This is a genomic window from Lacticaseibacillus manihotivorans DSM 13343 = JCM 12514, assembly GCF_001435035.1.
In the GTDB taxonomy this organism is placed as follows: Bacteria; Bacillota; Bacilli; order Lactobacillales; family Lactobacillaceae; genus Lacticaseibacillus; species Lacticaseibacillus manihotivorans.
In genome coordinates this window covers 4,399-45,959 of the sequence record NZ_AZEU01000295.1, presented here as the reverse complement: position 1 = coordinate 45,959, position 41,561 = coordinate 4,399, and the positions used below count along the sequence as shown (strand labels likewise).

Genomic DNA, 41,561 nt, shown 5'->3' with positions numbered 1-41,561 from the left:
AGGCCTAAAACTTCCGGCGTTGAAGTGCTCTTCAACACCAAAAATTTTAGACCCATAATAGTGAGTATCAGGTGCCGAGGTGCCTGATATTTTTTCGCGCAAAATTCGCCAAATCGAGCAAACCGTGTTAATGTCAGCGAACAAAAGGTGGTGGCGGATATGTTTGTGGTCCTCATTATTGAAATCTTGTTGATCCTTGGCCTGATCATTTTGACTCGCAGCTTTCTGCAAACTCGGCGCAAGGCCATGCTTTGGACCATGGTCGCAGTGGCAGGCTTAATTGCGATCATCACCATCCCCGTGCTCATGGTCATCTTTGATCTCGGGACGAATGGTTGGTGATTTTACTTATGGATGAATATTATTCATCTAAATCTTGATAAATTTCACACAGCTCACTTAAGCCCGCCACGACGCGTTTTCATTGATGCGGCGGGCTTGGGCGTGTTGCACCACCAGCATTCGGTCGGTAACATAGAGGATGTGATATTTTTTCAGAAAGCAGGAGAATGCATGGCAAGCAAGCAAAACGCAGATGGCACCAAACGTGAATTAACCAAACGACATGTGCAAATGATCGCCTTAGGTGGCACCATTGGCACGGGGTTGTTCCTAGGCGCCAGCAATTCCATCATGAAAACCGGTCCTTCGATCTTATTGGTTTACCTGGTCTTAGGCGTGATTTTCTTCTTGATGATGCGTGGGATCGGCGAAATGATGTACCACGATCCGGATAAGCACACCTTCATCTCCTTTATCGGCAAATACTTAGGCAAAACCGTCGGCTACTTCGCTGGTTGGACTTATTGGCTCGGGATCATTTTTGTCGCGATGGCAGAACTCACCGCCGTTTCCAAATATGTCCAGTACTGGTTTCCCAGTTGGCCGACTTGGGCGATTCAAATCGGCGTGTTAGCGATTTTGGTTTCGATTAACCTGATTGCGGTTGGACTGTTTGGGGAAGCAGAATTCTGGTTTGCCATGATCAAAATCACCGCCATCGTCGTGATGATCATTGTCGGCTTGTTCCTAGTGTTCACCAACTTCAAAACGCCAGTAGGTCATGCCAGCTTCGGAAACATCACCAACCACTTCTCAATGTTTCCAAATGGCATCATGAGTTTTGTCGCCGCCTTTCCAATGGTATTCTTCGCCTTTCAAGGCATGGAATTCATCGGCATTACCACTAGTGAAACCCAAGATCCACGCAAAGTTTTACCTAAAGTGATCAATGAGATCATCTATCGGGTCTTGCTGTTTTACATCGGCGCCATTGCCATCATCATGGCGATTTATCCTTGGCAATCGCTTGACCCGACCCAATCCCCATTTGTGCAAGTCTTCCAATTAGCCGGAATGAAAGCTGCCGCTGCGGTCATCAACTTCGTGGTATTAACAGCCGCAGCTTCTGCCTTGAACTCCTACATGTACTCAGCCGGTCGGCATTTTTATCAATTGGCGTTAGACACCAAGCACTCCAAGTTCATGAAACACTTCCGCAAAATTTCGCGGACTGGCGTGCCGGCACGCGGGATCTTGTTCTCCGCAGCTTTGGTCTTGATCGGCCCGATTTTAAATTCAATGCCGCAAATCACTGACGCCTTTGCCTTTATCACCAGCGTCTCCTCTGATCTTTACATCATCGTGTACTTATTGACGATGATGGCGCACCGCAAGTATCGCGAATCGGCAGACTTTGATCCTGAAGGCTTCTTGATGCCTCATTACAAATTCACCAGTCCTTTGGTGATCGGCTTCTTCGCCTTGATTTACGTCAGCTTGTTCTTCACAGGCTCTGGTGCGATTTGGCCAGCAATCGGTGGGTTAGTTTGGACCGTGGGCTTTATGGCTGCGATCAAATTCGTCAACCGCCAAACTGCTGTGAGTATGAACGTCGAAGACTAATGATCAAAAAAGCCACCCAACTTCGAGTTAAAAAGTTGGGTGGCTTTTAATGTACTCAAGCGAGCGGCTGATACTGCTTGGCAAACTTCCCAGCTGACACCACCCGATGATTGGTGACATCCAAATAATCGCCGGGATAGCCTAATTCATACATCGCGTATCCTGCAAAGCCCCCGCCGATCGCGCCCACTGCACCAGTTTGTAAGTTTTTGGTCAATGACGGCTGCAAGCCACTCATTAAGATCCGCACATGATGATCTAGCCAAACCAAATAATTTTCAGCAAATGCCTGTTGCACCCATGGTGGTTGGGGCCCAGTTTCGCTGATTTGCCAAACTTCAGCGACTGCCCCTTTGTACATAGCCTGCATATGATTACCTCTTAAATGTAGCGCTTTCATTCCGCGGTAAAATAAAAGCCTTCGTCTGTTAACGAAAGCTTGAATCGCCTCAGCACACCCCTGTGCGCGTGGCGACCAGCAACGTCAATTGATCACAGAGATCTGCGACCGTATGCGCTGCTGGGAAAAATTGCAAGTTTTCTGGTCGTGACGCTTGCCACTGACTCGCTGAATATCTTGGGGCTTTATGCGCGATCGCACGTGCATCCAGTCCCAACTCGTCTGCTAGTCCCCGCAAGCGGCGCAATTGCGCCAAGCGCAACTGATTGGTGTAGTGGCCCACCACTAACACTGCCGCCATCCATAAACCATAAGCCAACATGCCAGCAATAAACGATTCAAACACCAAAACAATGATCTCATGCATCAACATTAACCCAACGATCAAAATCATCAATTCCAATGCTTTTAACGTACGTCGTTTCATCACTGTCACCTCCATCATCCAAGATACACGGATGCTATCAGACACTCAAGTGATGTGACAGAACTGTTAGTTCGCGTCACTCAAACGGTTGTGCACAAGCTTTTAAAAAGTGACAGCAAAAAAGCAGGCACTTGGCCTGCTGCTAGAGGTTTATAAATGTTCTGCCACATAGCTCCCAAAACCTTGGGTACCAAGGACGGTCGCCGCGTCACTGGTAGCAAAGTCTTGGGTGACATGTTGGCTTTGAATGGCTTCGGCGATGCCTGAGCGAATCAAGTCCGCGGCTTCTCCCCAACCGATGTAATCAAACATCATCGCCCCACTTAAGATAATTGAGGTGGGATTCAACAAATCTTTACCAGCGAATTGAGGGGCGGTCCCATGCGTCGCTTCAAAAATCGCTTGGCCAGATTCGTAGTTGATATTGGCACCTGGGGCAATGCCGATGCCACCAACTTGCGCCGCTAACGCATCAGACAAGTAATCCCCGTTCAAATTCATCGTCGCCAACACTTCAAAATGATCAGGATGCAACAAAGTTTGTTGGAAACAGTTGTCACAGATAATATCATTGACGATGATCTTACCAGCGGCTTTGGCACCAGCTAAGGCCTGATCGGCTGCGTCTGCCCCGTCAGTCTTTTTGATGTCATCATATTGGTGCATGGTAAAAGTCTGATCGGCAAAATTCGTTTCTGCTTCTTCATAGCCCCAACGCTTAAATCCGCCTTCAGTTTGCTTCATGATATTGCCTTTGTGCACCAAAGTCACAATATGGCGATCATGTTTGATGGCGTGTTCAATAGCGGCATGGACCAACCGCGCAGAGCCTTGTTGAGAAACTGGTTTAATGGCAAATGCTGACGTGTCTGGAAAACGCACTTTATCGGCTTGTCCTTGTTCAGCTAACAAGGCTAACCAAGCCTTGGCTTCTGGTGTGCCTGCAGACACATCGATGCCAGCATAAATGTCTTCCGTATTTTCGCGGAACACATCGATATCGACTAATTCTGGATGCACAACTGGCGCTGGGACGCCTTTAAAGTATTGCACTGGCCGGAAACAGGCATATAAATCTAACGTTTGACGCAAAGTGACATTGATCGAACGATGCCCCTCGCCGACTGGGGTGGTCAATGGCCCTTTGATCGCCACCAAATGCGACTTTAAAGCCGATAAAGTCGCTTGCGGTAGCCACTCGCCGGTTTCAGCAAAGGCAGCTTCACCAGCCGAAAGGGGTAGCCAGTCAACGGACCGGGCGCCAGCATAGGCTTTTTGAACTGCCGCGTCGAAAACTTTTTGCGCGGCTTGCCAAATTTCAGGCCCGATGCCATCCCCTTGAATAAAGGGGATCTGGGGGTGATCTGGGGTGTTTAATTGATGATTTTGCATGGTAATGGCTGAACTCATAATGCCCTCCAGGAATTTATTTGTCTGCGACTGGTTTAACATGACGATCAGTCGGCCCAACATATTCAGACGCTGGCCGAATCAAACAAGCTTCAACGCGTTGTTCCATGATATGCGCCAACCAACCAGCCGTGCGACATGCGGCAAACATGACAGTAAACGTCGATTCATCCAACCCTAAACTGTGATAAACCACGGCGGTATAGTAATCGACATTAGGATGCAAGCCCAGCTTTTCTAACATATAACTGGCGATTTGCTCTTGGATCTCAAAAAATGGTTGATTGTTCGTTTCATCGGCCATCTCTTCTGCAATCCCGCGCAAGATTTTCGCCCGCGGATCGCCATCTTTATACACCCGATGGCCAAAGCCCATGATTTTTTCATGATTGGCAATTTTATTGTCGATGTAGCGCTGAGGAGATACCCCGGTATGCCGGATTTCTTGTAGCATATTGAAGACTTGTTCATTGGCACCACCATGCAATGGGCCTTTCAACGCACATACTGCGGCAGTTAAACAAGAATAAAAGTCCGCATTCGTTGACGCCACCACCCGACTGGTGAAGGTTGAGGCGTTCAGTTCATGGTCCGCATGTAACACCATCACGGTATTAAACATGCGCACTTGCGACTTGCTTGGGCGCCGACCCATAAACAAGTACATGAAGTTTTCCACCACGCCCCATTCAGGATTCACTTGCATTTGCGGTTGGGAATCACGCAAGCGAATGATCGCGGCGATCGTTGTGAGCATTTTGCCTAAGATCTCGCGCGGTTCATCGAGTTTGCCGTCGTTGTTGGTGGTCCCAAGCAAGGACACCATCGTCCGTAAAATACTCATCGGATGTTGGGGTTCCAAGGCGATATCACCCATTAAGCGAATGGTTTCATCAGGCAAATGCATCGAACTGAGCAAATCATGTTGCATGGTTTTGAGTTGTTCGGCGTTCGGTAAATTCTTGTGCCACAGCAGGTACACCACTGCTTCGTACGGTAAGTCTTTTAATTCTTCAATGGGGTAGCCGGCAAAAGTCAGCTTCGAATCTTTGGTCGAGCTGATCTTGGTTTCGGTGATTACTACCCCTGCTAATCCTTTAGGTACGTCCATATGGTATTCCTCCTGTGGGTTTAATTTAATTCAAAGCGTTGGCCACGATTTGCGGCATGATCCCACCAGCTTGGTAATAGCCCCAATCTGCAGGTGTATCAAAGCGCACTTTGGTATCAAAATGTTTCACTGAGCCATCCGTCGTTGTCGCAGTAACATGCGCCACACTTTGATCGAGTTCAATTTGATAAGTTTCTTTTCCAGTCAGCCCTAAGCTTTTAGCGGTGTCGCCTGGCAAGTATTGCAATGGGATCACACCCATCATCGCCAAGTTCGCGCGGTGAATGCGTTCAAAACTTTCGGCAATGATGGCTTTAACACCGAGTAACTTCACACCTTTAGCGGCCCAATCGCGAGATGACCCCATCCCGTAATCTTTGCCGGCTAAAATCACCAAACCAGTCTTGGTTTTGGCATAAGCTTGCGACGCTTCGTAAATCGTGGTTTGCGTCCCATCTGGTAAGGTCGTAAACCCGCCTTGCGTACCTGGTGCCAATTGGTTTTGTAAGCGAATATTAGCCAAAGTCCCGCGCATCATCACTTCATGATTCCCGCGCCGAGAGCCATAAGAGTTAAAGGCTAATGGCGTGATGCCGCGAGCTTGCAAATATTTGCCTGCCGGCGTATCGCGACCGATAAACCCGGCCGGGGAAATATGGTCAGTGGTAACTGAATCGCCTAACTTGGCAAGGACGCTTAACCCAGTCAGAGTCGTTGGTGCCGCTTGCGTTAAGGCTTCCCCAAATGGTGGCTTAGCGATATAAGTTGACGCGGCGTCCCAAGCGTAAGTGTCGCCTGTGGCAGTTGGCAAAGCATCCCAGTCAGCATTTTGATGATAAAGAGTTTGATAATTAGCCGTAAATTGTTCAGGGTGCAAATAATCGGCTGTCAGTTGGGCAATTTGTGCGTCACTTGGCCATAAATCTTTCAAGTAAACGGCGTGACCATCCGCAGCATGGCCGACCGGTTGGGTATCTAAGTCGATATCCATCGTCCCAGCTAACGCGTAGATCACAACTAATGGCGGTGAGGCCAAATACGTATCCGTGATCTTCGGGTTCACCCGCCCAGTGAAGTTACGGTTGGCTGATTCGACTGCGGCCAAGGGATACGGCTTGGCTTCAACGGCGGCTTGCAAATCATCTTGCAAAGCCCCAGAATTCCCGATACACGTCATACAACCATAACCCGTCAAATTAAAGCCCAAAGCATCGAGATCTGCTTGCAAACCAGCAGCCGTCAAGTAATCGGAAACCACCCGCGAACCAGGTGAAAAACTGGTTTTAACGTATTCAGGCACTTGCATGCCGAGTTCCCGCGCTTTTTGAGCGATCAACCCAGCAGCAAACAGCACTTGCGGATTTGAGGTGTTGGTACAACTGGTAATGGCGGCCAACCCTAACGCCCCTGGATGTAAGTCAAAATGCTTACCTGCCACGGCAACTGGAAAAGCTTCTAAATCGCGGCGATCATCGAATTGCTTCGGTAGATCCGCCAAGTAAACCAAATCTTGTGGCCGTGTTGGGCCGGCAACACTTGGCTTAACTGTAGAAAGATCCAATTCCAGATTTTCACTGTAATGCCGAATATCATCTTCGACAGGTTTGTAAGCCAAATGGTTGGCATCGGCATACGCTTGCACCAACGCAATTTGTTTCGCGGAGCGACCAGTCAATTTCAAATAATCGATGGTTTGACTGTCGATTGGGAAATACCCACAAGTGGCACCATATTCCGGTGCCATATTGGCAATGGTGGCCCGATAAGCTAATGGCAAGTTGGACAAGCCCACGCCGTAATATTCGACGAACTTACCAACCACGCCATGTTCACGCAACAAATGCGTCAAGGTTAACGTGAGGTCTGTGGCCGTGACCCCTGGTTGCAACCGACCGGATAAGTTCACCCCGACGACTTTTGGCGTTTGCATCAAGGTGGCTTCACCCAGCATATTCGCTTCCGCTTCGATGCCGCCGACGCCCCAGCCGAGCACCCCTAAGCCATTGATCATCGTGGTATGCGAATCGGTACCGACTAATGTATCTGGGAAAGCCAGGCCATCTTTGGTCATCACCACTTGCGCTAAGCGTTCCAAGTTGATTTGATGAATAATACCAGTATCCGGTGGGACGACTTGTAAATTAGAAAAACTATTTTGGGCCCATTTCAAAAAGGTGTAGCGTTCTTGGTTGCGTTCAAACTCGCGCTTGACGTTAAAGGCAAAGGCTTCGTCGTTGCCGGCTTTATCAACTTGCACCGAATGATCGATCACTAAATCGACTGGCACGGATGGGTTGATGCTAGTGGCATCCCCACCTTGCGCCACGACGGCATCACGCATTGCGGCTAAGTCGACGATTGCCGGCACGCCGGTAAAGTCTTGCAAAATGACGCGTTCTGGTTGATAGGCGATATCTTGATCATGGGCATTGTCCCAGCTCAATAAAGCGTTCAGTTCATCGCCAAGGGCAAGGCCTTGGTTAGCCCGACGTAAAGCGGCTTCAAGTAAGATCCGAATCGTGTAAGGTAAGGTGTCGACTTGGGCATGATGATCACCCAAAAATGCAGAAATATCCGCATATTTGTAGGTTTGGTCGCCACTTTGGAACGTGTTTTCGTATATCTGTGCCATCCGTTATCCCGTCCTTTACGTTATTGAAAGCTTATTTTAATCTAATCCTTAATTTATCATACAAATTTAATATTATCGTGCTTATCTGACAAGTCAAGCGGTTTCGTCAGCTTATCTAACGCGATATTTAATTAACTAACAGTGAGAAACTCGCATCACACGCTTGCACAAAAAAGCGAACAATTAAGTCGCCGAATATATTGTGGTCAACTCAATTTAACAAAAAAGCGCCGATCTTAATAAATCAGACCGTCGCTATCAGACGTGGTGGTATTTACACATTAATCAAACAAGCTGTCAGGAATAAACAAATCCCCTAAAGTCGCTGCCATGATCGCTTTGATCGCATGCATCCGATTTTCAGCTTCATCAAAGACAACTGATTTATCCGAGTTGAACACATCATCCGTGATTTCCAGCGCATCCATACCAAATTCTTCTCCGAGTTGTTTGCCCACTTCAGTTTGATGATCATGATAAGCAGGTAAACAATGCATAATAATGGTGTCAGCTTTGCCAGTTGCCGCCACCAAATCTGCATTGATTTGATAAGGTTTCAAGGCAATGATCCGCGCCGCGACGTCAATCTTTTCACCCATGGAGATCCAAACATCGGTGTATAAGGCGTCTGCACCATTAGCCGCGGTCTTGGCATCCTCAGTCAACAACACTTCAGAACCTGCTGCATCCGCATATTTTTGCGCAATATCGATCACATTTTGAGCAGGCCACAAGGACTTTGGCGCACCGATATGAATATTGACCCCAAGCATCGCAGCCGTTACGAGCAAACTGTTGCCCATATTCGAACGCCCATCGCCGAGATAAGTCAACGTCAAGCCTTTGAGGTGGCCGAATTGTTCCTTCAAGGTCAAAAAGTCAGCGATCATTTGGGTGGGATGCCATTCATCCGTCAAGCCATTCCACACAGGCACGCCTGAATACTTGGCCAAGTCTTCAACGGTTTGTTGGGCAAAGCCACGGTATTCGATTCCATCAAACATGCGACCGAGTACTTTAGCCGTGTCGGCAGTGGATTCTTTTTTGCCAAATTGAATGTCGTTTTTGCCTAAAAATTCTGGATGGGCCCCGAGGTCGATACTGGCGACGGTGAAGGCAGAACGCGTCCTGGTGGAAGTTTTTTCAAACAACAAAGCAATATTTTTGCCTTGCAAATAGGGATGCGGAATATGCGCGTGCTTTAAGGCTTTCAAGTGCGCCGCAAAGTCGATCAAATATTCCATTTCTTTAGGCGTGTAGTCGATTTCTTTCAACCATGAACGATTTTGAAAATGATTGGTCATGTTATGCCTCCTTTAAAACTTCAGCGATCAAGGCTAACCCTGCTTGCAGATCGGCGTCACTCATCACCAGTGGTGGCAACAAGCGTAAGGTGTTGTGCTTGGCAGATAGCGTCAATAACCCTTTGGCTTGTAATTGCTTGATGATGGCTTCAACGTCGAGTTGTTCATCGAGATGAATCCCGATCATCAAGCCCATGCCAGTAATGCCTGACACGGCAGGCAGTGGCGCGAGGGTATCGGTCATCGTCGTCCAAACATTGGCGGATTTTTGTTGGACTGACGCTAAGAATTCAGGCGTTAATTTCGATAAAACAGCTTGTGCGGCAGACAAGGCGATTTTGTTCCCGCCAAATGTCGTCCCATGACTGCCTGGCGTAAAGGCTGAGCCTAACGCCTTTTTACCGATCATCGCACCAATCGGCAGGCCAGAGCCTAATGCTTTGGCCATGGTGACAATATCCGGATCCAAGTCAAAGGCTTCATAAGCGAATTTATAACCCGTGCGCCCGATACCTGATTGCACTTCATCGATGATCAACAACGCGCCAGCTTCTTTGCACTTGGCTTGAACGGCTTGCAGCCAGGCCTTGTCGCCGACATAAACGCCACCTTCACCTTGGATCACTTCTAAGATCACGGCAGCTAAGTCGGCATCGATTTTATCCAAAGCTTCAGGATCGTTGTAATCGGCAAAAATCACATCTGGGACCAATGGGGCAAAGCCGGCTTGAATCGAAGGATTACCAGTCAACGACATCGACCCATAAGAGCGTCCGTGAAAGCCGTTGTTAAACGCTAAAACGCGGGTTTTTCCAGAAGCTTTGCGGGCTAATTTAAAGGCGGCTTCATTGGCTTCAGTCCCAGAGTTGCAGAAAAAGGCTAACTTATCATCGCCTGCCAGCATCCCGCCAACAGTTTCTTGAAGTTGGGATTCATACAAATTGGACGTGTGCCAAATTTGGGTGAGTTGTTTTTCCACTGCACCGGTAATTTCAGGATCGTGATAACCGAAGCTACATACCCCAATGCCTGAGGTGAAATCTAAATATTCTTTGCCGGAGTTATCGACCAAATGGACATCATGGCCAGACACCAAATCAAAGGGGTAACGCGCATAGGTATTAAATAAATGACTCATACTTTCCTCCTGAATTAACCTGCACAAGCAACAACAACAGTGCCGGCATGATTTAACGCATCAGTGATCACGACTTCATGCACCACTTGGGCGGTGTGGGCAGCCGCTTCAATTTTAGGCTGCATGCCTTTGGTGATCACATTAGTCGCGATCAATTGAGCCGCTTTTTGTGGGGTGAGCTTGGCCACCACGTTGCCTTGTTCCAAAACGCCAGGCACATCGGTCAATAACACCAGCTTGCTAGCATGCAAAGCCGTTGCCACCGCCGCTGCCGCCATATCCGCATTGACATTTAACAACTGACCATCTTCAGTTTGCGCTAATGGTGCTAACACCCCGATATGATCGGTTAAAAATTCGGATAAGGCTTGGCCATTGACGCCAGTGACTGCCCCGACTTGCCCGTAAATCGCTTGATCTAAAAAATCACCGACTAATAAATGCGCATCGGTGCAATTTAAGCCAAGCGCTGGCAAACCATGTTGAGATAACGCCAAGCACAGTTGCGGTTGCACGACCCCGAGTAAAACTGCTTGCGTGACTTGTAAGGTTTGCGGATCCGTGACGCGAATGCCAGCCTTTTTGATCGGGGTGAGGCCAAATTTTTGACTCCACGCATTGATCTGCGGGCCGCCACCATGGATCAATAAAACTTTATTGCCGGCATCATGCCAGGCTGCTAGTTGGGCAAAAAATGCTGGCGAAAGCTGCGTGGCTGCATTGCCCCCTAATTTGATAATCATCAGATCTGACATGATTGCCTCCTGTTAAGAACGATAAGATGCGTTGATTTTGACGTAATTGTAAGTGAGATCACAACCCCATGCTTGGCCAGTCGCGTCGCCTGCGTTGAGATCAACATCGATGGTGATTTTATGATCACTCATCGCTTTTTTCACTGCGGCTTCATCGAAAGGCAATTCCAATGAATCTTCCACTAATTTGAAGCCGTTGAGGATGATGGCCACATGATCGACATCGATTTTGACGTTGGTTTGACCTAACGCTGAGATAATGCGACCCCAGTTCGGATCTTCACCAAAAATGGCTGCTTTGACTAAGTTGGAGCCGACGATGGCTTTGGCGGCATGCTGGCCTTCAAGGTGTGATGCCGCATGGTGAATATTGACTTCGACTAACTTGGTGGCGCCTTCGCCATCTGAGGCAATGCCTTGCGCTAACTTCGCTAAAACACCGCTGAGGGCTTGGGCAAAAGTGGGATAATCGGGATGGTCGCTAGTCAACAAGTGATTATCTGCTAAGCCATTAGCCATGACTGTGACCATGTCGTTGGTTGAGGTGTCCCCATCCACGGTGATTTGATTGAAGGTTTCATCGACCGTTTGAGAAAGTAAGCCTTGGAGTTGTAAGCCCGAGATGTTGGCATCGGTGAACACAAAGCCTAACATGGTGGCCATTTTCGGATGGATCATGCCACTGCCTTTGGCAAAACCGGTGATGGTCACTGATTTGCCATCGATCATCAACTGAGCACTGGCGATTTTGGCATGGGTATCAGTGGTCATCACCGCAGTGGTCACCCCGATATTTTGTTTCAATTGGAGCTGGTCGATGCCGGCGTGGATCTTCGTCATTGGCAATTGGGCGCCGATCAAGCCAGTAGAAGCGACACCGACGAGTTCAGGATCGATTTCCAATTTATCGGCAACTTGTTGTTGTTCCGCTAAAGCATTTTCCCAACCCTTAGCGCCGGTACAGGAGTTGGCGATCACAGAATTCATCACAATGGCTTGTAAGTGATGATTTTTAGCGATCAATTGCTTGCACAACTTGGTGGGTGCTGCGATAAACTGACTGGTCGTATAAGTGCCGGCGGCTGCAGCTGGGACTTTGGAGACTAACCATCCCATATCATTGTGATCACGCAAGCCGGCTTGGACGCCATCGGTGTAATAGCCTTTGGGCCAAATGAATTCATCTGAAATCGCCATGTCCATATCCTCCTAAAAGTTAAGGTAACGCCACTGTCGTTGGTAAGCCGGCCAGTGGATCGAAATTAAACATTTGATTGAAGTTTTGAATCGCTTGACCGCCTGCACCTTTGATCACGTTATCGATCACAGAAACCACCAAGATCGTGTTGGTGACTGGGTTATAAATGGCGCCGATATCGGTGAAGTTGGAGCCGACGACTTGTTTCAAAGTCGGCAATTGCTCGCTGGTAAAGCGAACGAAGAAATCATTTTGGTAAGTGTCATTGAAAGCTTTGGCAACTGCCGCACCATTGACACCAGGGGCCGCCTTAGCATAAATCGTCGCCATTAAACCAGTGGTGACTGGCAACAAAGTGGTGGTGAACTGCAAAGCTGGGACTTCCGGATCCCAAGTTTGGACCTCTTGCATGATTTCTGGGATGTGTTTGTGGGTATTGATCCCATAAAGTTGTAAATTCTCGTTAGTTTGGGAAAAATGGGTCAACGTGGTGAGCTTTTTGCCAGCGCCTGATGTGCCCGACTTAGCATCAACAATCAACGAATCTTTGACGATCAAGTGTTGTTGCACTAATGGTGCGAGTCCTAACAATGTGGCGGTCGCATAGCATCCGGGGTTGGCAATATAGGTGTGGCCTTGGGCATTTTCAAATTCGGCTAACCCGAAGTGGGCATCTTGTAAAGCTTTGGGATCAGCGGCGGGTTTGTGATACCACTTCTCATATTGAGCGGGATCTTTCAAACGGTAGTCCCCAGATAAATCGATCACTGGGAAGTGCGCTTTAATGAAGGGAACGGCTAAGGCGTTGGTGATCCCAGCGCTGGTGGCAAAGAACACGACTTGGTTGTCTGCCATGATGGCATCAGCATCATAAGGTAATAACAGCGTGGTTTCCGTTGGTCCAAATTGTGGGACAGCTTCATATAATGGTTGAGCTTGTTTTTGATCATGGCCGTATAAGTTGATTTGTGAAACTTCTGGATGAGATTTTAATAATTGATATAAGACCATGCCGGCATAACCGGTGACCCCAACGATTGCGACTTTCATGTGTCTGCCTCACTTATGCAAAATATTGAATGACAGTAGCTTACCCCCTTCTGACACAAAATACAAGCTTTTCGTGATTTTTATTCAACATTTATTCATATTTTAGCTGATTTTGACGGACTTTCTCTATATTCTATGAATATTTTGTTGACATTCTCATGAATATGCCGTTAAATATGGACAAGCAATAATGAATATCAGCTGCATAAATTTACGAGGTGGCGCAACATGAAAAAATATCTCTACCTACAAGACGGGACGCATTTTGAAGGCACAGCGTTTGGTGCGACCAATGAAATCGCTGGCGAAGTGGTGTTTAACACCAGTATGGTCGGCTATCAAGAAGCCTTAAGTGACCCTAGTTACGCCAACCAACTTTTGACTTTTACCTATCCATTGATCGGCACGTATGGCGTGGACATGACCCGCAACCAAAGCACTGGCGTTTTAGCGCAATGCGCGATTGTTCATACTTTGGAGAATGAACCTGGTCCTGACGGCGAAACGTTAAACGACTATCTATTGAAGTATCACGTGCCAGGCATTCAAGGCGTGGATACGCGTCAATTAACCAAACACATTCGCCAATCCCATACGATGCAAGCGGTGTTGTTGAATCAACCCTTAGTCGACGACTTTGATACGGTATACACCAAACTCTTCGCCCAATGTCAAAAGCCCCCCCAACTTGGCCACGCCACTTATCATAGTAAAGCGACTCATCCCAAGCATGTGGTGATGATCGACTTTGGCACCAAACAAGGCATTATCGACTCCTTAGTGGACAATGGTATTTCCGTCACCGTCGTGCCTTATACCACGGACTTGGCAATGATCCAAAACCTGTATCCTGATGGCATTTTATTATCCAATGGCCCTGGCGATCCTGCCGATTATGACGTCCTACCACTGATTCAAAAACTGGAACACTTGTATCCGATTGCCGGGATCTGCTTAGGTCATCAGATTTTAGCCTTAGCCAATGGCGCCAAAACTGTTGCCATGGCATACGGGCATCGCGGCATCAACCACCCCGTCCATGCCATCGGTTCAGATCACGCGATCATCACCAGCCAAAATCATGGCTACATGGTCGATCCAGATAGCCTTGCCGGTACAGATCTCGTCGTCACTGCCATCGAAGGTGATGATGGCACCATTGAAGGCTTAGCGCATCAATGGCTGCCAATGTTCACCGTCCAATATCACCCAGAAGCCAACCCTGGTCCTAAAGATGCCAGTGGTTTCTTCAACCAATTCAAACAGTTAATGGAAAAGAAGGTCGCCGCTCATGCCTAAAAATTTGAACATTCATAAAATCGTGGTGATCGGGTCAGGCCCGATCATCGTCGGTCAAGCGGCTGAATTTGATTATTCTGGTTCCCAAGCTTGTTTATCCTTACGTGAAGAAGGTTACTCAGTGGTCTTGATCAACTCTAACCCTGCCACGATCATGACTGATGATGATATCGCCGATAAAATATATTTGGAACCATTGACCTTAGAATCCGTCACTCACATTTTAGAAGTTGAAAAACCTGACGCTTTGTTACCGACATTAGGCGGCCAAACCGGCTTGAACATGGCGGTCGCCTTGGATGAAGCTGGCGTCTTGAAGCGTCTGAATATTCAATTATTAGGGACTGGCTTAGATACGATCCATCAAGCCGAAGATCGCCAAGCCTTCAAACAGTTAATGGAAGACTTGCACCAACCGGTCCCGCAATCCTTAACGGTTCATGATTTAGGCAGTGCCTTAAAGTTTGCCGATGCCTGTGGATATCCCGTGATTGTCCGGCCTGCTTTCACCTTAGGCGGTACTGGTGGTGGGATCGCACATGACGAAGCCGAATTGAAAATCATCGGCCAACGCGGTTTGGAATTATCCCCAAACACGGAATGCTTGATTGAAAAATCCATCGCCGGCTATAAAGAAATTGAATTTGAAGTGATGCGTGACGCCGCAGGGACCACTATTTCTGTCTGCTGTATGGAAAACGTTGACCCCGTCGGCATTCACACTGGCGACTCAATCGTCGTGGCGCCAAATCAAACCTTGGATGATCCGACTTTTCAAAAATTACGTTCAGCTTCATTGCAAATCGTCGATGCGTTGAATATTCAAGGTGGTTGTAATGTGCAGCTCGCCCAAGACCCAAATTCTGATCAGTACTACATTATCGAGGTCAACCCGCGGGTCAGCCGGTCGTCAGCTTTAGCCTCTAAAGCCACCGGTTACCCCATCGCCAAAATTGCCGCCAAAATTGCGGTAGGCTTAAACTTACAAGAGATTCAAAATCCAGTCACTAAAACCACTTTTGCCGCCTTTGAACCCACCCTAGATTATGTGGTCGCCAAGATCCCGCGTTTTCCTTTTGACAAATTTGTGTCGGCTGAGCGTCAACTGGGTACTCAAATGAAGGCCACTGGCGAAGTGATGGGCATCGGCACGACGTTTGAAGAAGCGTTGTTAAAAGCTGTTCAGTCTCTGGAATTAGACACCAAGATGCAAACCACTTTGTTGCCTAAAACGACCCCGACTGAATCAGAACTCACTGAGGCATTGGAACACCCTACCGATGTGCGCCTATTTTATTTATTTGAAGCTTTGCGCCAAGGTTGGTCCAAACAAAAGATCCAAGCGCACACGCAGATCACCATGTTTTTCTTGAATAAACTGGCACACATTTTCAACACGTTAACTGGCTTGCAAACTGGCCAGTTGACAGTGGCCAAAGCGCATGCCGCCAATCAATTAGGCTTCACTGCTGGGATGATCGCGCAAGCAGCCGGGGTTTCTGATTCAGTGGTCAACGCCTTACTACCAGCACCAGTTTATAAAATGGTCGATACTTGTGCTGGGGAGTTCGCCTCAGAAACCCCTTATTTCTACTCCACAGCCTTCCCTGGTGAAAACGAGTCTAAGCCTTTAGGCAACAGCATCATCGTTATCGGTTCTGGTCCCATTCGCATCGGCCAAGGCGTTGAATTTGACTACACCACAGTGCATTGTGTTCAAGCGATTCAAGCGGCAGGCTATCATGCGATCATTATCAACAACAACCCGGAAACGGTGTCCACCGACTTTTCAATTTCGGATAAATTGTATTTTGAACCACTGACGGCAGAATCTGTCATGCACATCGTCGATTTGGAAAAGCCACTCGGGGTCATCGTCCAATTTGGTGGCCAAACTGCGATCAACTTAACGGCCAAACTGGCCAAACTCGGCGTGAAGATTTTAGGCACCAGTTTAGCTGGCATCAACCAAACGGAAAATCGCCATGAATTTGAAACCTTGTTGGCCGATTTACACATCAATCAGCCTCAAGGTGACACTGCCATGAACCTTGAAGAAGCCCGGCAAATTGCCCCAGTCGTCGGCTATCCGGTGATGGTACGGCCAAGTTATGTCTTAGGCGGTCGGGCCATGGCGATTGTCGAAGATGAATCTGAGCTGGCAGAATATGTGCAAAAAGCCATCGCTGCCGCCCCACATCAGCCGATTTTGATCGATCATGATGTGCAAGGTTTGGAATGTGAAGTGGACATTTTGTCTGACGGCCAAGACGTGTTCATTCCTGGGATCATGGAGCACTTGGAAGGTAGCGGCATTCATTCTGGGGATTCTATCGCCATTTATCCCCCACAACACCTCACTGCGGCGCAACAAGCTGAAATCATCCAAACTGCCACGGCCATTGGCAAAGCGGTGCACTGCGTCGGCATGATGAACGTGCAATTTATCGTTGCCGATCAATTGTATGTCATCGATGTCAATCCGCGTGCTAGCCGCACTGTGCCATTCATGAGCAAAGTCACCGGCTATCCTTTGGCGAAGCTGGCAACGAATTTGATTCTCGGCAAAACTTTAGCTGATTTGAACTTGCCGATTGGCTGTCCAACGCCAAAACCTGGTGTGGCTATCAAAGCACCGGTTTTCTCCTTCACCAAATTACCTGGCATGGTCACTGGCTTAGCGCCTGAAATGAAATCCACAGGCGAAACCATCGGCTTAGGTCGAGATTATCATGAAGCTTTAGCCAAAGCCTTGTGCGACAGTTATCACTGCACCTTGCCAAAAGCTGGCGATGTGTTATTGAGTTCTCATCAACCCAATGCCGAGCTCGCCAGTGAATTAGCCAATGTCGGGGTGAAGTTGACGCTTGGGGATGGTCAAATTCCAGCACAAAAGCCTTGGGCCGTCTTGAATCTGGATGAACACCAAACCACCGCAAGTCCCTTGAACTATTATGCGCTGAGTCATCAAGTCCCATTGTTGACCAGCACTGCCACTTTAACTGGTTTGCTGGAAGCTGTGTTACAACCGGCGTGACCCATTAAAAAATCCTTCATGATCATCAATCCGATCATAAAGGATTTTTTATGTCATCAGCTTAATTTTTGCCTTGATCAGCTTGAGTCACTGCTTGTTGCGCAACGAGATTTAAATAATTAAATGGCTGATCATAATTCGGGTTGAACAACATATCCACAAAGGCGAGATCATCGATGGTATTGCGGTTTTGAATTGCGATAGATATGGCATTGGCGGACTGGGTGATTTCATGGGTCGACCATAACTGTGCCCCAAGCACCCGACGATCCTCTAGACAATAAACCAAGGTGATCCGCACATCATCATGCCCAGCCATAAACGCTGGGCGATAAGGGCCGACATACGTCACAGAATCAGCGTGAATGCCTTCTTTTTTCGCCCGAACCAGCGTTAAGCCTGTAGTGGCCAGCGTGTGATCGAATAACCGCATCGCCGTTGTCGCTTGTGTGCCGAGGTCTTTTTGAGTATTGCCAAAGACGTTGCGCCCAACAATATAGCCTTGGCGCACAGCGTTAGAAGCCAGCGGCACATAAGCGGATTTGCCCGTTGGATTGAAATGCACCGCACAGGCATCCCCGGCAGCATAAATATTTTCATCACTGGTTTGCATCCAGTGATTCGTCAACAATGCACCATGACGATCCATCGCGACTTGGCCTTGTAGCAACGCGCTATTGGCCAAAAAGCCGGTGCAAACAATGGCCACATCGGCGTCAATATTGCCAGACGCAGTTTCCACGGTAATGGCGTCATCGCCAACGCCAGCTTCAAAAGCCTCAACGCGCGCATTCAAATGCACTGCGACCCCATGCGCTTCAAGCTTTTCGGCAATTTCGGCAGACATCCCAGGATCGATATAATTGTTCAACAATTGGGCATTGCCTTGGATCAAGCTGACTTTATGCCCAGTATTGGCGAAAGCTTCGGCCAACTCCACGCCGATATACCCGGCACCGACAATGGCAATATGTTGGCCTGCCGCAGTATCTGCTTTGATCAATTCTGCTTGACGCGCATCTTTGCACATCAACACGCGAGAATCATCGATACCAAATAATGGCGGCACCTGCACATATGAGCCGGTGGTCATGATCAACTTGTCATAATGATCATCAAACACCGCATTCGACTTTAAATCTTGGACGCGCAAGGTTTGCGTTTTGGCATCGACGGCTAATACGTCATGGCGAATTTTGACGTCAACACCTAAACTGGCAAGATGTTCCGGGGTTTCGTAAAACATGTCAGAGAGCTTTTCCACTTCACCAGATAAGTATAAGGCGATCCCACAAGATAAGAATGAGACGTTATCGTCACGTTCATAAATCACCACATCAGCTTCTGGATGAAAGGCTTTAATGGCTTTGACTGCAGACACCCCAGCATGGGTACACCCTACGATCACAATTCTCAATTTCTTGTCCTCCTTATGCTGGATCATCAGGGGCTAAGCGCAACAAGTGTGGCTTGCCGTAAAAATACCCTTGGCGCAAATCAATGCGTAATTCATCGGCAACCACATCATCATGAGTGTCTTCAATGCCTTCTAAAATGAAGCGTAAATTGCGTTGATGCGCCAAATTTTGCCAGAATTCGACACGTTGATGAAGTACCGGATCTTCCAAACTTTCATCAAAGTTCTGCAAGGCAAATTTGATTTCAGACGCATAAGGCAATAGACCTTTGACATGGCTGAAATCATTATCCCCTGAATCCACATCGTCGAGACTTAATTCCATCCCCCGGGCCAAATAACGTTTGATTTGCGGTTCCAATAAGTCAAAAGTGATGTGTTTATCACTCGGCTCTTCAGTGAGCTCCACCACCAACTTAACGGGACGCAAAAAGTTCTGCGCTTTGATCAAGGCACTATTAACCTCATCATCAAGCAGTTGCGTGCGATTGAGATTCACTGAAACTGATGGAATTTTTAATGCCAATTTACTCGTTGTGGCCACTAAAACATCTGCGACTGTGTGTGCTGGAATGGCACTAAAGCTGACTGGAGGCCGCCACCCATTTTCGGTGTAAGTCTTCATCAACAACTCATAGCCGATCAAGGTATTATTGATCCGATTCAATTGGGGTTGGATGAAGTACCGATACATCGCCAAGCTCCTTATTTATGTCATCAATTCTTAATACCATTATCCTACTAACGCGACCCTTGTACAAATTTCTTAATTTGTAACCATTCTTATTTTGCTTAAGAAACAAAAATTATTTTCCGATATCTTACGAATCTCGGCGACGAACTTTCGATGTACGCTTTTGACACATATGCTTGAATAATTTTTAATTAATAATGACTAATATTTTTATTGGCATACCGGTGGTACAATATCGGCATGGAGGAATGCCCTTGATCTTACAACGTCCCAACTTACCCAATTTGCTCCAAACGCAAGAAGAGCTCAACCGCTTTGCCCACCAGAACTGCAAATGGACTTAACGGATTTTGTCAGCTACTACCAACTATGCCAAGCCGCTGTCAATGAGGTGGGCACTAAGCTCGAAAACCTCGATGCCGATTATCAACTGCACAATGCCCATAACCCAATCCACCACATGGAAGCCCGAATGAAAGACGCGCGCAGCTTGTTTCGCAAAGTCAAAGCACATGATCTGCCGCTGACGTTTGCCAGTATTCATGATCATATTTATGATATCGGCGGCATTCGCGTGATCTGCAACTACCAAGCTGATGTGTATACAGTCGCAGAGAATTTACTCGCGCAGTCAGATATCACCTTGATCCGGCAAAAAGATTCCATCAAGACCCCAAAAGCATCTGGTTATCGCAGTTTGCACCTAGTGGTATCCGTTCCGGTTTTTCAAGCCAAAGGCGTTAAAAACACCCCAGTCGAAATTCAACTGCGCACGGTCGGCATGGATACTTGGGCCAGCTTGGAACACAAACTGCGCTATAAAACCGATGTTGACGCAGACACTGTCGCGCACTATGCGGCACAACTGCATCAATACGCTGATGAAATGGATCATATGGAACTTGGTATGCAGGCTATTTTTCACGCCTTATCTGATCAAAAATAGTGGTTTGCTATCTTGTCAGCATACCAAGCATTCCAATTGCCGTCAAAAAAGCTTGTGAATTTCCGTATTAGGAAGTCACAAGCTTTTTTGTGTTACTCGAGATCAAAACACTGGATCACGCGATCGTTGCGCGGTTGTAGATCACGATTATTAGTGCCAAATTGATGGACAAACCATGCCGCTTGCTCAGCGGAAACGGTCGCGTGTTTGGGTTGGATCACATACCACTCGACGCCTTCCGTTAATGGCGGCGTGGTCAATGAACCCAGATAATGGTAAACCTTACCAGCAGTTGGCATTAAAGCCGATAAATCGATGGCTTCCGCATGTTGGGTGCCGGGTGCAAAGTCGTCGATTACTTGCTGGATAAGCGGATTTTCAGCGCCTTTGGTAAACAAAACCGCCACCACACACAACTGTCCAATCGCATTCTGATGAACAAAATGTAATTCTAAGGCAGCTGGTTGATCAATGACATGCTCAGCTGGCACATGAAAATGCGTTTGGACACAGTCATAAGCCTTTGTGCCGATTTGCACTTGGCCTAAACCGAGTAACTTAATCGTGGTGCCATCATCCAGTTCGGTTTGCATGCGATAAGGGGCGGTGACCGCTAAATGCAAATTGGCGACGACTTGGGCATCGTGCAAGGCAATCGGTGATTCTTGAGCGCCAAAGCCATTGGGCCAAGCCGCTTGTTTGCCATAATCTAAAACCATGATCCCATCTCCTAAAATTAATTTTGAATGGTTTGTAATTCACGATATTGTTTGGTCATCCAACTGGTATAGGATAACCCTTTTGGCAAGGTTTCAGTGACATGTAAAATCGGAATATGATATTTTTTTGCCATTGTGATCGCGTTATCCACGATTTTGCTGGACACTTGGGTATTCACCACGAAAAAGGCGATTTTACCAGTTGCCATTTGCCGATTGAGTTGGCGCACGTCTTGGGGACTCGGGTCACTGCCTTCTTCCACGGCTTGCGCAAAATGCGTGTTCGCCACGCGATAGTCCATATAAGCTAAGGCATTGTTAAACACTGGCTCAGAAACCGCGACTTGTTTGTCACCCGCATTTTGCTTGAGTTGATCGATCAAAGTCATCAGCGGTTGCAGTTTTTTGATATAGGTTTTGGCATTTTGTTGATAGTCAGCTTTGTGTTTTGGATCTAACCGCCCTAATTTGGTCGCCAATGCGCGCGCAATTTTCGGCATGGCCGTTGGCGTATACCAAATGTGTTCATTTTGACCATTTTTGACGCCGACGATTTTGGCCGCAGACAAGGTCGAAACGGATGGTTCGGCGGCAGTCAACTTATTCATCCAGGCATCATAGCCGGCGCCATTGGCTAACACCAAGTCCGCTTTGGCAACCATTTTACCGGTGGTCACGGTAGGATCAAAGTCATGGGGATCAACGGCTGGATCATTGATCACGCTGGTCACGGTGCCATGTGTCCCCACCACGGCTTTGGCGACTTCCGCGTAAAAATCGACGCTGGTCACGACATGCATGCGGTGATTGGGCTGAGGCTTAGCCGCACAGCCTGCAAGGGTCAGCACTAATACTAGGAAAAACCATTTTAATTTTCGCACAGGCATCCTCCGATTCTGAACATATTGTACCAAAAATTTGCGCCAATGCTTGCAGGTTTATGCCAAAATCGGCATACTAGACGAAAAGGGGGCTCGATCATGGCATTGTTTGACCGCGAAAATCAACTGATCCAAATTCTTGAAAGTCTCTCGCGCACAGGGAACATTTCCCAAACCGCCAGTGAGTTATTTATGACCCAACCCACGGTCAGTAAAATTATCCGCACGCAGGAAAAAGAATTCAACTGTGAATTCATCGATCGCACCGCACATCCATTGAAGCTGACTTACGCCGGCGAATATTATCTCAACAAAATTCGCCAGCTCGCCCAATCGTATCAAACCTTAAGCCATGATCTGCAAACTTATGCCCAAGACGCCCATGGCCATATTTCCATCGGCGTCAATTCAAGTTTAGCCCAAGTGGTTTTGCCTGAACTACTTCCATTATTCCATCAACGCTTCCCGCAAGTCGGCATTCAATTGCGAGAACTCGATTCCACCGTATTACAACAAGCCGTCCAAAACGGCGAACTCGATGTCTACATCGGCGTGACCCCAGCTTATAACGCGGCGCTGGCTTATCGACATTTGTACAACGATGGTGGGGCTTTGATTTTGCCAAAACGCATGCAGCCAAAAGTGATGCCAGATTTGCCGATCGTCAATGTCGCACCTTTTGTCAACGGCCAAGATTTCATTTGCGAAACACCAGAATCAGATTTTCAACGCAATGTGGATGGCTATTTGACCAAATATCATATTGCGCCAAGCACCGTGTTGCAAACCCCGAACTTAACCACTGCATGTGCGCTGGCTTGCGCCGGACTTGGGACTACCATCATCCCCCACTCGATGCCTGTGCACTATCTCAAAGATCAAGCCGTTTGCGTGTTGCCGATCGCAGAATCTGCTTTTCAAACGGCGGTGGAAATCGTTTATAACCAAGAACGCCACTTAACGTCTCCGATCCAAGCTTTCATTGACTTAGCGATTCAACACTATCACGAAATTTCTGAATGATTGTTTCCAAAAACCCGTCACTTTTTTCTGCAAAGTGACGGGTTTTGTTGTACTCTTAACAAGAGCCAACAATTGAGCGCGGCAAATGCTTTCGTCAAGCTCTTGTTTTTGGTCGCGGGACACTGCCATAGCGCGCGGCGTACCAGCACCATTTTTGACTCCGATAAAAACCATTGCACAGTTTTTTTGTTGTGCCATATAGGAGGAACAATCTATGAATGGCAGCACTGCCTTCCATTTGAAACAAATTATGAGCGCCGAGCATTTAAGTGTGACGCAAGCCGCAAAGCAAATCGGGATCTCTCCGGTCAGCATGCGCAAAGTCTTAAAAGATGCCAAAATGAGTACTGCGGTGATGTTTAAGATCAATCGCTTCATCGATGAACACGAAAGCATCATTGCCACCAAGCCTGGTGAATTACCTCAAGCAGCAAAGCCCGCTGAATCCGCCAAAAAAACTGCGCCAGCAAAAACCACTGCTAAAAAAATCACCCCAGCAAAGCGTAACCATAAAGAATTAGCTGAAAAAGCTGCCGCAAAGAAAACAGCGAAGAAACAACCTGCAAAGAAAGTTGCCGAAAAGCCAGCTAAAAAAGCCACACCGGCTAAAACCAGTGCCAAAGCCGCAACTGCTCAGCCAAGCAATGCTAAACAAGCACCGGCCAAGCAAAATGCATCGAAGCAACCGGCTACCAAGCAACCCGCCAAAAAGGTGTCGGCCAAATCGACAACTAACCAACCAGTTGCCAAAAACCAAGCTAAAAAAGCCACGAACAAGGCCAATACCAAGCAAACCAATGTCAAAACTACCGCTAAAACCGCTGAACAATCGGTTAAGCCTGTTGCCAAGCCAACAACAACTCAAGCGCAACCGAAAAAAGTGGTACGCAAACAAAAACCAGCGCGCTTTACCATTCATCAAATCGATGGCGCCCCAATTCAAACTGAAGCCGAACATGAAGCCGAACGTTTAGCCCAAGCCGCAGCAGTTGAAGCCCGCGCTGAACAATTATCTCAAGCTGGTGTTGGCAGCATGAATCCAACTGCCCAAGTGCCTGCCCATCGCAAAGCGCAAACACCAGCCGTGCAACAACCAAAAGCCACTGCGTCAAAAACAGAAACCAAGCCTGAAAAAACAGCCGTTGCAGAAAAACCTGTGACACCAAAAGCAACTCCAGCTAAACCAGTGGCCCAACCTCAACCACAAACTAAAGCGGCTGAACCAAAAGTGGCCCCAGCTAAACCTGCTGCGCAACCAGAACCTACCAAGCCGAATGCATCAGTAAAACCTGAGCCAAATCCGGAAACAGTAAAAACTGAAGCGCCAGCAAAAGAAACGCCAGTGCAAGTGGATGAAGCCAAAGCTGCAGAACCTAAGAAAAATCCGCAAACGTTGCAATTGTTCATCGATGAATCGTTTGTGCATGGCAATGATTATCAACGCAACATGTTTATCGGCGCAACTTTAGTCGATCAAGACAACGAACACGCCTTAGATCAATTCTCCAACACTTTGTATCCATTTGGTTGGCAACCAGGCGATGAAGTCAAAGCCCGCGGTAAGAGCCATGACCAAATTGCTGCCATGTTGACGCAAGCCCACGGCGACCAAGCGCAAAACTTTGTCACTTATTCCCCACAATCCGATATGGGTAATTTCGCCTTAGGCTTTGGGATCTGGTATCCATACTTAGCCACGATTTTACGCGTGTTAAACACCTTGGATTACTTACCAAACAAAGTACGCATCGCTTTGGATCGGCGCAACGAGTTTGAAGATGAACAATTAGCCGTGGCTGCGCGGATGTTGAACGCTTATGTCAAAGCACAAAGCGGCAAAGACGTGATGTTCATGTTGCGCACCAGCGACTCCAAGTCGACCATCGGGATTCAATATTCTGATTTCTCTGCTCACGCCGCATTGACCTTCACCAAAGAACAATTGGCTGAATGCGGGATCACCCGCTTGGAAGATCTCGGCAGTCAAATCGGCGATCAAATCACTTTATTCTCCATGATCGGTTTGCAAAAATATATGTTGGACGATCGTTCTGTGGTCAAACAACAAGCCGGCTTTAAAAACCCAGTATTGGTCGCCGCTGAACGCTTATTCCGTTTAGCCAACAAAGCCACCAGTTTATCGCAAGTGCCTGATGAAACCTTGACGCAAGCGAAATTAGTCGTCAACCAGTTGTTGCAAGTGTGCCCAAGTGCCATCAGCGGTGCCATCAACAAAATGCCTTTCCAAACTTGGTATGATATGGTCGCTCGCGCTGCCGCCTTGTTGCACTACAACGACGAAACCTTACCAAACTTTGAATTAGATCCAGATGCGATGCAAATCGCCCAAGACGCGTTGAATAATATTGTCAACTTGTTGGCCACTGCGCGTTAACCGCATCACAATGAAACGAGACCGCTGAAGTTCAGCCGCCTCGTTTTTTGATTGTACGCACAAAAAATGCCAACCAGCGATTGGGCGGGTTGGCGACGGTTTGGGTTGGTTGGACCCGTGTCCGCATGATCAACTTTACAAGGGGCATTTTATCATGGCAATGATAGCTTGACAAAGGTGCTGATTACAAGATTCGCGGTAACACTGGTCGGCTGAAGAAATTCCCTTGCCCATAAATCACGCCAAAGCGATCAACTAACCGCATGTCCGCATCTGATTCAATATTATTTAACGCGAGTTCCAAATGATGGACGGCACAGACATGTTGCCAGTAACTGAGATTAGCTAACAACTCAGCATCAGCCGACACATCACGCTTTGAGGGTAAGGAAACCTTGACTGTATCAAAGAATTGGATCACTGGCGCAAATTCAGCAAACAATCCTGGTGTTTGGGCATCATCGATTACAAAGCGGACGCCAGCTTTGCGAAAACTCGGCGCCACTGCCGCAAAAATTTCCGGATTCGTGATATGCGTCATTTCGATCAGCAGTTCAACTTGGGCGTTGGCATGCAAGTAGGCTAACAAGGATTCGCGAATCCGAGTGGTGGCCAATTCATCCACTTCGAAATTCATTGACAACGAAGGCACTTCTAACTGATGAAAAATTGACCGGATCAAACTCATCATCGTATCCGTGGTCACCGCATAATTTTCTGCGCGGCCCCATTGCCCATTCGCGTACCGTTCCAAACGCATTTCATTGGCGACTAAATGGCTATCGGCTAAGCGCATGATCGGTTGGGTGTAATAAGTGAAGTTGATCATCGCCGAATGCGAATTATTTAAAAGATCCGCTTGACCGTCTACCGTGATGCGATCGCGACCATGTTGTTTGGATAAGTACATCGAGTTATCCGCGCGTTTTAACAAATCAGATAATGCCGTATCTTTTTGCTCTAAAAATGCAACGCCGACCGAAACCGAGCAGCGAAAATGATTATCTTGATAAGCAACCGGCACTGTGCGCACCGCATTCCAACAATTGCGCACCAATGCCATGGCACTATCCATATCAAAGTCTGGCATTAATATCGTCAGCTCTTCGCCACCGGTGCGGTACAACTCCGCTGGCGCAACTTTTAACTCAGCTTGTAAAATTTTGGTCAAGCCGATCAACACGGCATCCCCAGCAGCATGGCCATAATCGTCGTTAAAGGATTTAAAGTGATCGATATCCATCACCGCAACTGCCAACTGACCGCTGACTTGTTTGCAATCTTCAAAGATCTCCACGCCGTTGGTATTTAACCGTGTCAAGCTAAACGCCTGCGTCAACGCATCGTGATTCAGTTCTGCCGTGAGACTATCGCGCTCGGCCACCACCGAACGCATTCGATGGATATAACTAAAGGAATACCCGCTCATCAACGCAAAAATCAAAGGATAGCCGAATAAACTGCGCAATGGCACATCCACATAAGTGATCCAAAACAGTGTCGCCACCGTAATAGCAAACAACATATACCAAGCCAGGTGATAATGAACCGTCGTTTGAAACCGCCGTAAGATCACTGACGTCAATGCAAAAATCACGGCCACTAGGATGAATAAGTGTTCATCAAAAGGATGATTGATAAACCAAAAGAAACTCATCACTGCCCAATTGAACAGATATTCAACGATGCTCGTGCCTTCATCTAACAATGCGTAACTGATCACAAATAGCAATAAGTTGACATACATATCGCCACCTTGTTGCACACTCACAGCCGCCCACTGTAAACCGATTGCCACCCCTAACATGATGCCAATGCGAATCGCAGTATTGAGTCCGCGCTTTTGCCAATTGCCACGCTCAGTCCGCAAGCGTTGATAAAAAGCGGAATCATAATAAGTTAAATAACCAGCCACGAAAAACACGGATAAAACCGTCCGCCCGATCCACATCCCAAACGCCATATGCGTCCCCCAAATCAACATCTTTTGCATACACTTCTTTTAGTAAATCGCGTCATCACGCGCTTGTCAACGAAAAATCAGTTAGTTCAAAAAATAATTCAAATATTTCAACACAGGCGTGCATCATGTTGATTGGTTCTCCACATTTCGCATGATTATTTACTTACATCTTCAAGGATTTGAGTTTTTACAGTTTTGCGGGGTAAATGCCATTGCGACCGTCCGATCAAAAAGCCAAACGGCGCGACGCGATAACAAAACCATGCCAACCCAAAACTAAGCGCAACCACACCAGCAAAACCCAAGGGTAACGCCCATAACAATTGATGGGCTGACCACCCAGTTTGAGCCAATCCCCAACGTAGCGCCAGCAAGGCGAGAGTTTGATTCAAATACATCCCAAAACTAACGGTCGCAATATTGTGGATCATTTTCGCTACCCAATGTCTCTCATGCACTGATCGCCAAACGGCAAAACGTTGACCCAACCAATACATGGTCAAAATCATCGCGGTATCATAAATCAACATGTAAGGTTGGTGTGGGGATAAGGCATGTCCGCTGCTTAAATTAAGCACGCGTTGATTAAACCAACGATAATAAATCACGGTGCCAAGGCCTAAACTGATCGTGATTGGCACCAACAAGCCTGCCACTTGATTCAACCAAGCCGTCACTGGTTGGTGATGCAACGCGACATACCCGCCGAGCACCACGTAAAACTGATACACGAACACATTGATCGAATATGCTTTAAACCAATACGGCCAATTGCTGGTATCCACACCCCACAAGCCATACTTGATCAAGGTGACCAAACTCAACTGGATCAAAAAGCTGATCACCACCAAGCGTAATTGATGGGCCTCAAAGCGATGAAATAACTTCACGATCAAAGGAAACAATAGGTACAGTTGCATCGTGATTAACAAATAGTACATATAGAAGTGATCGCCATGCAGGAGCATTTTCGACAATTGGGCCCAAGTGTCGTTGCCTTTGTTTAAGGCGATCATCAACCCTAACAGCAACGTGTTCCACATTAAATATGGCCACAAGACGCCGTTGTAGCGTTTCTTCAAAAATTTAGGCCAGTCATGTTTTTCATAATAAATCATCATCAATACCAAACCCGTCATGAACATGAACCCCATCCGCGAAAAATGCCCGACCATGCGAATGCTGCGCAAGGCATAATACGGGGTGTGCCAATGATGCGCCATCAGACTGGTGAATTGATTGATCGTATGGTTCCAAAGCACCCCGCAGATGAAGAAAGCACGCATGAAATCCACTTCATGTAAATAAGGTCGTTTTACCATAAGTTCCTCCTGAAACGACAAAAAGCGGGCACCTGATAAGGCTACCCGCAATTTCCCGATTTGATTGCATTCAATATAGCGAAACTGGCTTAAATAGAACTTAAACCAAAAACTTTTCATTCTAACCAATTTCCACTAAACTGAAAGAAACTAGTTTTGGAAAGGACCCTATGTTAACTGATTTGATCGCGGCGATCACCCAAGCCGATACCCTCATCATTCATCGCCATATCAATCCAGACCCGGATGCGTTTGGTTCGCAAATGGGCTTGAAAGCCTTGCTTCAACATCAATTTCCCCAAAAACAAGTCTTCGCAGTTGGGGAATCACAGCCAAATTTAAACTGGATCGGCACGCCTGATATAATCGCTGACACCACTTACCAAGATGCCTTGGTCATTGTGATCGATACTGCTAACACTGCACGCATTGCTGACTCACGATACACCACTGGCGATCAGCTGATGAAAATCGATCATCATCCGGATCGTGAACCTTTTGGCGATTTATCCTATGTGGATACGGATGCTTCAAGTAGTTCTGAAATCGTCGCTGATTTGGCCAAAGCTGCAGGTTGGGCGTTGACGCCTGAAGTCGCGCGGTGTTTATATGCTGGGATCTTGGGGGATACCGGACGCTTCATGTTCGATCTCACCACACCTAAAACCTTGCGCGTCGCCGCTGACCTGATGGCCCAAGGTATTGATGCGCCAGCCATTGCCCGCGCCGAAGATCAACTGACGCCGAACATGGCAAAGTTGATCGGTTATGCCTTGCAACATACTGAAGTCACCTCAGCTGGTGCTGGGAGTTTTATTTTATCCACAGAAATCCGCGAAAAATTCGACGTGCCGTTAGGTTTGGAACAACTGGCGGTGAATTATGTGGGTAAGTTGACCACCATCGATGCTTGGATCATGTTTACGGAACGTCCAGATGGTCAATATCGCTGTGAATTGCGCAGCAAACATCAGCCGATCAATCAAATCGCTGTGGCCTTTGGTGGCGGTGGACACCCACTCGCTTCCGGTGCGGTGGCCAAAGACTTAGCCACTTGCCAACAAATGATCACGACATTAGATGATTTATTAAAGGAGAACGTCAAATGAAAACCGCCTATTTAGCCGAAAGCTGGTTCAACCCAGATCAGATCCGTTTATTGGATGCAGCGACCCCAAAACTGCAAGCGAATCCGACACTTGATTGGAAAAACTCGTTCCGCCCGCAAGAACACGCCTATCAAAACTGGACCCCTGCCGATCATCCTGACATGTTTGCCAATCCAGAATGGCAAATGGCGACTTTTCGCGAAGACGTGTCTGGCATCAATGCTTCAGATATCGTCGTCGCGTTATATGACCCCACGCCTCAAAACTCCGATCCTGGCGTTTTATGGGAAGTCGGTTATGCTTACGGTTTGAGCAAACCAGTGATCTTGGTCTTACCAGATGACTGCCAAACGGATCTGAACTTAATGCCCGCCCTTGGTGCTACTGCTGTGATTTCTGTTAAGGACTTAGCCAGCTTCAACTTTGATCAACCTCATTTGCGTCATTTTGAAGGTAGCGTTTATTAACTTTGGGAAAACTCTCCCAAACAAAAAACTTTTCCCCAACTGTTGAGGAAAAGTTTTTTGTTTTAGGCTTGCTGTGCGGTCAACGCTTGGGCTTTTTTGCCACCGAAGCTGATCAAGCGCATCGCGTTGAAGATCACGACTAGAATCGAGGCTTCATGGACAAACATGCCACTGGCCATATAGATGAAGCCTGCGATCAAACCGATCAATAAGAATGCAACCACCGCAATGGCAATGGCAACATTTTCTCGGGTGTTCAACACCGTCTTTTTGGCTAAGCGATAAGCGTGATTCAACGCCGCAAAACTCGATTGCATCAACACGACATCAGAGGTTTCGATCGCCACATCAGTCCCAGAGCCCATCGCAATGCCAATATCAGCTGTCGCCAGAGATGGGGAATCATTGATTCCATCGCCAACAAAGGCAACGGTGCGGCCATCGGCTTTAAATTGTTGAACAAACGTGACTTTATCTTCTGGCATGAGTTCCGCATGCACTTCATCAATGCCTAATCGATTGGCAACATGTTCAGCCGTGGCTTGGTTATCCCCAGTTAACATCACCAAATGCTTAGCGCCAGCTTGCCGCAAGTTAGCAAGTTGATCTGCCATGCCTTCCCGAATTTGATCCGCGATGGCAAAAATACCTGCGATTTGATCATCAATGGCGACGATCACAGTCGATGCTCCGGCACTGGCGAGCTCGTGCAAGGAAGCGGCTTGTTCGTCCGTTAAATGCAAATCGTGAGCGGCGAGTAGTTTTGTATTCCCGGCGCAAACGTGATGGCCGTCAATGGTTGCGGCAATGCCTTGGCCTTTGATCGTATTGGAATCGGTGATGGTTAAACTTTGATAATCTTGACCTTGGTTGTCAGCATATTGCGTCAAAGCGCGACCCAACGGATGATCGGATAAGCTTTCAAGCGCAGCCGTTAAGCGAACCAGTTGATTTTCATCGTCTGTATAAGTTAACACTTGGTCGACTGCGGTTTTACCTGTGGTCAAGGTGCCAGTTTTATCAAAGACGAAGGTGTCGACTTTGGCAAAGGTATCCATCGCTTCGCCGCCTTTGACCAAGATCCCGCGCTTGGCGCCATTGCCGATTCCAGCAACATTAGACACCGGCGCGCCGATCACTAACGCCCCAGGGCAGCCGAGGACCAACACGGTGATCGCAGTCCGCAAGTCTTTGGTGAAAATGAAGACCAATGCTGCAAGGACTAAAACTGCCGGGGTATAGTACTGCGCGAAACGATCGATAAATTTTTCCGCATGGGACTTAGTGTCTTGCGCATCTTCAACTAATTCGACGATTTTAGCAAAAGTGGTATCATCGCCGACTTTGGTGGCTTCAACATCTAAAAAGCCATCGCTTAACATGGTACCAGAAAACACTTGATCTCCAACTTGTTTGGACACAGCACGCGATTCGCCAGTCACCGCAGCTTCATCGGCATAACCAGAACCGGAAACCACATTACCGTCAACTGGAATGGCGGCACCAGTTTTGACCCGGACGACATCCCCTTCATCGACATCATCGACATCGATTTCTTCAAGGCTACCGTCAGCTTGGACAACTTGGGCCGTAGTCGGCGCCATTTCAGTTAAGCTCTTGATGGATTCGCGCGTTTTGGACAAGGTCTTTTGTTCCAAAAAGTTCCCGAATAAGAATAAGAACGTGACGATCGCAGATTCATTGTATTCGCCGATCACAAACGCCCCGATCACTGCCAGCGTGACCAGAAATTCAATGGAGATCACTTTCACGCGAATCGCTTGGTAAGCGTGCATGGCAATCGGCATTACCGCGATAATTGACGCTATGGCCAAGACGACCGCGTAAATCGTTGGCTGACCTAAGAATTTGGCAGCATAGCCGATCACGATCAAAGCGGCGGATAACCAGGTGATCGTGGTTTGGTTTTTTTGTAAGAATTGTTGGAATTTCATGATGTGCTTTCCCCTTTCACTCATTGACAAGTTCATTGTATGGCGGAAGCTGAAATTAAAACTTGACGCACATCAAGTTTGATCAATTCATGATAAAAATTTACGCTTGACTCAATTGACCTTGAGTGCATCCACGCGGTATGATGGGATAGCTGATGCGTTCAGTCAGTCACTTCAAAGGGGAACAAGCAATGATCACCTTTTACGGTCAACCCAAATTTGCTAATATCGATAATGCGACCACTGCTAGCGGCTATGAACTTTTGATCCGCCAGCAAGTTGATGGTCGGTGGCTTTTGCCTGAAGATTTTACGGCGCTACCATCCGATCAATTCGAATATTTATTACGCAAAGCGTTACAGGCGATTCCATCAACGATCACACGCGTGTCCTTCAATTTGGAGCGGGTGCATTTTATTAATCCGGCATTTCTTGACATGGTGCAACACGTGCAAGCCGATACCGACGTGACGTTGACTGTTGAACTCACTGAACGCTACGATCCTAACATTGACAATTTGACCATCGTCCAAGCTGCCAAAGCTTTCTTTGATGCAGGCATTGAAGTGGTCGTCGATGACGTCGGCAGTGGCAATAACTTGCCCGGCTTAGTCGAAGCGCTGACACCATACGTGGTGGGCTACAAATTCGGGATTCAGAATTTACGCCCTTATGCCACTGACGCTGATTTACGCGACCGCCTAGGCTTTTGGGCCGAGCAAGCCGAACGCAAAGCAAAGCGCTTTGAAATCGCTGGCGTTGAATCTTTGGATGATGTTGAAAACACGCAAGCCATCCCCGCTTGTTCTGACATCCAAGGTTATTACTTCGGCCAACCGGTGCCACTGTGTACCGAAGATCTGTAAATGAACACAAAAGCTCAGACATCATGGTCTGAGCTTTTTTAATGCTGTCCGGCATCGTAAGTGTGGTTTTCATCTTCCAGTTAGTTATACCAATTGCCTAGCGGCCCGAAAACATGTGAGCTCCAGCGCCTTGGCGTCACTGCGGAAAGCTGGACAAGTTGCCGGTGCGGCCGGCGCCAGAGATTGGCCAAACCCAGGCCAATGCTCTTTTGCCTAGATTTGAAGCCAAGAAGAACGCTTATCTTCAAATCTGCCGGTGAAATCCGCGCGAACCGCCATAACCCGGCGCCTCACTTGATTTCACTCCCACAGGTAATTGTCCAATTTTCCTCCGTTCTGCCAAGCCGCTTCCGCTCACATATTTTCTAAGTTGGTATTACTAACTTACAGATTGAAATGTCTCACCACCGCGCTGTCAGCTCGTGTAATCGCAGATACACGTTGACATCATACGTTTCGTAGCCATCGGGCGTCAGTGGTCTAACGTAGTGGAAGTGATTTGAAATTGGGACGGAAGCTAGCCACCGGTACGTGGTGAGAGTGCTGTTGGTGGTTTACCACCTACAGCACTCCGCAGTCGGAGATCCGGCGAGTGGGGAGCGTAGCGAGACATCTCGGCTAGCTCCGCCGAGGACCCTCTCCACGTACCGGTGGCCAGCTGGAGTCCCAATTTCAAATCACTGAAACGGAGATAGACCACTGACACCTGATGGCGGACATGAAACACTTATGCTGCCGGACAGCGTTTGCCAAAAAATAGCCTGAACCTTTTTTGGCCAGACCATTTGCAATCATTATGTTTAGTGGATGCCTAGCATAATTTTGGCTTGGCGGGATAAGTTATCCACAGACCAGGCAGGTTCCCATACTAAATTGATTTTCACTTCGTTGACTTCTGGCATGCGCGACAAGACGCTATCTATGTCTTCAGATAACATGTCAGACAATGGACAGCCCATGATCGTCAACGTCATGGTCACCGTGCAGACGCCGTTATCAATGGCGACGTCATAAATTAAACCGAGGTCGACGACATCCACGCCAAGTTCCGGGTCGATCACTTGCTCCAGCGCCTCTAGTGCGTGATCTTTAAAGGTTTCATCCATCATGTCGTCCTCCATTTCATTAGGGTTATTATAGCCCGCAATCAGAATTTGCGCCACTGCCGACTTTTGCGCCGTCATTCAAAGGACTATAATAGACCCATCTTATACAAAGGGATGACCTGAATTGACTGAATATCATCACGGTTCTTGTACCACAGTATTAGTCGGCAAAAAAGCTTCCATCGACGGCTCCACCATGATTGCCCGCAACGAAGATGGCTTTGCGCCCTTAAACTTTGAAAAATTTGTTTTGGTGAAGCCTAAAGATCAACCTCGCCACTACCAAGCGAAGTTATCAAAATTCCACATCGAATTACCAGACGACCCAATGCGCTACACTTCAACGCCTGATGTTGAAAAAGAACACGGCATTTGGGCCGCAGCTGGCATCAACAGCGCCAACGTCGCCATGACTGCCACTGAAACCACTACGACCAACTCCCGTATTTTAGGCTTGGATCCATTGGTCAAAGATGGCTTAGGTGAAGAAGATATCACTGCCATCACCTTACCTTACATTCACTCCGCCCGCGAAGGGGTTGCCCGTTTAGGCGCCTTGCATGAAAAATATGGGACGTATGAAACTAACGGGATCGCCTTTTCTGATGAAGATGAAGTTTGGTATTTTGATACTATCGGCGGCCATCACTGGGCGGCAGTGCGCATTCCAGACGACGCGTATGTGATCGCGCCAAACCGGTTCAACATCGACTGGTTTGACTTTGATTCCGATGACACCATGTGCTCAGCGGATTTAAGGGATTTGATCGATCAAAATCATTTGAACCCTGATCGCAAAGGTTACAACTTGCGTCACATCTTTGGTTCTGCCAAACCAAAAGATACCCGCTACAACAACCCGCGCGCATGGTTTGGTCAAAAGTATCTCACCCCAGACGTGGAACAATCCCCAATCGATCAAGACTTGCCATTTATCTGCCACGCCAATCGTTTGATTTCCATTGAAGATGTCAAGTTCATCGAGTCTTCTCACTACCAAAACACCCCATATGATGTGTATGGTACCGGCACTGAAGCGCAAAAGAAGCAATTTCGGCCGATCGGCATCAACCGGAACCAAGAATTGCACATTTTGCAAATTCGTCCAGACGTTCCTGATGCCTTGAAAGGCGTGCACTGGTTAGCCTTTGGGCCAAATACCTTTAACGCGGTGGTGCCATTTTATGCCAATGTTGAAGACACACCGGCCGCTTATCGCGATACCACCACAGAATTTGATCCTGCAAACATGTACTGGTTGACCTACCTGCTGGCAACATTCGGCGATTACGATTTCGACTTATTCCAAGATCAAGAAGACTTGTTCGAAGAAAATTCTGTCGCCCAATGCCGCAAGTTGCAACACGAGGCTGACGCTGCCGCCGCTAATCAACAAAACTTGCCAGCTTACTTAACTGACATCAACCAAAAAATGGCTGACGCAGCTTTGAAGCAAGCTACTCACTTGTTAGGTGAAATGGTCAAATTATCCGCACCACGCATGGCGTTACAATTTACGTTGAACGACTAATTGAAGCTTAACGCCCACCGAAAAAAATCGGCGGGCGTTTTTTTGAATCGTGGTTTTCATTTCGCACTCACGAAATCATCATTGTCATGTCATGCTACTAAATCATTGTCATGATACACAAACTGAAGCAGAAAGTTTAATACGGTTGGTAAATCTGGACCTTGTGAGGTGGTGCCTATGCACCTTTTCCAAACTCTCGGGAAAGAAGGAACCATTTTGTGAGCGTAGATGCGGCGTTGGTTATCACGTTAACCTTTGGGGTCTTGTTAATAGATCTCATTGGGTTGATGATCAAACTCATCGAATTCGTAGACAAACAAAAAAACCGTCAGTAAACTCTTGGCCGAGTCTGACGGTCTATAGCGTCATATGAATGCCAGCCGTCTTTAACGGTCTGCTTGGAGGTTGTGTTAGCGCACAGCCTCTTTTTGATGACTTTATTATAGCATGTCGGGACACGCAATCACAATCAAAAAAATCGAGAGTCTGGTTAGCTAACACTTTCGTCACTTCCCTCGACAGCATTCGACATCAAGCATACACTATGGGTGCACTTGAACATGGAGGGGTCAAAATGAAAAAAAACGAGCAAGCGTTATACGAGTTGATTGATGCGGCGTATCCAGAGCATGGGAACTTTGAATGGATCGATGCTTATAACCAGATTTTGTTGAAGTACGCCAAAGCCTTGAATGACGGGGAATCGATTGAAAAAGTGCGCGTGCCAATGTATATCGAATTGTACCAATTACCTTATTTCCGCCCGATGACGCTATCGCCTGCTGGTCGGGCCCTGTACGGCAAGTTGCATCAAGATTGCCATGACTACGATGCCAAGCAGCTACGTGAAAAAGCCTTAGCCTATGGCATCATCATGGCAGCTGGCACTTGGGGCGCAAGCTTTGGTGGGAATTAAAAATGGTTCTGTTCGCAAATAGATTGCGAGCAGAACCATTTTTAATTTACCAATTTAACATTTCACGAATTTTCATGACCAAGCGCACTGGCGGCCACACCATATCGATGGCCACGCGTTGCACCCCATCGAGGCGCTCTAAGACGCGCGCGATTTCTTCACCAGTCGATTCTGCTAAGGGATTGCCCCATACCGATTCCGGCATAGTGACGATACAATTGCCATCAGCGTCCACTTCAACGTGGTTGATCAGCCCTAAGCGGACCACATCCACCCCTTGAACCGGTTCGATGACACTGCGTAACACGGCACGTGCTTGTTTGGTAATATCAATCATGTGCTCAGCTCCCTTCTCTGTACAATAATTATTATACCGCTTCGGGAACGTTTTCTCATGTACGAAAACGATAAGTCTTCTCAGAAACTTCTTATTGCAACATGCCATGACTTAATATTTAGTATCTTATTATTTTTATCTCAGTAAAAATCTATTTTTCTAATAGTTTTATCAGACTCCGATATTGACTCAGTTGCCATTGCAAGTAGGTTTGCTTGCGCGGCATTGTTTCAGTGACTTTGAGGATCGGTACGTCGTTGTCCTTGGCCTGTTGCACCAAATTGCTGACGACTTTGCTTTGTACTTGTTTGTTGATCACTACAAAGGCGACTTGGTGTTGTTTCAACAACTTAGAATTCTTGCGAATATCTGCCGGCGTCGGGTCGCTACCTTCCTCGATTGCCTGGGCAAAATGTCGATCTGCGACTGATACGCCTATGGCCGTGAGCGCATTGTTAAACACCGGTTCAGAGACGATCGCTGATTGCCCGCGGCTTAAGGTTTTTAATTGGGCCACGGCTTGGTCTAAAGGTTTGAGGCTTTCAATGTAGTGCTTGGCGTTACGTCGATAAGCTGCTTGATGTTGAGGATCGCGCTTGCCAAACTGTTTGGCTAACGCATTGGCCATCAGTTTCATGGCTTGGGGTTTGTACCAAATATGTTCATTTTCACCATTCTTCACGCCGACGACTTTAGCTGCCGTGATCATCGGGGTGTCGGGCTGAGCCTTGGCGAGTTTGGTCATCCAGGCATCATAGCCAGCGCCATTTGCGATCACGATATCGGCTTTGGCGACGGTTTTGCCAATTTGAGTGGTCGGTTCATAATCATGGGGATCGACATTAGGATCGTTGATCACTGAAGTTACCGTGCCATGTTTGCCTAAAACTTGTTGCGCGACTTCCCCATAAAAATCGACACTGGCTACTACATGGATTTTTTCATTTGCCGCATGGGCTTGACTACAACCTGTCAACAACAAGATCAAACCGAACAAAACCACGACGAGATAATTGCGTTTGTGCATCTGTATCCTCCAAATTTTAAATCGTAACTATTACGATTTAAAATCATAACAAACTCATTTATGAATTGCAAACAAAAACTGCCTCACGAGAATTTCGCGAAGCAGTTCAGGCTCAAACTTGTTGTTCTTTCTGCAAAGTCGCGTTTTTAACCAAGCGATATATTGTCGCGGTTAATGGCACCCCGATCAAAATGCCTAAGATCCCGGCTAAACCCGACCCAATGGTGATGGCCACCAACACTAAGATACCCGGCAAGCCAATTGACCCACCGACTACGCGCGGATAAATCAAGTTGCCTTCCAGCTGTTGTTGGATCACCAAGTACACCACAAAAGCCAAGCCTTGCATCGGATTGGCCACAGCGATCAACACAAAGCCGATTGCCCCACCCATAAAGGCACCAAACATTGGGATCAAGGTGGTCATCCCCACTAATACGCCGATGGAAATGGCATTGGGAAAGCGGAAAATCGACATGCCGATCACAGACATCGTGCCAACGATGGTCGCTTCAGTCACTTGCCCCACGATAAAATGTGAAAACATATCATCCGCCACCCGCAACACATAACGCGTGTAGGCTAAGGGCTTTGCTGGGACAAAGGCATTCAACACCCGGTTTAAGTGCGAGCCGATGCGTTCTTTCCCACCGACTAAATACAAGGCAAACGCAAAAGCTAAAATAAATGAGAAGATCCCGCCAGCTAAGTTGGTGAAAATCGATACTGAACAGGAAAAAATTCCGGTAATGCCAGAGGTCAAAAATTTCAGCGCCTTTTGTTGCAAATCAGACCAGTCGATTTTGGCAGCGGCGAGTTGTTTGGTCAAGGCATTGGCTTGTTGCGATTTGGCCAACCACTCATTGATCAAGTTGATCGTATGCGGCAAGCTCGTAAAGAAATTGGTCAACGCTGTGATAAATTGCGGGATCACCAACCACATCACAAAGCCGATCAATACCGCCACCACGATCACAGAGCTCAACAACGCCAGCGGCCGGCGAAATCCTACCGCCAGTCGCGTCGTGGCACGCGGCCATAAGCGCTTTTCAATGCGGACGCACACCAGATTCAACACATAAGCGAAGGCGGCGCCTAAAATCAGCGGCTTGGCAATGGCCAATAAATCGGTCAAGGCGCCAAATAATTGTGCGGGATAAATCAACCCGATCAAAAATAGCGCACCGATCACGGCAATGCGAATCGCTTGTTTTCGATTGATGCTCATTTTGATTGCCTCCTACAGAATTGGGGATAACAGCCGCGAAAAGGCTTGTTTGAACCGTAGCCATAACGACATATTGTGAAAATCTTCTGACGTGATCAAGGTGCTGTCCTCAATATCATCCATAAAGATCTTATGGAGTTCTAGCGCCACTTGCGAGTTGTAAATAAAAGCGTTGGCTTCAAAATTCAACTTGAAACTACGAAAGTCCATGTTGGCAGACCCGATCGACGAAATCGTATCATCGATGGTCACCACTTTAGCATGCAAGAACCCTTTTTGATAAAAATAGATCTTCGCGCCATCATCAGCCAATAAATGCGCATAATATTGCGTCGCGCGGTACACGAAAGCGTGATCTGGCATATGCGGTACCATGATGCGCACGTCAACGCCTGAGTGAATCGCACTGCGCAAAGCATTGATGACGGAATCATCTGGGATCAAGTAAGGGGTTTGAATATAAAGGTGTTCGCGCGCTGAGTTGATCAAGCGCAAATAACCGAGCTTGATTTGCTCCAAATCACCCGTCGGCCCGCTGGTGACGATTTGGAGCATCGTGTCCCCCAAACCTTCATCGACTTTAGGAAAATGCGTTTGATTGACATCCAGTTTGTGGCTGGTGACGGTGGCATCCCAATCTTGAATGAGGTGTTGTTGCAACGCCAACACGCCATCGCCCACGAGTTTCAAATGGGTATCGCGCCAATAGCCGAATTTTTTATCGCGGCCAACATATTGATCCCCGACGTTAAAGCCGCCGATATAGCCGACCCAACCATCGATTGCGACGATTTTTCTGTGGTTGCGGAAATTCAAACGAAAATCAAATAAGTTCGAGTGGATCCCTAAGAAGGGTTCTGCATACCCGCCTGCTTCACGCAATGGATCGAAGAATTCTGGTTTGGCGCCCATCGAGCCCCAAGAATCATACAACACGCGCACATCGACACCTTCTCGGGCCTTGGCCGTCATGGTGTTCAACAGTTCTGCCCCGAGTTGATCGGCATAAAAGGTGTAAAACTCAACATACACATGATGTTGCGCCTCGCGGATTTCTTGTTGGATATCTTTGAACAGCGTCGGCCCATCGGTGAAAATCGCGGTTTCGTTGTTGGTGGTGACGAAACTGTTGTCGATGCCTTGAAATAAATTGACCAGATTTTTAACTGAAGCTTCAGTATGCGTGTCCGTCGCGCGATAAGGCGGGACCGCTTTTTGTTGAGCCTTCAGCGCATCGGTCAGTTCCGCATTGGGTTGCGCGCGGATCTTGTCCAACTGCCGATGCGTCAGCTTCCGCCCTAAAAAGGCGTACAGTAAAAATCCGACAATGGGTAAAAAATTAAGCACTAACAGCCAGGCCCAAGTTGCGGCAATATCGCGTTTTTCACGAAATACAGTGAACACTGCACCGATCGTGTTTAAGACAATGACCACTTCAATGATCACTTTAATGGTATTCCAGTTCATAAAACCGTCCTCCGATCCCTCTGTCTACTAAATTACCGCATGCTAGAGAGATTACAAGCCTAAATCTAACCACTAACTTTTTTTATGCAAACCTACTGTTGTCATCATTTGAAATTCACAAACGCTGTCCGGCATCGTAAGTGTGGTTTTCATCTTCCAGTTAGTTATACCAATTGCCTAGCGGCCCGAAAATATGTGAGCGAAAGCGTTTGGCGCCACTGCGGAAAATTGGACAAGTTTCCGGTGCGGCCGGCGCCAGCTTTCAAACAAAGACCGTTTGAGGAGCTTTTGCCTAGAATTTGAACCGAAGAAAACCACTTCGTTTCAAATTCTGCCGGTGAAATCTGCGCGAACCGCCATAAACCGGCGTTTCACTTGATTTCACTCCCACAGGCAATTGTCCAATTTTCCTCCGTTCTGCCAAGCCGCTTCCGCTCACATATTTTCTAGTTGGTATCACTAACTTACAGATTCAACACGCTTACGTGCACTCGTATTGCTGTACTTACGATTATTTAAACGTCGA

The 41,561-nt window shown here is 47.5% G+C and carries 34 protein-coding genes; 12 read left to right on the top strand and 22 right to left on the bottom strand.

Annotation, left to right across the window (positions count from 1 at the left end; all coding sequences use genetic code 11):
• The first annotated feature begins 159 nt into the window (after positions 1-159).
• Both FD01_RS14450 and FD01_RS14445 read left to right on the top strand, forming a co-directional pair.
• Positions 160-342 (top strand): hypothetical protein, encoded by a 183-nt coding sequence (locus tag FD01_RS14450; protein WP_056965009.1) that lies wholly within the window; start codon positions 160-162, stop codon positions 340-342.
• Positions 343-513: 171 nt separating this feature from the next.
• Positions 514-1,905, top strand: a complete 1,392-nt coding sequence (locus FD01_RS14445; protein ID WP_056965007.1) for an amino acid permease — start codon at positions 514-516, stop codon at positions 1,903-1,905.
• 55 nt (positions 1,906-1,960) lie between these two features.
• Here FD01_RS14445 and FD01_RS14440 read toward each other — a convergent pair whose 3' ends face one another.
• The 10 genes from FD01_RS14440 to argC all read right to left on the bottom strand — a co-directional run bounded on the left by FD01_RS14440 (position 1,961) and on the right by argC (position 13,330).
• A complete protein-coding gene (locus FD01_RS14440; RefSeq protein WP_054715338.1) occupies positions 1,961-2,275 on the bottom strand; it encodes a hypothetical protein in 315 nt (104 codons plus the stop codon).
• A gap of 79 nt (positions 2,276-2,354) precedes the next feature.
• The gene (locus FD01_RS14435) at positions 2,355-2,732 is read right to left on the bottom strand and encodes a hypothetical protein (protein ID WP_054715335.1); all 378 of its coding nucleotides are present in this window, start codon (positions 2,730-2,732) and stop codon (positions 2,355-2,357) included.
• A gap of 150 nt (positions 2,733-2,882) precedes the next feature.
• The gene (gene icd / locus FD01_RS14430) at positions 2,883-4,142 is read right to left on the bottom strand and encodes an NADP-dependent isocitrate dehydrogenase (RefSeq protein ID WP_056965005.1); all 1,260 of its coding nucleotides are present in this window, start codon (positions 4,140-4,142) and stop codon (positions 2,883-2,885) included.
• A gap of 16 nt (positions 4,143-4,158) precedes the next feature.
• Positions 4,159-5,253, bottom strand: a complete 1,095-nt coding sequence (locus FD01_RS14425; RefSeq protein WP_056965003.1) for a citrate/2-methylcitrate synthase — start codon at positions 5,251-5,253, stop codon at positions 4,159-4,161.
• 25 nt (positions 5,254-5,278) lie between these two features.
• Positions 5,279-7,885, bottom strand: coding sequence for an aconitate hydratase AcnA (acnA, locus tag FD01_RS14420; RefSeq protein WP_056965002.1), 2,607 nt, complete (start codon positions 7,883-7,885; stop codon positions 5,279-5,281).
• A gap of 281 nt (positions 7,886-8,166) precedes the next feature.
• Entirely contained in the window at positions 8,167-9,189 is a 1,023-nt protein-coding gene (argF, locus tag FD01_RS14415; RefSeq protein ID WP_056965000.1) for an ornithine carbamoyltransferase, read from the bottom strand.
• A gap of 1 nt (position 9,190) precedes the next feature.
• Positions 9,191-10,327 (bottom strand): acetylornithine transaminase, encoded by a 1,137-nt coding sequence (locus FD01_RS14410; protein WP_056964998.1) that lies wholly within the window; start codon positions 10,325-10,327, stop codon positions 9,191-9,193.
• A gap of 14 nt (positions 10,328-10,341) precedes the next feature.
• Positions 10,342-11,082 carry an acetylglutamate kinase gene (gene argB / locus FD01_RS14405; RefSeq protein ID WP_056964996.1) on the bottom strand — a complete coding sequence of 247 codons (741 nt, stop codon included), beginning with the start codon at positions 11,080-11,082 and terminating at the stop codon, positions 10,342-10,344.
• A gap of 12 nt (positions 11,083-11,094) precedes the next feature.
• Entirely contained in the window at positions 11,095-12,279 is a 1,185-nt protein-coding gene (gene argJ / locus FD01_RS14400) for a bifunctional glutamate N-acetyltransferase/amino-acid acetyltransferase ArgJ (protein WP_054715332.1), read from the bottom strand.
• 19 nt (positions 12,280-12,298) lie between these two features.
• Positions 12,299-13,330: an N-acetyl-gamma-glutamyl-phosphate reductase gene (gene argC / locus FD01_RS14395; protein WP_054715329.1), complete on the bottom strand. Its 1,032-nt coding sequence runs from the start codon at positions 13,328-13,330 to the stop codon at positions 12,299-12,301.
• A 228-nt stretch (positions 13,331-13,558) separates the two neighbouring features.
• On the opposite strand from argC, the gene FD01_RS14390 reads away from it, so the two are divergent.
• Both FD01_RS14390 and carB read left to right on the top strand, forming a co-directional pair.
• Positions 13,559-14,629 (top strand): carbamoyl phosphate synthase small subunit, encoded by a 1,071-nt coding sequence (locus tag FD01_RS14390; RefSeq protein ID WP_056964994.1) that lies wholly within the window; start codon positions 13,559-13,561, stop codon positions 14,627-14,629.
• Positions 14,622-17,666, top strand: coding sequence for a carbamoyl-phosphate synthase large subunit (gene carB / locus FD01_RS14385; RefSeq protein WP_056964992.1), 3,045 nt, complete (start codon positions 14,622-14,624; stop codon positions 17,664-17,666). The genes FD01_RS14390 and carB overlap by 8 nt, the downstream gene beginning before the upstream one ends.
• Before the next feature lie 61 nt (positions 17,667-17,727).
• Here carB and FD01_RS14380 read toward each other — a convergent pair whose 3' ends face one another.
• Together FD01_RS14380 and FD01_RS14375 are read right to left on the bottom strand one after the other, a co-directional pair.
• Positions 17,728-19,083 carry an FAD-dependent oxidoreductase gene (locus FD01_RS14380; RefSeq protein ID WP_056964991.1) on the bottom strand — a complete coding sequence of 452 codons (1,356 nt, stop codon included), beginning with the start codon at positions 19,081-19,083 and terminating at the stop codon, positions 17,728-17,730.
• 13 nt (positions 19,084-19,096) lie between these two features.
• Positions 19,097-19,777, bottom strand: a complete 681-nt coding sequence (locus FD01_RS14375) for an EAL domain-containing protein (protein ID WP_054715326.1) — start codon at positions 19,775-19,777, stop codon at positions 19,097-19,099.
• A 334-nt stretch (positions 19,778-20,111) separates the two neighbouring features.
• Between FD01_RS14375 and FD01_RS14370 the strand changes: the two genes are divergently transcribed.
• Positions 20,112-20,723, top strand: coding sequence for a GTP pyrophosphokinase (locus FD01_RS14370; RefSeq protein ID WP_152164689.1), 612 nt, complete (start codon positions 20,112-20,114; stop codon positions 20,721-20,723).
• 92 nt (positions 20,724-20,815) lie between these two features.
• Here the strand turns inward: FD01_RS14370 and FD01_RS14365 are convergent, their stop codons facing one another.
• Both FD01_RS14365 and FD01_RS14360 read right to left on the bottom strand, forming a co-directional pair.
• Positions 20,816-21,442, bottom strand: coding sequence for a carbonic anhydrase family protein (locus FD01_RS14365; RefSeq protein WP_054715322.1), 627 nt, complete (start codon positions 21,440-21,442; stop codon positions 20,816-20,818).
• 17 nt (positions 21,443-21,459) lie between these two features.
• The gene (locus tag FD01_RS14360; protein WP_054715313.1) at positions 21,460-22,329 is read right to left on the bottom strand and encodes a metal ABC transporter solute-binding protein, Zn/Mn family; all 870 of its coding nucleotides are present in this window, start codon (positions 22,327-22,329) and stop codon (positions 21,460-21,462) included.
• Between the two features lie 93 nt (positions 22,330-22,422).
• Here FD01_RS14360 and FD01_RS14355 point away from each other — a divergent pair, with 93 nt between their 5' ends.
• Both FD01_RS14355 and FD01_RS14350 read left to right on the top strand, forming a co-directional pair.
• Positions 22,423-23,346 (top strand): LysR family transcriptional regulator, encoded by a 924-nt coding sequence (locus FD01_RS14355; protein WP_054715310.1) that lies wholly within the window; start codon positions 22,423-22,425, stop codon positions 23,344-23,346.
• Between the two features lie 214 nt (positions 23,347-23,560).
• A complete protein-coding gene (locus FD01_RS14350) occupies positions 23,561-25,741 on the top strand; it encodes a hypothetical protein (protein WP_056964989.1) in 2,181 nt (726 codons plus the stop codon).
• A 184-nt stretch (positions 25,742-25,925) separates the two neighbouring features.
• Here the strand turns inward: FD01_RS14350 and FD01_RS14345 are convergent, their stop codons facing one another.
• Both FD01_RS14345 and FD01_RS14340 read right to left on the bottom strand, forming a co-directional pair.
• Positions 25,926-27,734 carry a sensor domain-containing diguanylate cyclase gene (locus tag FD01_RS14345; RefSeq protein WP_082611942.1) on the bottom strand — a complete coding sequence of 603 codons (1,809 nt, stop codon included), beginning with the start codon at positions 27,732-27,734 and terminating at the stop codon, positions 25,926-25,928.
• Positions 27,735-27,859: 125 nt separating this feature from the next.
• Positions 27,860-29,026, bottom strand: a complete 1,167-nt coding sequence (locus FD01_RS14340; RefSeq protein WP_056964985.1) for an acyltransferase — start codon at positions 29,024-29,026, stop codon at positions 27,860-27,862.
• A gap of 170 nt (positions 29,027-29,196) precedes the next feature.
• Here FD01_RS14340 and FD01_RS14335 point away from each other — a divergent pair, with 170 nt between their 5' ends.
• Together FD01_RS14335 and FD01_RS14330 are read left to right on the top strand one after the other, a co-directional pair.
• Positions 29,197-30,135, top strand: a complete 939-nt coding sequence (locus FD01_RS14335) for a DHH family phosphoesterase (RefSeq protein ID WP_054715280.1) — start codon at positions 29,197-29,199, stop codon at positions 30,133-30,135.
• Positions 30,132-30,602, top strand: coding sequence for a nucleoside 2-deoxyribosyltransferase (locus FD01_RS14330; RefSeq protein ID WP_054715277.1), 471 nt, complete (start codon positions 30,132-30,134; stop codon positions 30,600-30,602). The genes FD01_RS14335 and FD01_RS14330 overlap by 4 nt, the downstream gene beginning before the upstream one ends.
• Before the next feature lie 62 nt (positions 30,603-30,664).
• Here the strand turns inward: FD01_RS14330 and FD01_RS14325 are convergent, their stop codons facing one another.
• Positions 30,665-32,557 carry a heavy metal translocating P-type ATPase gene (locus FD01_RS14325; protein ID WP_056964984.1) on the bottom strand — a complete coding sequence of 631 codons (1,893 nt, stop codon included), beginning with the start codon at positions 32,555-32,557 and terminating at the stop codon, positions 30,665-30,667.
• A 155-nt stretch (positions 32,558-32,712) separates the two neighbouring features.
• On the opposite strand from FD01_RS14325, the gene FD01_RS14320 reads away from it, so the two are divergent.
• A complete protein-coding gene (locus tag FD01_RS14320) occupies positions 32,713-33,423 on the top strand; it encodes an EAL domain-containing protein (protein ID WP_056964982.1) in 711 nt (236 codons plus the stop codon).
• Positions 33,424-34,223: 800 nt separating this feature from the next.
• Here the strand turns inward: FD01_RS14320 and FD01_RS14315 are convergent.
• Positions 34,224-34,532 (bottom strand): metal-sulfur cluster assembly factor, encoded by a 309-nt coding sequence (locus tag FD01_RS14315; RefSeq protein ID WP_225436224.1) that lies wholly within the window; start codon positions 34,530-34,532, stop codon positions 34,224-34,226.
• Positions 34,533-34,653: 121 nt separating this feature from the next.
• Between FD01_RS14315 and FD01_RS14310 the strand changes: the two genes are divergently transcribed.
• Together FD01_RS14310 and FD01_RS14305 are read left to right on the top strand one after the other, a co-directional pair.
• Positions 34,654-36,060, top strand: a complete 1,407-nt coding sequence (locus FD01_RS14310) for a C69 family dipeptidase (RefSeq protein ID WP_056964978.1) — start codon at positions 34,654-34,656, stop codon at positions 36,058-36,060.
• Positions 36,061-36,634: 574 nt separating this feature from the next.
• On the top strand, positions 36,635-36,976 hold the full coding sequence (locus FD01_RS14305; protein WP_056964976.1) for a bacteriocin immunity family protein: 342 nt from the start codon (positions 36,635-36,637) through the stop codon (positions 36,974-36,976).
• Positions 36,977-37,022: 46 nt separating this feature from the next.
• Here FD01_RS14305 and FD01_RS14300 read toward each other — a convergent pair whose 3' ends face one another.
• From FD01_RS14300 to cls, 4 genes are all read right to left on the bottom strand, one after another.
• Entirely contained in the window at positions 37,023-37,313 is a 291-nt protein-coding gene (locus FD01_RS14300) for an iron-sulfur cluster assembly protein (protein ID WP_056964973.1), read from the bottom strand.
• A gap of 151 nt (positions 37,314-37,464) precedes the next feature.
• On the bottom strand, positions 37,465-38,340 hold the full coding sequence (locus FD01_RS14295) for a metal ABC transporter solute-binding protein, Zn/Mn family (protein WP_056964972.1): 876 nt from the start codon (positions 38,338-38,340) through the stop codon (positions 37,465-37,467).
• Between the two features lie 112 nt (positions 38,341-38,452).
• The gene (locus tag FD01_RS14290) at positions 38,453-39,568 is read right to left on the bottom strand and encodes an AI-2E family transporter (protein WP_056964970.1); all 1,116 of its coding nucleotides are present in this window, start codon (positions 39,566-39,568) and stop codon (positions 38,453-38,455) included.
• 12 nt (positions 39,569-39,580) lie between these two features.
• Positions 39,581-41,035, bottom strand: coding sequence for a cardiolipin synthase (gene cls / locus FD01_RS14285; RefSeq protein WP_056964969.1), 1,455 nt, complete (start codon positions 41,033-41,035; stop codon positions 39,581-39,583).
• Positions 41,036-41,561: the final 526 nt, after the last annotated feature.

Coding starts and splice junctions, on each gene's coding strand:
- FD01_RS14375 (WP_054715326.1), bottom strand. CDS start 19,777: ATGTATCGGTACTTCATCCAACCCCAATTGAATCGGATCAATAATACC.
- acnA (WP_056965002.1), bottom strand. CDS start 7,885: ATGGCACAGATATACGAAAACACGTTCCAAAGTGGCGACCAAACCTAC.
- FD01_RS14350 (WP_056964989.1), top strand. CDS start 23,561: ATGAATGGCAGCACTGCCTTCCATTTGAAACAAATTATGAGCGCCGAG.
- FD01_RS14365 (WP_054715322.1), bottom strand. CDS start 21,442: ATGGTTTTAGATTATGGCAAACAAGCGGCTTGGCCCAATGGCTTTGGC.
- FD01_RS14330 (WP_054715277.1), top strand. CDS start 30,132: ATGAAAACCGCCTATTTAGCCGAAAGCTGGTTCAACCCAGATCAGATC.
- carB (WP_056964992.1), top strand. CDS start 14,622: ATGCCTAAAAATTTGAACATTCATAAAATCGTGGTGATCGGGTCAGGC.
- argF (WP_056965000.1), bottom strand. CDS start 9,189: ATGACCAATCATTTTCAAAATCGTTCATGGTTGAAAGAAATCGACTAC.
- FD01_RS14450 (WP_056965009.1), top strand. CDS start 160: ATGTTTGTGGTCCTCATTATTGAAATCTTGTTGATCCTTGGCCTGATC.
- FD01_RS14320 (WP_056964982.1), top strand. CDS start 32,713: ATGCGTTCAGTCAGTCACTTCAAAGGGGAACAAGCAATGATCACCTTT.
- FD01_RS14445 (WP_056965007.1), top strand. CDS start 514: ATGGCAAGCAAGCAAAACGCAGATGGCACCAAACGTGAATTAACCAAA.
- argJ (WP_054715332.1), bottom strand. CDS start 12,279: ATGGCGATTTCAGATGAATTCATTTGGCCCAAAGGCTATTACACCGAT.
- FD01_RS14300 (WP_056964973.1), bottom strand. CDS start 37,313: ATGATTGATATTACCAAACAAGCACGTGCCGTGTTACGCAGTGTCATC.
- FD01_RS14340 (WP_056964985.1), bottom strand. CDS start 29,026: ATGGTAAAACGACCTTATTTACATGAAGTGGATTTCATGCGTGCTTTC.
- FD01_RS14360 (WP_054715313.1), bottom strand. CDS start 22,329: ATGCCTGTGCGAAAATTAAAATGGTTTTTCCTAGTATTAGTGCTGACC.
- icd (WP_056965005.1), bottom strand. CDS start 4,142: ATGAGTTCAGCCATTACCATGCAAAATCATCAATTAAACACCCCAGAT.
- FD01_RS14435 (WP_054715335.1), bottom strand. CDS start 2,732: ATGAAACGACGTACGTTAAAAGCATTGGAATTGATGATTTTGATCGTT.
- FD01_RS14345 (WP_082611942.1), bottom strand. CDS start 27,734: ATGCAAAAGATGTTGATTTGGGGGACGCATATGGCGTTTGGGATGTGG.
- FD01_RS14440 (WP_054715338.1), bottom strand. CDS start 2,275: ATGCAGGCTATGTACAAAGGGGCAGTCGCTGAAGTTTGGCAAATCAGC.
- FD01_RS14325 (WP_056964984.1), bottom strand. CDS start 32,557: ATGAAATTCCAACAATTCTTACAAAAAAACCAAACCACGATCACCTGG.
- FD01_RS14295 (WP_056964972.1), bottom strand. CDS start 38,340: ATGCACAAACGCAATTATCTCGTCGTGGTTTTGTTCGGTTTGATCTTG.
- cls (WP_056964969.1), bottom strand. CDS start 41,035: ATGAACTGGAATACCATTAAAGTGATCATTGAAGTGGTCATTGTCTTA.
- FD01_RS14355 (WP_054715310.1), top strand. CDS start 22,423: ATGGCATTGTTTGACCGCGAAAATCAACTGATCCAAATTCTTGAAAGT.
- FD01_RS14335 (WP_054715280.1), top strand. CDS start 29,197: ATGTTAACTGATTTGATCGCGGCGATCACCCAAGCCGATACCCTCATC.
- FD01_RS14290 (WP_056964970.1), bottom strand. CDS start 39,568: ATGAGCATCAATCGAAAACAAGCGATTCGCATTGCCGTGATCGGTGCG.
- argC (WP_054715329.1), bottom strand. CDS start 13,330: ATGAAAGTCGCAATCGTTGGGGTCACCGGTTATGCCGGCATGGTCTTA.
- FD01_RS14370 (WP_152164689.1), top strand. CDS start 20,112: ATGGACTTAACGGATTTTGTCAGCTACTACCAACTATGCCAAGCCGCT.
- FD01_RS14315 (WP_225436224.1), bottom strand. CDS start 34,532: ATGATGGATGAAACCTTTAAAGATCACGCACTAGAGGCGCTGGAGCAA.
- FD01_RS14425 (WP_056965003.1), bottom strand. CDS start 5,253: ATGGACGTACCTAAAGGATTAGCAGGGGTAGTAATCACCGAAACCAAG.
- FD01_RS14410 (WP_056964998.1), bottom strand. CDS start 10,327: ATGAGTCATTTATTTAATACCTATGCGCGTTACCCCTTTGATTTGGTG.
- argB (WP_056964996.1), bottom strand. CDS start 11,082: ATGTCAGATCTGATGATTATCAAATTAGGGGGCAATGCAGCCACGCAG.
- FD01_RS14390 (WP_056964994.1), top strand. CDS start 13,559: ATGAAAAAATATCTCTACCTACAAGACGGGACGCATTTTGAAGGCACA.
- FD01_RS14305 (WP_056964976.1), top strand. CDS start 36,635: ATGAAAAAAAACGAGCAAGCGTTATACGAGTTGATTGATGCGGCGTAT.